At 63.7% G+C, this 57,671-nt stretch carries 57 protein-coding genes (1 of these 57 running past the window's edge); 26 read left to right on the top strand and 31 right to left on the bottom strand.

The features are described from left to right. From BW994_RS11070 to BW994_RS11050, 5 genes are all read left to right on the top strand, one after another. On the top strand, positions 1–93 hold the final stretch of the coding sequence (locus BW994_RS11070; RefSeq protein WP_029311764.1) for an ABC transporter permease. It extends 1,002 nt beyond the left edge of the window; the window shows 93 of its 1,095 coding nt (coding positions 1,003–1,095); its start codon lies off the left edge, out of view; the stop codon is at positions 91–93. Beyond that, positions 93–866 carry an ATP-binding cassette domain-containing protein gene (locus BW994_RS11065; RefSeq protein ID WP_029311765.1) on the top strand — a complete coding sequence of 258 codons (774 nt, stop codon included), beginning with the start codon at positions 93–95 and terminating at the stop codon, positions 864–866. Before BW994_RS11070 ends, BW994_RS11065 begins: the two co-directional genes overlap by 1 nt. Positions 867–1,043: 177 nt before the next feature. After that, positions 1,044–2,000: a ferritin-like domain-containing protein gene (locus BW994_RS11060; RefSeq protein ID WP_029311766.1), complete on the top strand. Its 957-nt coding sequence runs from the start codon at positions 1,044–1,046 to the stop codon at positions 1,998–2,000. Between the two features lie 476 nt (positions 2,001–2,476). After that, a complete protein-coding gene (locus tag BW994_RS11055) occupies positions 2,477–3,412 on the top strand; it encodes a ferritin-like domain-containing protein (protein ID WP_051657324.1) in 936 nt (311 codons plus the stop codon). Between the two features lie 83 nt (positions 3,413–3,495). Beyond that, positions 3,496–4,062 carry an ester cyclase gene (locus BW994_RS11050; RefSeq protein ID WP_076454564.1) on the top strand — a complete coding sequence of 189 codons (567 nt, stop codon included), beginning with the start codon at positions 3,496–3,498 and terminating at the stop codon, positions 4,060–4,062. A gap of 16 nt (positions 4,063–4,078) precedes the next feature. Here the strand turns inward: BW994_RS11050 and BW994_RS11045 are convergent, their stop codons facing one another. The 9 genes from BW994_RS11045 to BW994_RS11005 form a co-directional block, all read right to left on the bottom strand. Further along, on the bottom strand, positions 4,079–4,840 hold the full coding sequence (locus tag BW994_RS11045; RefSeq protein ID WP_051657325.1) for a Crp/Fnr family transcriptional regulator: 762 nt from the start codon (positions 4,838–4,840) through the stop codon (positions 4,079–4,081). A gap of 1 nt (position 4,841) precedes the next feature. Beyond that, positions 4,842–5,675 carry a slipin family protein gene (locus BW994_RS11040; protein WP_051657328.1) on the bottom strand — a complete coding sequence of 278 codons (834 nt, stop codon included), beginning with the start codon at positions 5,673–5,675 and terminating at the stop codon, positions 4,842–4,844. Positions 5,676–5,962: 287 nt separating this feature from the next. Further along, positions 5,963–6,340 (bottom strand): c-type cytochrome, encoded by a 378-nt coding sequence (locus tag BW994_RS11035; RefSeq protein WP_029311771.1) that lies wholly within the window; start codon positions 6,338–6,340, stop codon positions 5,963–5,965. Positions 6,341–6,360: 20 nt separating this feature from the next. Further along, entirely contained in the window at positions 6,361–7,704 is a 1,344-nt protein-coding gene (locus BW994_RS20220) for a hypothetical protein (protein ID WP_245594107.1), read from the bottom strand. A 182-nt stretch (positions 7,705–7,886) separates the two neighbouring features. After that, positions 7,887–9,302 carry an aldehyde dehydrogenase family protein gene (locus BW994_RS11025; RefSeq protein WP_029311773.1) on the bottom strand — a complete coding sequence of 472 codons (1,416 nt, stop codon included), beginning with the start codon at positions 9,300–9,302 and terminating at the stop codon, positions 7,887–7,889. Next, positions 9,296–10,000: an SDR family NAD(P)-dependent oxidoreductase gene (locus BW994_RS11020; protein ID WP_029311774.1), complete on the bottom strand. Its 705-nt coding sequence runs from the start codon at positions 9,998–10,000 to the stop codon at positions 9,296–9,298. The genes BW994_RS11025 and BW994_RS11020 overlap by 7 nt, the downstream gene beginning before the upstream one ends. 12 nt (positions 10,001–10,012) lie before the next feature. Further along, positions 10,013–10,855: an alpha/beta hydrolase gene (locus BW994_RS11015; protein ID WP_029311775.1), complete on the bottom strand. Its 843-nt coding sequence runs from the start codon at positions 10,853–10,855 to the stop codon at positions 10,013–10,015. Between the two features lie 181 nt (positions 10,856–11,036). Continuing rightward, on the bottom strand, positions 11,037–11,786 hold the full coding sequence (gene fliP / locus BW994_RS11010) for a flagellar type III secretion system pore protein FliP (protein WP_029311776.1): 750 nt from the start codon (positions 11,784–11,786) through the stop codon (positions 11,037–11,039). Then, positions 11,786–12,067 carry a hypothetical protein gene (locus tag BW994_RS11005; RefSeq protein ID WP_029311777.1) on the bottom strand — a complete coding sequence of 94 codons (282 nt, stop codon included), beginning with the start codon at positions 12,065–12,067 and terminating at the stop codon, positions 11,786–11,788. The genes fliP and BW994_RS11005 overlap by 1 nt, the downstream gene beginning before the upstream one ends. 218 nt (positions 12,068–12,285) lie before the next feature. Here BW994_RS11005 and BW994_RS11000 point away from each other — a divergent pair, with 218 nt between their 5' ends. The 6 genes from BW994_RS11000 to BW994_RS10975 all read left to right on the top strand — a co-directional run bounded on the left by BW994_RS11000 (position 12,286) and on the right by BW994_RS10975 (position 15,636). Next, positions 12,286–12,666 (top strand): flagellar basal body rod protein FlgB, encoded by a 381-nt coding sequence (locus BW994_RS11000; RefSeq protein WP_029311778.1) that lies wholly within the window; start codon positions 12,286–12,288, stop codon positions 12,664–12,666. Between the two features lie 31 nt (positions 12,667–12,697). Beyond that, positions 12,698–13,102 (top strand): flagellar basal body rod protein FlgC, encoded by a 405-nt coding sequence (flgC, locus tag BW994_RS10995; RefSeq protein ID WP_029311779.1) that lies wholly within the window; start codon positions 12,698–12,700, stop codon positions 13,100–13,102. Then, entirely contained in the window at positions 13,102–13,413 is a 312-nt protein-coding gene (locus tag BW994_RS10990; protein WP_029311780.1) for a flagellar hook-basal body complex protein FliE, read from the top strand. The genes flgC and BW994_RS10990 overlap by 1 nt, the downstream gene beginning before the upstream one ends. A gap of 69 nt (positions 13,414–13,482) precedes the next feature. Then, entirely contained in the window at positions 13,483–13,749 is a 267-nt protein-coding gene (locus BW994_RS10985; RefSeq protein WP_029311781.1) for a flagellar biosynthetic protein FliQ, read from the top strand. Next, positions 13,739–14,530 (top strand): flagellar biosynthetic protein FliR, encoded by a 792-nt coding sequence (locus tag BW994_RS10980; RefSeq protein WP_029311782.1) that lies wholly within the window; start codon positions 13,739–13,741, stop codon positions 14,528–14,530. The genes BW994_RS10985 and BW994_RS10980 overlap by 11 nt, the downstream gene beginning before the upstream one ends. Positions 14,531–14,565: 35 nt before the next feature. Continuing rightward, on the top strand, positions 14,566–15,636 hold the full coding sequence (locus BW994_RS10975; protein ID WP_051657326.1) for an EscU/YscU/HrcU family type III secretion system export apparatus switch protein: 1,071 nt from the start codon (positions 14,566–14,568) through the stop codon (positions 15,634–15,636). Here BW994_RS10975 and BW994_RS10970 read toward each other — a convergent pair. Both BW994_RS10970 and BW994_RS10965 read right to left on the bottom strand, forming a co-directional pair. After that, a complete protein-coding gene (locus tag BW994_RS10970) occupies positions 15,627–16,271 on the bottom strand; it encodes an LON peptidase substrate-binding domain-containing protein (RefSeq protein WP_342667833.1) in 645 nt (214 codons plus the stop codon). The two genes, BW994_RS10975 and BW994_RS10970, sit on opposite strands and share 10 nt — an antisense overlap. A gap of 26 nt (positions 16,272–16,297) precedes the next feature. Continuing rightward, positions 16,298–17,227 carry a tetratricopeptide repeat protein gene (locus BW994_RS10965; RefSeq protein ID WP_029311785.1) on the bottom strand — a complete coding sequence of 310 codons (930 nt, stop codon included), beginning with the start codon at positions 17,225–17,227 and terminating at the stop codon, positions 16,298–16,300. 321 nt (positions 17,228–17,548) lie between these two features. Between BW994_RS10965 and BW994_RS10960 the strand changes: the two genes are divergently transcribed. From BW994_RS10960 to rpmE, 8 genes are all read left to right on the top strand, one after another. Further along, a complete protein-coding gene (locus BW994_RS10960; RefSeq protein ID WP_029311786.1) occupies positions 17,549–18,646 on the top strand; it encodes an efflux RND transporter periplasmic adaptor subunit in 1,098 nt (365 codons plus the stop codon). Then, positions 18,643–21,651, top strand: coding sequence for an efflux RND transporter permease subunit (locus BW994_RS10955; RefSeq protein WP_029311787.1), 3,009 nt, complete (start codon positions 18,643–18,645; stop codon positions 21,649–21,651). Before BW994_RS10960 ends, BW994_RS10955 begins: the two co-directional genes overlap by 4 nt. A gap of 278 nt (positions 21,652–21,929) precedes the next feature. After that, complete coding sequence (locus tag BW994_RS10950) at positions 21,930–23,291, top strand: efflux transporter outer membrane subunit (protein ID WP_029311788.1); 1,362 nt, start codon at positions 21,930–21,932, stop codon at positions 23,289–23,291. A 143-nt stretch (positions 23,292–23,434) separates the two neighbouring features. Beyond that, entirely contained in the window at positions 23,435–24,022 is a 588-nt protein-coding gene (locus BW994_RS19245; protein ID WP_139334085.1) for a hypothetical protein, read from the top strand. A gap of 167 nt (positions 24,023–24,189) precedes the next feature. Further along, positions 24,190–24,939, top strand: a complete 750-nt coding sequence (locus BW994_RS10940) for a glycosyltransferase family 2 protein (protein ID WP_029313120.1) — start codon at positions 24,190–24,192, stop codon at positions 24,937–24,939. Further along, positions 24,936–25,622 (top strand): TVP38/TMEM64 family protein, encoded by a 687-nt coding sequence (locus BW994_RS10935; RefSeq protein ID WP_051657542.1) that lies wholly within the window; start codon positions 24,936–24,938, stop codon positions 25,620–25,622. The genes BW994_RS10940 and BW994_RS10935 overlap by 4 nt, the downstream gene beginning before the upstream one ends. 184 nt (positions 25,623–25,806) lie before the next feature. Beyond that, positions 25,807–26,787: an aldo/keto reductase gene (locus tag BW994_RS10930; protein ID WP_029313122.1), complete on the top strand. Its 981-nt coding sequence runs from the start codon at positions 25,807–25,809 to the stop codon at positions 26,785–26,787. Positions 26,788–26,899: 112 nt separating this feature from the next. Beyond that, positions 26,900–27,127, top strand: a complete 228-nt coding sequence (gene rpmE / locus BW994_RS10925; RefSeq protein WP_029313123.1) for a 50S ribosomal protein L31 — start codon at positions 26,900–26,902, stop codon at positions 27,125–27,127. Between the two features lie 199 nt (positions 27,128–27,326). On the opposite strand, the gene BW994_RS10920 is transcribed toward rpmE, so the two are convergent. From BW994_RS10920 to BW994_RS10875, 10 genes are read right to left on the bottom strand one after another with little or no spacing between them, the layout of a single operon-like run. Further along, complete coding sequence (locus BW994_RS10920; protein ID WP_139334083.1) at positions 27,327–27,677, bottom strand: hypothetical protein; 351 nt, start codon at positions 27,675–27,677, stop codon at positions 27,327–27,329. Beyond that, on the bottom strand, positions 27,674–28,252 hold the full coding sequence (locus BW994_RS10915; protein ID WP_029313125.1) for a chemotaxis protein CheD: 579 nt from the start codon (positions 28,250–28,252) through the stop codon (positions 27,674–27,676). Before BW994_RS10915 ends, BW994_RS10920 begins: the two co-directional genes overlap by 4 nt. Next, positions 28,249–28,644 carry a response regulator gene (locus BW994_RS10910; RefSeq protein ID WP_029313126.1) on the bottom strand — a complete coding sequence of 132 codons (396 nt, stop codon included), beginning with the start codon at positions 28,642–28,644 and terminating at the stop codon, positions 28,249–28,251. Before BW994_RS10910 ends, BW994_RS10915 begins: the two co-directional genes overlap by 4 nt. Beyond that, positions 28,644–29,681 (bottom strand): protein-glutamate methylesterase/protein-glutamine glutaminase, encoded by a 1,038-nt coding sequence (locus BW994_RS10905; RefSeq protein ID WP_029313127.1) that lies wholly within the window; start codon positions 29,679–29,681, stop codon positions 28,644–28,646. The genes BW994_RS10910 and BW994_RS10905 overlap by 1 nt, the downstream gene beginning before the upstream one ends. Further along, a complete protein-coding gene (locus tag BW994_RS10900) occupies positions 29,678–30,571 on the bottom strand; it encodes a CheR family methyltransferase (RefSeq protein WP_029313128.1) in 894 nt (297 codons plus the stop codon). The genes BW994_RS10905 and BW994_RS10900 overlap by 4 nt, the downstream gene beginning before the upstream one ends. Then, positions 30,568–31,032, bottom strand: a complete 465-nt coding sequence (locus tag BW994_RS10895) for a chemotaxis protein CheW (protein WP_029313129.1) — start codon at positions 31,030–31,032, stop codon at positions 30,568–30,570. The genes BW994_RS10900 and BW994_RS10895 overlap by 4 nt, the downstream gene beginning before the upstream one ends. A gap of 3 nt (positions 31,033–31,035) precedes the next feature. Further along, positions 31,036–33,285, bottom strand: a complete 2,250-nt coding sequence (locus BW994_RS10890; RefSeq protein ID WP_029313130.1) for a chemotaxis protein CheA — start codon at positions 33,283–33,285, stop codon at positions 31,036–31,038. Positions 33,286–33,300: 15 nt separating this feature from the next. Beyond that, complete coding sequence (locus BW994_RS10885; RefSeq protein ID WP_456303723.1) at positions 33,301–33,645, bottom strand: response regulator; 345 nt, start codon at positions 33,643–33,645, stop codon at positions 33,301–33,303. A gap of 17 nt (positions 33,646–33,662) precedes the next feature. Continuing rightward, entirely contained in the window at positions 33,663–33,980 is a 318-nt protein-coding gene (locus BW994_RS10880) for an STAS domain-containing protein (protein WP_076454561.1), read from the bottom strand. A 5-nt stretch (positions 33,981–33,985) separates the two neighbouring features. Further along, the gene (locus BW994_RS10875; protein WP_076454560.1) at positions 33,986–35,509 is read right to left on the bottom strand and encodes a methyl-accepting chemotaxis protein; all 1,524 of its coding nucleotides are present in this window, start codon (positions 35,507–35,509) and stop codon (positions 33,986–33,988) included. A gap of 440 nt (positions 35,510–35,949) precedes the next feature. Here BW994_RS10875 and BW994_RS10870 point away from each other — a divergent pair, with 440 nt between their 5' ends. Then, positions 35,950–37,764 (top strand): methyl-accepting chemotaxis protein, encoded by a 1,815-nt coding sequence (locus tag BW994_RS10870; RefSeq protein ID WP_076454559.1) that lies wholly within the window; start codon positions 35,950–35,952, stop codon positions 37,762–37,764. Between the two features lie 110 nt (positions 37,765–37,874). Beyond that, on the top strand, positions 37,875–41,051 hold the full coding sequence (locus tag BW994_RS10865; RefSeq protein ID WP_162176818.1) for an EAL domain-containing protein: 3,177 nt from the start codon (positions 37,875–37,877) through the stop codon (positions 41,049–41,051). A gap of 8 nt (positions 41,052–41,059) precedes the next feature. On the opposite strand, the gene BW994_RS10860 is transcribed toward BW994_RS10865, so the two are convergent. Continuing rightward, positions 41,060–41,551, bottom strand: a complete 492-nt coding sequence (locus BW994_RS10860; RefSeq protein WP_029313136.1) for an Lrp/AsnC family transcriptional regulator — start codon at positions 41,549–41,551, stop codon at positions 41,060–41,062. Positions 41,552–41,695: 144 nt separating this feature from the next. Between BW994_RS10860 and BW994_RS10855 the strand changes: the two genes are divergently transcribed. From BW994_RS10855 to BW994_RS10840, 4 genes are all read left to right on the top strand, one after another. Next, positions 41,696–42,298: a precorrin-2 dehydrogenase/sirohydrochlorin ferrochelatase family protein gene (locus tag BW994_RS10855; RefSeq protein WP_245594192.1), complete on the top strand. Its 603-nt coding sequence runs from the start codon at positions 41,696–41,698 to the stop codon at positions 42,296–42,298. Positions 42,299–42,302: 4 nt separating this feature from the next. After that, complete coding sequence (locus BW994_RS10850; protein ID WP_029313138.1) at positions 42,303–44,051, top strand: diflavin oxidoreductase; 1,749 nt, start codon at positions 42,303–42,305, stop codon at positions 44,049–44,051. Continuing rightward, on the top strand, positions 44,051–44,731 hold the full coding sequence (locus BW994_RS10845) for a phosphoadenylyl-sulfate reductase (protein ID WP_029313139.1): 681 nt from the start codon (positions 44,051–44,053) through the stop codon (positions 44,729–44,731). The genes BW994_RS10850 and BW994_RS10845 overlap by 1 nt, the downstream gene beginning before the upstream one ends. 266 nt (positions 44,732–44,997) lie before the next feature. Then, the gene (locus tag BW994_RS10840) at positions 44,998–46,656 is read left to right on the top strand and encodes an NADPH-dependent assimilatory sulfite reductase hemoprotein subunit (RefSeq protein ID WP_029313140.1); all 1,659 of its coding nucleotides are present in this window, start codon (positions 44,998–45,000) and stop codon (positions 46,654–46,656) included. A 24-nt stretch (positions 46,657–46,680) separates the two neighbouring features. Here the strand turns inward: BW994_RS10840 and BW994_RS10835 are convergent, their stop codons facing one another. From BW994_RS10835 to BW994_RS10820, 4 genes are all read right to left on the bottom strand, one after another. Next, complete coding sequence (locus BW994_RS10835; RefSeq protein ID WP_029313141.1) at positions 46,681–47,061, bottom strand: energy transducer TonB family protein; 381 nt, start codon at positions 47,059–47,061, stop codon at positions 46,681–46,683. A gap of 64 nt (positions 47,062–47,125) precedes the next feature. Beyond that, entirely contained in the window at positions 47,126–48,352 is a 1,227-nt protein-coding gene (locus tag BW994_RS10830; protein ID WP_051657546.1) for a c-type cytochrome, read from the bottom strand. Continuing rightward, positions 48,349–50,019: a pyrroloquinoline quinone-dependent dehydrogenase gene (locus tag BW994_RS10825; RefSeq protein WP_029313143.1), complete on the bottom strand. Its 1,671-nt coding sequence runs from the start codon at positions 50,017–50,019 to the stop codon at positions 48,349–48,351. The genes BW994_RS10830 and BW994_RS10825 overlap by 4 nt, the downstream gene beginning before the upstream one ends. Before the next feature lie 309 nt (positions 50,020–50,328). Beyond that, positions 50,329–51,108 carry an IclR family transcriptional regulator gene (locus BW994_RS10820; protein ID WP_139334082.1) on the bottom strand — a complete coding sequence of 260 codons (780 nt, stop codon included), beginning with the start codon at positions 51,106–51,108 and terminating at the stop codon, positions 50,329–50,331. A 107-nt stretch (positions 51,109–51,215) separates the two neighbouring features. Between BW994_RS10820 and BW994_RS10815 the strand changes: the two genes are divergently transcribed. Next, entirely contained in the window at positions 51,216–52,595 is a 1,380-nt protein-coding gene (locus BW994_RS10815; RefSeq protein WP_029313145.1) for an FAD-binding oxidoreductase, read from the top strand. 130 nt (positions 52,596–52,725) lie between these two features. Here the strand turns inward: BW994_RS10815 and BW994_RS10810 are convergent, their stop codons facing one another. The 5 genes from BW994_RS10810 to BW994_RS19240 all read right to left on the bottom strand — a co-directional run. Next, positions 52,726–54,840, bottom strand: a complete 2,115-nt coding sequence (locus tag BW994_RS10810; protein WP_029313146.1) for a TonB-dependent receptor family protein — start codon at positions 54,838–54,840, stop codon at positions 52,726–52,728. Continuing rightward, the gene (locus tag BW994_RS10805; RefSeq protein ID WP_029313147.1) at positions 54,840–55,949 is read right to left on the bottom strand and encodes an S-(hydroxymethyl)glutathione dehydrogenase/class III alcohol dehydrogenase; all 1,110 of its coding nucleotides are present in this window, start codon (positions 55,947–55,949) and stop codon (positions 54,840–54,842) included. The genes BW994_RS10810 and BW994_RS10805 overlap by 1 nt, the downstream gene beginning before the upstream one ends. Before the next feature lie 18 nt (positions 55,950–55,967). Continuing rightward, positions 55,968–56,540 carry an S-(hydroxymethyl)glutathione synthase gene (gene gfa / locus BW994_RS10800; protein WP_029313148.1) on the bottom strand — a complete coding sequence of 191 codons (573 nt, stop codon included), beginning with the start codon at positions 56,538–56,540 and terminating at the stop codon, positions 55,968–55,970. A 51-nt stretch (positions 56,541–56,591) separates the two neighbouring features. Then, the gene (locus BW994_RS10795) at positions 56,592–57,293 is read right to left on the bottom strand and encodes a c-type cytochrome (RefSeq protein WP_076454558.1); all 702 of its coding nucleotides are present in this window, start codon (positions 57,291–57,293) and stop codon (positions 56,592–56,594) included. Positions 57,294–57,518: 225 nt separating this feature from the next. After that, positions 57,519–57,671 (bottom strand): transposase (locus BW994_RS19240; RefSeq protein ID WP_175612112.1); only part of this gene is annotated, 153 nt, incomplete at its 5' end.

Here is a 57,671-nt window from a genome sequence, read left to right as displayed (position 1 = left end):
GGCACCGACCCGCAATGGACCTATTTGCTGATCGGCGCGCTCATCATCGTCGCCGTCGCGGTCGATCAATGGATCAGAAAGGCAGCCGTGTAATGGAACCGATTCTCACAGGCCGTAACCTGGTCAAACGCTACGGCCGCGTCACCGCGCTGGATAATTGCGACTTCGACCTGTATCCCGGCGAGATCCTCGCCGTGATCGGCGACAACGGCGCGGGCAAATCCTCGCTCATCAAGGCAATCTCCGGCGCCGTGCAGCTCGATGAGGGGGAAATCACCCTCGAAGGTCGCAAGGTGCGCTTCGCCTCGCCCATCGCGGCGCGCGCCGCCGGCATCGAAACCGTGTACCAGACGCTCGCGATGTCACCGGGATTATCGATCGCGGACAATATGTTCATGGGCCGCGAAATTCGTAAACCGGGCATTCTCGGCAGCGTGTTCCGCAAGCTCGACCACGCGGAGATGCAGCGCATCGCGCGCCAGAAACTCAGTGAACTCGGCCTGATGACGATCCAGAACATCAACCAGGCGGTCGAAACGCTGTCGGGCGGCCAGCGCCAGGGTGTCGCGGTGGCCAGGGCGGCGGCGTTCGGCTCGAAAGTGATCATCCTCGATGAACCGACGGCGGCGCTGGGCGTCAAGGAATCGCGCCGCGTGCTCGAACTCATCCTCGATGTCCGCTCCCGCGGCATCCCGATCATCCTGATCAGCCACAACATGCCGCATGTATTCGAGGTGGCGGACCGCATCCACGTCCACCGCCTCGGCCGACGCCTCTGCCTGATCAACCCGAAGGAGCACAGCATGTCGGACGCCGTCGCCTACATGACCGGCGCAAAGGTGCCGGATCAGGCGCTGGCGGCGTGATGGGCGCACGCCATCCGATGATGGCAGAGGGTGCCGACCGACTTCTAAAAAGTTGGTAACCAGCCCGCCGTATCGACAAAGCGCGTGTTAGTGGTTTCAATCGTCGGGCCCCGACAGCAGCCGTATTGCAACATTGGGCAGACGATTTGGCTCGAACGGCAGACAGGGAGACGTTCAATGATTGATCCGGCAGCCGTAAACGACAGCGAGACCCGCCCGATCCAGCCCCGGCGACGGAGTCTGCTGCGCGACGCCGGCCTCGCGGCAGTCGGCGCGGCCGCGGTAGGAGGGATGACGGCCGCCGGTCTTGGCACTGCTTCAGCCGGTGCGACGACGTCGTCGATACCGATGAACGATGTGTCGCAACTCGTATTCGTTCTGATTTTAAAATACGTGACTGCGAATTACTATCTTCTGGCAGCGACCGGTCAAAGCCTCGGTCCGGACGACACCAGTGGCAATTTCAGCTTCTACACGAACACGGTCGGCAATTTCCCGGGCAAGACGGTCATCGGGGGCGCCGCGGTGCCCTTCAAGACCGCCATCTTTCAACAATATGCCGACAATATCGCGGCGGACGAACTGACGCATCTGCGATATCTTCGTGCGGTCATCGCCCCCACAAATAATCTCTATCCAATGCCCGTCATCGATATGGCCGCTGTCTGGACCACTATCGCCGTGCAGGCGCAGTTGATCGTTCCTGGCCAGACATTCAATCCGTTCGCGGACGAGATCAGCTTTCTGCTGGGTGCTTATTTTTTAGAGGATCTCAGCGTCTCCTACATTTGTGGTGCCGTGCCGACCTTGTCCGACGCTTCGCTCTCGGAGTATTTCGGCGCTTTGTCCGGGGCGGACGCGTATCACGCGGGCACGATCCGGACCCTGTTGGCAAGAATTGGCGGCGGCGGCCCTGTCGCCAAACTGTCTGCACTCCGGCAATCGCTGTCCGGCGTCGTGGATACCGGGATTTTGACACCGGCCGGCACGGTCAACATCGGTCCGTTCGGGCCACAAGCCCTCATGTTAACGCGCACCCCGGTCGAGGCGTACAACATTCTGTACCTGACACCCGGATCGTCCTTTCCGGCAGGACAAACCGGGGGATTTTTTCCGGCCGGCATCTATTCCTAGAAACGCGAATTTACGGCGCTTAAGCATCGGTGCCGTTATCAGGGGTGGTCTGATGATTGGCACCCGGAAACCTGCCTGACAAAACAGGTCTGACGCACGAGCGCACCTCCGCTTCGACAGCCAGCGTTAAGACCATCCGAACGACGAGCAGGTGCAAATCCGCGACGTCGAACGCTCATGCCCGGGTAGGCTCGCATCGGTCCATCGGCAGGGTGACCATTGCGTCATTCGGACGCGGTATGCCACTCGCTGGGCCATCGCCTCAGACTCGATATTTTTATGAAAAATCTCAAAATACAGAAATTGTCTTGTCAGACGCCCTGTTGTCGCAGTATCGTAACGTCTCGAATGATGGGTTCGCATGCTCGTTCAGGCGCCGGTTACCGTTGTTGGCCGGCATACTGAACGGCCTGCACTTATCAATTCATCATATCGCGCGGCATGATCTTAAGAACCGGATTGCAGGGAAACAGACAGTGGACGAGCAGGTCGTTTTGAGTGGCACCGATACACAATCGCAGAGGCCCGGGCGGCGCCAGATATTGCGCAACAGCGGTATGGGCGCCTCAGGGCTGGCCGCGCTGGCCGGCTTGACGATCGCAGGCACGAGCGCGGACGCGAGCAGCACGACGCCAATCCCGGGAGTTACCACCAATGATTACTACAATCTCGCGCTCATTCAGAACATCCAGTATCTCGAAGCCACGTACTATCTCTACGCCGTGACCGGCCAAGGCTTGTCGGCCGCCGACACGGCCGGCATCGGCACCGCCGGCACCGTGACAGGCGGTAGCGCGGTGCCGTTTCGGACTTCGATCATCCAGCAATACGCCAACGACATCGCGGCCGACGAACTGACCCATGTCAGAACCATCCACACTGAATCGATTTTGAACGGGTTTGCCATGCCGGATATCGACATGCGGACCGCCTGGACCACAATGGCGCTTGCCGCGGGACTCATCGTCCCCGGACAGATTTTCAACCCGTTCGCCGATGAAATCAGCTTCATGCTCGGTGCCTTTTTTCTCGAGGACATCGCGGCTGCCGCATTGTGCTTCGCGATCGAATCCCTCAGCTACAACACCAACCTGACTTATCTGGGCGCGCTGATGGGCGCGGAATCCTACCACGCCGGCACCATTCGCACCCTGCTCGCCAAAATCGGCGGCGGTGCCGTGGCCAACAAAATCGCGGCCCTGCGTGCCTCCCTGTCAGGCGCGAATGACGACAGCGGCATCCTGCAGCCGAACGGCTACGTCAACGTCGGCCCGTTCAGCCCCCAGGCGCTGCTGTTCCGCCGCAGCTACGCCCAGACCCTCAACATCCTGTTCCTATCGTCCGGCGCCACGTCCGGCGGCTTCTTTCCGAACGGCGTGAGCCCGGTATTTCTCCCGATGGCGCTAGGTTAGTTCAACCACCGCTGCCTCTCCCTACTGGCGGCGTAGCTCACTCTGTGCGACGCTCGCGCGGCAATCGTTCGGAGGCACCGATCATGGCTGATCATGAAGTTACTGCGGCTTGGGACCTCGAGGCGCTTTGGGAAGAGCACTGCCGCTACGAATTCGAAACGCGCGACGTGGACGCCACCATGGCGACCATGGTGGCGTCGCCCTATGTCAATCACATCCCGACCATGACCGGCGGCGTCGGCCATGACCAGCTCAAACGCTTCTACAAATACCATTTCATCGGCGGCAACCCGCCGGACACCGCCATGATCCCGGTCAGCCGTACGGTCGGGACCGATCGCATCGTCGATGAAATGATCTTCCGCTTTACCCACACTTCGGCGGTCGACTGGATGCTGCCAGGCGTGCCGCCGACCGGCCGTGTCGTTGCAATCCCCCTGGTCGCCATCGTGCAATTCCGCGACGGCCGGCTGGCCCATGAACATATCTACTGGGATCAGGCATCGGTCCTGGTGCAGATCGGCCTGCTCGACCCCGCAGGATTGCCGGTAGCCGGTGCCGAAACCGCGCGCAAAGTGCTCGACACGACACAACCCAGCAACGGCCTGATGGGCGAAGCCTGGGAGCGCAGCGCCAATCGCCCGATTTGACCACGCCAGGGCGGCGCTACGCCGCCGCCCCGATCGCGATGCCGGTAAGCCCTGCACAATTGACAATGGTGATTTCCTGTTCGGTGGAAATCGCGATCAGCCGGCGCTGCCTGAGAATGGTGAAATTGCGCGAAACCGTCTCGATCGTCAGACCCAGATAATCCGCGATATCGCTACGCCCCATCGGCAATCTGGTACCGGCCGGGCTCGCCGGCTCGATCCAGGCCAGCAGAAACGAGGCCAGGCGCTCCAGCGCGCTCTTGCGGCCGAGCAACAGCATCTGCGCCTGGGCGATCAGCAGTTCGTTGCCGGTGGCAATCAGCAGTTTCCGCTCCAGCGAGGGAAACGTGACGAACAGCGCGCGCAGCGTCAGCCGGTCGAACCGGCACAGCCGCACATCCTCCAGCGCCTCGACCGAGGCGCTGTAGTTCGCCGGCATGCCAAGCCCCACGAAATATCCCGCGGTCACAAAGCCGGTGATCTGGCGGCGGCCATCCGGCAGATCGCGGTAAACCTTGGCGGTGCCGTGATTGATGTTGAAAAAATACCGTGCCGGATCGCCCTCGGTCATCAACAGCGCGCCGCTGCGGATGGTGCGCCACTGCGCCGCAGCCGCCAGTTCCGGCAGATCGATATCCACCAGCGCATCGCACAGCCCGATGTGGCGCGCGGCACACCCCGCGCAATGCGTGCCGGCACCGGGCTCGGCGCTCGGGCGATATGGCATCGCAGCCATCGGAACCCCGATCGAGACGGACATCACGCCGTGATTCAGCATGTCATGGAATGGCATGGATGCCGACCGGCAGAGTGATGGCGGGCGGCGGGGCAGTTTTGGTTTCGAGCAAGGCGAGCAATGGCTTGATAACATCGAGCGGCATCGGGAAAATCACCGTCGAGTTCTGTTCGGCGCCGATCTCGGTCAGTGTCTGCAGGTAGCGCAACTGCATCGCCGCCGGCACGCTCGCAATAATCGTCGCCGCATCCACCAGCGTCTGCGCCGCCTGGAACTCGGCCTCGGCGTGAATGATCTTGGCGCGCCGGTCGCGTTCCGCCTCCGCCTGCTTGGCAATCGCGCGGATCATATTGTCGGTCAGCTCGACGGTGCGAATTTCCACATTGCTGATCTTGATCCCCCACACCTCGGTCTGGCCCTCCAGGATCACCTGCAGATCGAGGCTGAGCTTCTTGCGCTCGGACAGCATTTCGTCGAGCGGATGCTGCCCCAGCACGGCGCGCAGCGTGGTCTGCGCCAGCATGACCGTCGCCGGCAGATATTGCTGCACCTTGATGATCGCGTGCTCAGGATCAACCACATTGAAATACAGCACCGCATCGACCTTCATCGAAACGTTGTCGCGCGAAATCACGTCCTGGGCCGGGATTTCGATCACCTGGATCCGCAGATCGACGCGGACCATCTCCTGCACGAACGGGATCAGCACGATCAGGCCGGGACCCTTGACCTTCTGAAACCGCCCCAGCGTGAAGATCACGCCACGCTCGTACTCGCGCAGAATTTTCACCGTCGCGCGCACCAGCACGCTCAGCACGATAAAAATCACGATCACGAATAGAATGGTGGTGACAAAGTCTTGCAAGGCGAATGTCATGAGACTCTCCTCGCGCGTGACCGGACCGTCAGGGTTGCGCCGGGCCATGCAGGCGACGCAGTTAGAGACCCTAGACGATGTCAGACAATCCCGGCAGACTCGGAGACTACGTAGAGGCCGGATCGGCGAGGAAAAAGGGAAGTCTTCTTTTTTGTTCACAAAAAAGAAGCAAAAAAAACTTCGTTAATTCGAGCCCGTACAGGTTCAAACGCCCATGCCCCAGAGTAAAAAAGTTTTTTGCTTCTTTTTTCCAAAAAAGAAGCCTTCCCTTCCCTCTCTTCTTTACTTCAACGAGCCTTCAAACTCGCCAGATACGCAATGACATCGGCGCGATCCGCTGCATCCGGCATGCCCATATACGGCATCTTGCTGCCCGTCACATCGCCTTGCGGATTGGCCAGAAATTTGTCCAACGCAGCGTCGTTCCACACAATATGCGCCGCCTTCAGCGCGGGCGAAAAATTGAACCCGGCGGTCGATGCCGCCGGCTTGCCATAAATGCCGGCCAGACTGGGCCCGATGCCGTTCTGCCCCGGCGTGGCGCTATGGCAGGAGGCGCATTGATCGGCGAAAATCGCCTTGCCATGCGCGGCATTGCCCGCCTGCGCACACCCCGTCCACAACAATCCACCAGCGAGCGCCATGCCCAGCACGATCGGTTTCATCCTGGATTTTCCTTTCATGATCAGAACGCCAGCCAGATGCCGGTGAAGAACGTATCGTTCGCCTGGGCGTTGGTGCCCGCCCCGTCATAATTGCGCGCCAGCCCGTTGAAGGTCGGATAGAGCGTGTTCTCGACGAAGATTTTCGCATTCAGCCACGGCAACCATTTCGGCCCGCCATTGTTGAACGGATAGTAATCGAGTTCGGTGGTCCAGCTATCGGTATTCGGCTTGCCGTTCGCATTGCCATAGAGCGCGGTATCCGAGCTGCCATAGATCGTGTTGAAGGATTCCGTGACGCCGTATTTCTGAAACAGCAATTCCGACGCCGTCAGTGTCGCGGTATTGAGCGTATCGGCGCGATTACTCGCGAGGCCGAGCGGAAAGCTTGCCTGCCAGCTTTGCGACTCATGCGTGAAATTCGCCTGCACCGAAAACGCCTGCTTGCCGGTGATGTACTGAAACTGCGAATCCGCCGCCACATCCAGAAACTGATCGGTCGGGCCGTTGATCGTGCCCGCCACATACGGCCGGTCCATCAGCGCGTAGGTGCCAATTTCGAGCGATGAACTGCCCCATTGGTGCTGCAACGCCACCCGCGCGTAGGGGATAACTGATTCCACCTGCGTCGCCGGCCCGACCCCGAGCGCATAGCTCATCCGGTTCGGCAGCGCCTTGTACAGGTCGAACTCGGTGTAGAGCATGTTCTCCGAATTCAGATTGAGCGCGTTATAGGCGCCGAAGCCGTAAACCCCCTGCGCCAGCGCCTGGATCTGTTGTTGCGCGGCAGGGCCGTTCGCGAGCCCGGACGGGATGAACGGATAGCCCCAGCTCGGCGGTGAATTCCACAGATCGGTCACGGTCGGCGCGTTGTTGAAGGTGATGCCCCAGAACATCGACTTCCCGAACACCCGGCCAGGCCGCGCGATCCGGATATCGACGTTATCCCAATGCCATTGCTTGGCGATTCCATCGTAGGTGACCTGAATGAACGCACCGAGCCCAGCACTCGCGTCGAGCGCACCGCCGAAAAACAGGCTGGTCTGCTGTGCCGCCCAGGCATCGTTCGATTTGAAGCCCGGTGCCAGGCCGCCCGGTATCTTGTCGTGCTGGGTGGTGAACCCGATCTGCGACATCAGCGCGAAGTTTTTCCAGGTCGGAAACGTGCCGCCCGCAACATACCCTTCGAGCTTGAATTCGCGGCCATAGGCGGTGAGTTGTGGAAACCCGATGTGACAGGCGGAACATTCCTCACCCGTCTGTGCGGCGAACGCGGGGATCGCCTGCGCAGTGGTGGGGGCTAAAGCGAGCAGCCCCAGCCCAAATACGGCGGCTGTGGTTCGATTTTGTATCGATCTGATGATCATTGGAATAGCCCCTCTTTGCACCGCACAATGCGCCGCGGCGGCCTAACCGTCATTGATCCAGATCAACCGCCACAAAAGGAGCGAGGGCGATGCCAGCACCCCAGGCATGCATTCAGCGATTGAGAGTGTTTTTGCTTCTCATTTCCAAAAAAACAGTCCTCCCTCCCCCTGACGTCTCGCTCTCAAGTCAGGAACCGCAAAATGAGCTTGATCATCCGCCGCACGCCCCGCGAGTAGGGCGGAAACAGCATCGGTGCCGCACTGAACCGGTCGTTCAACACGGCGCGCTCATGCGAAAAGGCGCGGAAACCATAGTGGCCATGGGCACTGCCGATCCCCGAATTGTTGATGCCGCCGAACGGCAGGTTGGCGTGCAGATACTGCGCCATCACCGCGTTCACGCAGGACCCGCCGGCTGCGGTTTGCGCAATGATTCGCTCGGCGGCGGCCGCATCGCGGGAAAACACATACAGCGCCAGCGGTTTCGGCTGCGCGTTGATCGCGCGGATCGGCTCGCCGATATCGTCAAACGGCACGATCGGCAGCACCGGGCCAAAAATCTCCTCGTGCATGATCAAGGCATCCGCAGGCACGCCGGACAGCAAGGTCGGCGCAATGAACTTGTCCGCCGCGTCGTACACGCCACCGACATGCACGGTTGCGCCCCGGGCGCGCGCGTCCTCGATCAGCCGCCTGATCCGCTCGAAATGCTGTGGCGTGACGATCCGGCAGTAATCCGGGCTGCGACCGCCCTCGCCATACATCGCGGCCAGATGCCGCAGCACCGCCGCGATGAACGGCGTCACGCTGTCCCGATGCACATAGGCATGATCGGGTGCGATGCAGGTCTGCCCGTTATTGGCGAACTTGCCCCAAACGATGCTGCGCGCCGCTTTGTCCAGATCGGCGGTCCGGTCCACGATCACCGGGCTCTTGCCGCCCAGTTCCAGCGTGACCGAGGCGAGGTGCCGCGCAGCGGCCGCCATCACGATCCTGCCGACGGCCGGACTGCCCGTGAAAAAAACATGATCGAACGGCAGGTCGAGCAGCGCAGTCGCCATTGCGGCGTCACCCTCGAACAGCGCGACCTCATCAGTCTCAAAACACGCCGCGACGATGGCGCCGATCAGCGCAGCCGTGCGCGGCGCGAATTCCGAGGGCTTGATGATGGCGGTGCAGCCTGCCGCGATCGCTGAAACCAGCGGGCCGAGCGCGAGGTTGAACGGATAGTTCCACGGCGCGATGATCAGCGCGACCCCGCGCGGTTGTGCGCGCACGCTTGCCCTTGTTCCCCACATCACCCGCGTCGGGCGCACCCGGCGCGGTGCCATCCAGCCGGCCACATTACGGCAGGCATGCCGGATTTCCTGGATCACCGGCATCAGTTCCGACAGATCGACCTCAGCCTCCGGCTTGCGCAGATCTTCGTGCAATGCCTCATACAAGGCCGCACGCTGGCGAAAAATCTCCGCTTCGAGCCGTCGCAGCGTCGCAATCCGCACCGCCGCCGAGGAGGTCCGCAGCGCCAGCGCCCGCAGGCGCTGCCGCTCGAACACCGGGCCGATCAACTCCAACCCCGGTGCGCCGGCGATCACCACGCCACGGTCTGTCCCCGATAATCGAGATAGCGCAGCCCCGGCTTGCCGACATGCGCGGTCAGCACATCGACCACGCGGGGAATACTCTCCTCGATCGCGAGCGACGCGCCCGGCCCGCCCATGTCCGTCCGCACCCAGCCGGGCGCGATGATCGCCATGCTCCGCGCATCCCCTGCATGACGGGCGGCGAAGCTGCGCATCAGCGTGTTCAGCGCCGCCTTGCTCGCCCGATACACTTCCCAGCCGCCGCCGGTGTTATCCGCGACGCTGCCCAACCCCGACGACATCACCGCGATGGTCCCACTCTGCGGCACCAGGCTTTCGAACGCCTCGACCGCGCGCATCGGGCTGAGCGCATTGGTCACCAGCGTGCGGGTGAAGCTCTCGGTGCTCACCGTCGCGATGGTTTCAGCCGCGCCGTTCGAAATCCCGGCGTTCACGAACAGCAGGTCGATCACCCGTCCCGCCAGCGTCGCGCGCAGCGCTTCCATCTGCGCCGGCTCGTTGATATCAGCCGGCTCGATCTCGAGTCGCCCCCCGGCAGTGGCGGCGAGCGCATGCAGCCCGGTACCCGCGGCACGGCGCACCGTGCCGATCACGTGCCAGCCGCGCGCCAGATAGGTCTCGGCCAGCGCAAGGCCAAGGCCGCGCGATGCTCCAATGATCAGCGCCGTCCCGGTCGGTGTCGAAGCAGCCATCGAATGATCCTCCTACCGTGCGGCAAACCGTTCAAGATCGAGAATACAGCGGATCAACCGGCTGTCCGGTTCGCGCAACTGCGCAATGATCGTGAAATGATCCGCATGGGCCACCGGCAGCAGCACGCCCGGCGCCTGGCTGGCAGCACGGTGGGCATGAAAATCCCGGCTGCTATGGATCAGCGCCGGCAATTCCGCCGCGCCGTAGGCAATCGCAAACTCCTTGTCCACCACGGGCAGCCGCAGCGGCGAGGCTTGCGTCAAATCATCATCGCTCAGGCGCAGATACTGGTTGAGATTGGTATCACGCAGCGGCCCCAGCTCATAAACCCCGGAAATCCCCATCCCTGCCGCGATCAGCGGATGATCGAGCGCCATCGCCGCCAGATGCCCCCCGGCCGACCAGCCCGACACGATCACCCGTCCCGCAATGCCATGCGCCGCGCCCTGCGCCTGCAACCAGTCGAGTGAAGCGCGGATCTGCGCCACAATCGCACTCACCGAAACCGCCGGTGCCAGATCATACCCCGGAACAGCGACCGACCAGCCATGCGCCGCAATGCCCGCGGCAAGGCACGCAAAATCCTGCCGCCGGTTCTTCCACCAATAGCCGCCATGAATGAACACGAGGCACGGCGCCGCCGGATCGGCCGCCGGATACAAATCCCACGCCGTCCGCTCGCCCGGCTGATACGCCAGATCGAGCGCGCCGCCATGCGCCGCCCGATACGCGGCCGAAGCCTCGATCCGCTCCTGGTTCAGCGCCGCACTGTTCGCCACGGCATTGGTATTGTCATAAGCGGCCGACCGCGCCGCGGCGCCAAGGGTCGACCAGATCGTATCGGGGTTCTGCATGTTCGTTATCCTCGTTGGCCGATCGCCACGTCACCGGCAGCGTGTCGAGTCTGCCTCGCCCCACCGGCAATGACAAGCCGATCGCGGGCGATGCAAGGCACGACTTTTCCGAAACAGACGCAAGAACTCGGTTCGATGTGAGTGTGGAATAATATCACATGCATGGTTTCAATCCGACGCATTATAGATGCGGCACCGGAAAACTGCGCACCAGACTGCCGCAGATCAGTTGCCAGCCGTTGATCACCACGAAAAAGATCAGCTTGAACGGCAGGGACACGGCGGTAGGCGGCAGCATCATCATCCCCAGGCTCATCAAAATGGACGACACGACCAGATCGATCACCATGAACGGCAGAAAGATCATGAAGCCCATCTCGAAGCCGCGCCGCAGTTCGCCGACCACGAAGCTTGGGATCAAAATCCGCCATGAAACATCGGTCTTGTGCGCCGGGATCTGGACATGAGCGATGGCGGAAAACATGCGGATGTCGGGTGCGCGCGCATTCTGCGCCAGGAACGCATGAAACGGCACCGCCGCCTGCCTGATGCCGGTCAAGGTATCGACGCTACCCTGCGTCATCGGCAGCAATCCGGCCTGCCACGCCTCGGCAAACACCGGCTGCATCACGAAATAGGTCAAAAACAGCGCGAGCCCGATCAGCACGGTGTTCGGCGGCGTCGTCTGCAAACCCAGCGCCGTGCGCAGGATCGACAGCACGATGATGATGCGGGTGAACGCCGTCAGCATCACCAGCAGGCTCGGCGCGAGCGCCATCAGCCCGATGAACAGCACCAGCTGGATCAGCTTCGCCGTCTCCGGTGCGCCGCCTTGCCCCAGATCGACCGATACCGACTGCGCATGGGCCACCGCTACCGCGCCGAACGATAACAAAACAATGGCGCAGCCCGTTCGCATCACGCGCCGCATCACATCTGCTCCGGCGCGGGCGCATCGGCCAGCCGCACCAGTTGATCGGAGCGCCCGCCGGTCAGCACGGCAAACCGGTATCCATCCAGCTGAACGATCGACAATTTCCGAAGCCGATCGATGTGCACGACGGTCCGACCGCTCGCGCCCGGCCGCAGCGATACGCGCCCGACCAGGTGCCGCGACACGCCAGATCGCTTGGCGACGTACCACAGCCCGATCATGATCCCCACGATCGCGATCAGCGTGATTGTCGCATTCAACAGGTCGGGTTGCATCATGGCCGCATCGGTCTCCTCAGCCTGTCCGCAGCAACTTGTGTCGAGTGTTCGAAGTTCCGCACAGCGCGATCAGGTGATTGTCACACTACCGGCAATTTATTAATTTTCTATTTCCAGATTTTGTCAGGACAACAGAATTAAAAAAACTGTCCCCGTTGCAAGTTAGTCATTTGTTTACTTTTGTCCGCTAGATAGCGTCCAGAGATCATGAGGACACCATGGCAACCAATCTGATGGCAATCGCCGCGCAACGCATATCCTACCTGGCGGACTCCCAGAACGTGCTGGCGCGCAACATCGCCAACATCGACACGCCCGGCTTTACGCCGCAATCGATGACACCGTTTCAAAACTATCTCGACCGCACCGCACAGATTACCCCAACCGTGACCCACGCCGACGATCTGCCCGGGCAGTCCGATCCCGCATCGGGCACCACACCGGCTGCCATGAGTGAGCGCGCGCCCGATGGCAATGCAGTCTCACTGACCCAGGAACTTGCCGCCGTCGCAAAGACGCAAATCGACCAACAGTACAGCGTCAATATATACAAATCGTATATTGGCATGTTCACCACAGCACTCGGCCCGAACATTTAATCGGACAAAATAGTCCCAGAAGGAGTCTTCAATGGAATTCGGCACATCACTCGCAATTTCCGCGTCGGGCATATCCGCGCAAAGCGCCCGTCTGCGCGTCATCGCGGAAAATCTCGCAAATGCCAATAGCACCGGCCAGACACCGGGAAGCAACCCGTACCGGCGCCAGACCATCACATTCCAGGACGCCTACAATCAGAAGCTCAACGCCGATCTCGTCACCGTCGCCAATATCGGCACCGACAGTTCCTCGTTCCCGACCAAATACGATCCCTCCAACCCGGCCGCGAATGCGCAGGGTTATGTGAAATTGCCAAACGTCAACAGTTTCGTGGAATTGATGGACATGCAGCAGGCCGAACGCTCCTACGACGCCAATCTATCCGTCATGAATGCCACCCGCGGCATGTTGACGCGCACACTGGGGCTGATCTGATGTCCGGCACCGTCAATTCAATCGCCAAGGCCGTCCACGGTCTCGCCGCCTACCAAACGACCGATGCGGCAACGAGTTCCAATGGCGCCCCCGGCACCGATTTCGCGAGTTACATCTCGGGCGTGCTGACCAATACAGTCAAGCAAGGTGCGAGCGCCGAAACGCTTGCCCAGAACGGGCTGATGGGGAACGGCAACCTCACACAGGTCGTCACCTCGGTCGCGCAGGCCCAGCTGGCCCTGCAGACCACGGTCGCCATCCGCGATCGTCTGATCACCGCCTACCAATCGATCATGAGTATGCCGATTTGACCGCCTCAAACCACCGACCCGCTCCAACCCCTTTGCCGCACGCGACGATCAACCAGGAATGAGGGACCAATGTCCGACCCGTCGATTGCCATCGTGCTGCACGAGGCGCTCTACATCACGGCCCGGCTGGCAGCACCCCCGCTGCTCGCCTCTCTCGCAACCGGTCTCATCATCTCGGTTCTGCAGTCGATCACGCAGATCAACGAACCCAGCCTGATTTTTCTGCCCAAGGTCGTCGCCGTCGCCGGAGCCGTGATGATGCTGGGGGGATATTCGGTGACCATCCTGACCGAGTTTTCCCACAATATATTCTCGGCAATGGTCCATGTCGGCTGACGCAGGCCAGGCGCTCCTGACCAACACGGTCTTCGACTTCCTGATCGTGTTCGTCAGGGTCAGCAGCATGGTCATGGTCCTGCCGGGGTTGGGCGCAAGCACCGTGCCGGCGATGGCAAAAATCGGCATCTCTCTGGCGCTGACGACCATCATCGCCCCCTTGGTCGCCGCGGCTTTACCGCCGATGCCGCAAACGCCGGCACTGCTCGTCGCCATGATCGTCGAGCAGCTCGTGGTCGGGATCACGATCGGCTGGTTGGTCAACACGATCTTGTACGCTTTGCCGATCGCCGGACAGGCAATCTCGTATCAGATCGGCCTATCGAGCGTGCTGCTGCCGAGTACCGATATGGGTGCCGAGAGCACGCTCGTTTCGAGCATCTTCAGCATGCTCCTGCCGGTCCTGTTTTTCAGCTCGACCCTGATGATCGTGCCGATCATCGCGCTCGTCCACTCGTTCCACCGCATTCCCACCGATTTCATCGGGCAGTCGCATGGTGTCGGCTTGATGGTTCTGCTGATCAAACTCGTCATCAAATCGGTCGCCTTCGAATTCCTTCTGGCAACCCAGATTGCAGCACCGTTCCTGGCAATCGGGATGATCTGGCAGGCGGGTCTGGCCTTGATGGCCAAGGCGTCGCCGCAAATGCAGATATTTTTCGTTGCGGCACCGCTGCAAATCCTGGTCGGGCTCGGCATGTTGGCGGCACTCCTCGGCCCGATTCTGGCGACGTGGCAGGCCGATGCCGGCCGTATGCTGTTGCACTATGTCGCCCTTTGAAAAACGCAAGTTTACCATAACGCAAGTGCATCATCGTGGCTGAATCCGACGGTCGCACCGAAGCCGCCACACCGGCGCGCATGAGCAAGGCGATCTCGCAGGGCGACATCGTCGTCTCGCGCGAAGTCACCGCATTCGCAACGCTGGGCGGCGGCGTGGTCGCGCTCGCCGTCCTGCTGCCAACCCTGCTCGCACACCTCGAACGCGCCTTCGCCACGCTGCTATCAAGAGCCGGCCCGACCGATACCACCGCCGGCATGCTGCTTTTGATCAAACCCGTGGTGCAGGGTGGATTCGAAATCGTCCTGCTCACCGGTGCACTGACGGTCGCAGGCGCGATCGCGGCGACCTTGTTTCAGACCGGCTTTAAACTCCGCACCAATGCCATCGGGTTCACCCTGGGCCGAATCAACCCGCTGACCGGATTTTCCAACCTGTTCTCTCTGCGCCACACAATCGCCTCGGCGCAATCGATCGTGAAAATCATCCTCGTCGGCATCATCATGTATGTCGTCATCGGCAATAAAATCGGCGCCTTACGCACGCAGATGATCCTGCCGGTGACCAATCTGCCGGCAGCGATCGGCGCCGCACTCCTGGCGGTTGCGATTGCCGGCGTCATGGTCCAGGGCGTCATCGGTGCGGTCGATCTTGCATGGTCGAAGCGCCAATTCACCACCCGCAATCAGATGTCTCAGCAAGAAGTCAAGGATGAGCAACGCGAATCCGACGGCGATCCCGCGGTCAAGGCAAAGCTAAAGGCGCTGCGAGCGCAGCAGGCGAAGCGGAACCTGCGCGCCGCCATGGCGCGCGCAACCGTCGTCGTCACCAACCCCACCCATTACGCCGTGGCGCTCGAATATCAGGCCGGACAGACGCAAGCGCCGCGCGTGGTCGCGAAAGGGGCGGATCATCTGGCAAAGACCATCCGCGAAATGGCGGCCGAGCTCAACCTACCGATCGTCGCCAACCCGCCGCTGGCCCGCGCGCTTTATACACTGGACGAGGATAGCGAAATCACGCCCGAACATTACCGCGCGGTCGCCGAAGTCATCGCCTATGTCTGGAAGCTGGCCGAGCGCAACGCGGCCCGGTTTCAGGTGTGACTGTCGTGACCGTTGATTTCCAGCAGCGCCAGCAAAGCCGCCGCGCGGTCGGCCTCGGTCTTTGCTTCGAGCAGCGCCTGCTTCTCGATCGGGCTGAACGGACAGGCCATGCACAGCGTCACGATCAGCGCCGGCTCGGATATCTCCTCGATCGCATCCCAGTTCGCATCCACCCCGGTCGCCACGAAATACCGATGCAAAGCCCCCATCAACTGATCGCGCGTCACCGCCTGCGCGGCAGCGGCCGGTGCCGGCGCCGTGCCGAGGTCGTGGCGAAATTTCGTCACATCGCCCTGCACGCGCCGATAGCCGCGGCGCATCTCCGCCTCCTCCACCACGCTGTAGCGCACCAGCCCGTTCAGCGTGATAAGATAGCGCCCGTCATCGGTCTCGCTGAACGCGGAAATCCGCCCGAGGCACCCGTGCCGATACAGGCCAGGCCCAGTCTCGCCCGGCGGCGCGTCATAATCGGGCTGAATCATCCCCAGAATACGCCCCGCCCCCAGCGCGTCATCCACCATCGCAAGGTAGCGCGGCTCGAATATGTTCAGCGGCAACCGCCCGCCGGGCAACAACAATGCGCCGGTCAGCGGAAAGATCGGGAATATTTCTGGAATACCCTCGATCCTGCTCACGCCCGCACTCATGCCCAGCGTCCGGCTCAACTGAACAACAACGTCGAAAGTTTTCGCCGCGCCGCCATCGTCTCCGGCGCATCGATCCCCCAGGCATCGAAAAACTTCAACAATTGCAACCGTGCCGCATCCTCGTTCCACCCACGCTGGCGCCGCATGATCTCGAGCAACGCCGTCGCGGCACCTTCCCGGTCGTCGGATGCATTGAGCGCCGTGGCATACGCATACCGCGCTTCATGATCATTCGGGTCCGCCGCCAGCTTCGCCTCCAGCTCGGTCCGCGCCCCCGCCGCCGCGCGGCCCTCGCGCGCCACCGCCAGCGCCGTCCGCGCCGCAGCGATATCCGCGTGCTCGGCAAGCTTCGCCGGCACATCCGCCAGAATCGCCTCCGCCTGATCGTCGTCGCCCAGCGCGATCAAGCTACGCACCAGCCCCACCCAGGGCTCCGGCCGCTCGGGATCATCGTTCAACGCCGCAGCAAACAACTCGGCAGCCCGTTCATGTTCGCCCGCCTCGGCCGCCTTGCGCGCCTCGGCAATCGCATCCGCCGCCGGCGCCGCCGAACCGGCCAGTTTCAGCACCGCATCAATGAACCGCCGCGCCTCGCTCTCCGGCAGCGCACCCTGGAACAAATCCGCAATCTGCCCCTGCCAGAACGCCGCCACCGTCGGTACCGACTGCAGCGGCAGCCCCAAACTCGCCAGCTGCTGCACCAGCGCCCGGTTCTGGTCGATATCGATCTTCACCAGCCCGATCCGCCCACCCATCGAGCGCACGATTTTCTCGAGCGTCGGCGTCAGCGTCTTGCACGGCCCGCACCAGGTCGCCCAGAAATCGACCAGGATCGGCCGCTCGCGCGACGCCTCGATCACGTCGCTCATGAAACTCGCCTGCGTGCCGTCGATAATCATCGCAGCCCCGCGCGGGTCCGGTTTCAGTTCAGGTACTTGGTCCATGATCGTCGATCCATCCATAGTGATCGATAGATGATAGCCAGACCGCGTCCTGCAAGCCAGACCGATCCCGCACCGCGCAAATGCCACACCCCGCGCGCGCCTCATCGCCACCCCCGCCCGGCCGATTTCCAGCCGCACGCAACATCATGTCGCAAATCCGTCCCCATCTTGCGGGAGGCGTCGCAGCCGGTCATCGAAACGTAACACGATGTCGCGGTGGTTTATCGCTTTACCACCCCCCCCGAATTGCGCGAAACAACCCTCCCCCGGCGCCCGAACGGCCGGGCAGGCAGTCAATTCGGCTTCACACAGGAGAGTTCAATGCCAGGCCGCCCACCGGCCCCGTTCCCCGCCTGCGCCCTGACTGCCCTGTTCATGGCGGTCGCGTCCCCCTGTGCCCGGGCCGATGCACCGCAGCCCACCCCGCACGTGCCGGTCGCAACCCCGCAGGCCACCATGTTCCGCCCGACCATCGCGGTCTCCGGCCAGATCGCCGCCGTCCAATCCGCCACCCTCGCCGCCCAGCGCGCCGGCGTCGCCGCCCAGGTGCTGTTCCATTCCGGTGAAACCGTCGCAAAAGGCGCCGTGCTGCTCCGCATGGACGATGCCGAACAGCGCGCCCAGGTCGCCCTCGACCGCGCCAAACTCGATGCTGCGGGCCGCACCGTCGCGCGCGATCTCCGCCTGCGCGCCATCTCCGGCATCGCCATCGCCCAATTGGAATCCGATCAGGCCGCCCGCGCGGAAGCCGCCGCCCAACTCGCGCTCGACACCGCACGGCAAAACCGCCGCACCATCCGCGCCCCCTTCGCCGGCGTGCTCGGCATCCGCCGCCTCTCGGCCGGCGACTACATCGGCGCCGGCGCCATCATCACCACCATCACCCAGACCAGCCCGCTGCGCATCCTGTTCGCGGTGCCGGAAACCGAACTCACCGGCATCGCCTTCGGCGACGCCTTCACCTTCACCCTGCCCAGCGCCGATGCCACCCCGCACCAGGGCCGCATTCTCGCCCTCAGCCCCTCGCTCAACCTCACCACCCGCGCCCGCATGGTCGAAGGCCGCATCGCCAACAACGCCGGCACCCTGCTGCCCGGCGCGTTCGGCCAGGTCGAAATCGCGACCGGCACCGCCACCGCCGCGCTCGATGTCCCCGCCACCGCCATCAACTACGGCCCGCTCGGCAGCTTCGTCTACGCGGTCGATCACCACGGCAGCGCCGATGTCGTCCACGCCGTCTACGTCCGCGTGCTGGCCACCAAGGGTGCCACCACCACCATCGCCACCCCGGTTCCGGCCGCACCGCGCCGCATCGTCGCGATCGGTGGCTTCAAACTGGACAACGGCGAAACCATCATCCCCGCCGCGCCCGCCACCGCGCTCCAGGCCACACCCGCCGCCGCCGGCCGCAAATCATGACCCCCGAACGCGGCTGGACCAGCCCCTGGGCGCGCCTGCTCAACCATCCCATCCTGGTCGGGCTGGGCGTCGCCGCGCTGCTGCTGTTCGGCACGATTTCGCTGCTCACGCTGCCCATCCGCCCCAGCCCGCCCATCCCGGCCAACCGGATCAAGATCCATACCGACTATCCAGGCGCCTCCGCCTCGGTGGTCAACCGCTTCGTCACCATCCCGACCGAAGCAAGCGTCGCCGCGGTCAACGGCGTGTCCTACGTCACCGGCACCTCGCGTGAAGGCGGCTCGACCGTCCGCGCCTATCTTGGCGGCGGGGTCGATCCCAACACGGTCTACGCCGAAGTCCTCTCGGCGGTGAACGCCGCCCGCAACGACCTGCCAAGCGCCGCCCGCCTGCCCAGCGTCGCCCTGGTCGGCCGCCAAAGTGCCAATCAGGAACTCAACGTCGCCGCCCTGTTCGCCCCCGGCATCTCGGAAACCGCCGTCACCAGCTACCTGAAAACCGACGTGATCCCCCGGCTCGAAACCGTGCCGGACATCGGCCCCGTCACCATCTTCGCGCCCGACCCCGCCATCCGCGTCGCCATGAACCCCGCCCGCATGGCCGCCCTCGGCGTCACCCCGGCCGATATCACCAACGCCCTCGCCAGCGCCGCCAGCCTCGCCGCCGCAGGCTCGCTGCGCAACCAGGCCGGCGTCATCCCGGTCCAGGCCCGCACCGGCCTCGGCGCGATCACCGATTTCCGCCACATCCCCATCGTCACCCGCGCCGGCGTCACCATCCCGCTCGCAACCGTGGCCGATGTCGCGATCGGCCCGCCGTCCGATACGTTCGAAAACTGGTGGCAGGGCCGGCGTGCCGTCTACCTCGCCGCCGGCGTCGCCCCCGGCGGCAACATCATCGCCGTCTCGCGCGCCTTCCGCCACATGCTCACCACCATCCGCGCCACCGCCCCGCCCGGGCTGAAACTGCCGCTCATCTACGACCAATCGGTCAGCATCACCCGCTCCCTGCGCGACCTCGCCTTCACCCTGCTGATCACCATCGCCCTGGTCATCGTCATCGTCCGCCTCTCACTCGGCACCACCCGCGCCGCCGTCGCACCCTTCCTCGCCATCGTGCTCTCCCTGCTCGGCACCGCCATCGTGATGCATCTGCTCGGCCAGAGCCTCAACCTGTTCACCATCATCGCCCTCGTCCTCGCCGTCGGCCTGGTCGTCGATGATGCCATCGTGGTGGTCGAAGACATCTTCCGCCGCATCAACGAAGGCGAATCCCCGCTCGATGCCGCCTCCGCCAGCGTCACCCGCCTCGCACCGGTCCTCGCCGCCATCTCCTCCACCCTGGTGGTCGCCTTTCTGCCGCTGGTTTTCCTGCAAGGCCTCACCGCCGCGCTGTTCCGCCCCTTCGCCACCGTGCTGATCACCGCTTTCCTGCTCTCGCTGATCATCGCCCTCACCATCGTGCCGCTCATCGCCCTCTGGGCCGGCCGCCACTCCACCCGCGAAGCCCAGACCGGCCCGCTCGATCGCCTGCGCGATCTCTACGCCCGCCTGCTGCGGCCCAGCCTGCGCCACCCCGCGCTCGTCGTCCTCATCGCCGCCGGCCTCGCCGGTTTCAGCGGCGTTCTCTACGCCCGCGCCCCGCGCAACCTCACCCCCGCGGCCGATGGCCTCTCGGTCAACATCTTCGCCGCCGGCCCCTACGGCGCCTCGCTCGCCTATCTGAAAACCCAGTACCATGCGATCCAGACCGTGCTCGACCGCCTCGAACCCGGCACGCCGGACTGGATGGTCGCCGATGAAAACGCCCACAGCCTGTTCGGCGGCTACACGTTCAACACGCCGGACGATGCGCTGCACGCCACCGCCGTCCTCGGCGCCGCACTCGGCAAACTCCCCGGCGTCAAAGCCTATGTCAACGAAAACAACGGCCTGCCCGGCCTCAACGGCCTACCGATCGACGTGCTGATCTCCGGCCAGGCCAACTACCGCACGCTGCTCGCCGTCGCTCAGAGCGTGATCGACGCCGGCTACGCCAGCGGCAAGTTCGACTTCCTGCAAGCCTCGCCCGGCGCCAGCCAACCGCAATACGGCATCTCGATCCGCCGCAACCTCGCCGATTCCCTCGGCATCCCCACCGCCGCGATCGGCGATGCCCTGGCCGATGCGCTCTCCGGCGGCACCATCGGCCACGTCAGCCTCGGCCACACCACGCTCGATGTCATCCCGACCGGCCCGCGCAACACCACGCCCACCGGCCTCGGCACCTACACGGTCAAAACCGCGACCGGCAGCCTCGTCCCGCTGGCCGATGTCACCCGCATCGCCCTCCGCCAGGAACCCAACGCGATCGGCTCCTGGCAAGGCCTGCCCACCGTCACCATCCAGGGCCAACCCAAACTCGGCGTCTCCCTGTCGGATGCGCTGGCAACCCTGCACCACGGCTTCACCACCCTGCACAAACCCGGCCTCTCGTTCGGCTACGCCGGCCCCTCCGCCACCTTCCGCCGCTCGCAACACGAAAACAACCTATTGTTCCTGATGGGATTCGCCGGCCTGTTCTTCCTGCTCGCCGGTCAGTTCCGCTCGCTGCGCGACCCGTTCGTGGTCATCACCACCGTCCCGCTCGCCAGCCTCGGCCCCCTCACCCTCATCGCGCTCGGCGGCGCCACCCTCAACATCGTCACCGAAATCGCCCTCCTCGCCGTCTGGGGCCTGATCGCCCGCCAAGGCATCCTGTTCGTCCAGGTCGCCCACGAACGCGCCCGCGAAGGCCATAAAATCAGCGAAGCCGCCATGGACGCCGCCCGCCTCCGCTTCCGCCCCATCCTCATGATCACCCTCGCCCTGATCGGCGGCGCCGTCCCCCTGATGCTCGCCAACGGACCCCAAGCCGTCATCCGCTACGATATCGGGGCCATCCTCGCGACCGGCATGGCCTCAGGCTTCCTCCTGTCCCTGTTCGCCGTGCCCGCTATGTATTGCCTCGTGCACGGGCGGCGATGATGAAGGCCGTGAGCAAGACGGGGCTTCGCCCCGAACCCCACCAGGGGCTCTGCCCCTGGACCCCGTTAAAGGCCCCGCGGGCAGGATGCCCGCTATCATATGATGAGGCGCGCGACGCGCGCCGGGCTTTAAAATCCATTAGTTTTAGGCAAGGGGAGGGCGGTCCAGTCCATACACGTGACAAGTGCGAGGCAGCGCCCTCCCCTTGCCTAAAACTAGCGGGTTCTAAGGGCCTCGCCCTTAGTGGGGGTCCAGGGGGCAAAGCCCCTTGGTGGGGCATGGGGCGAAGCCCCATCCTTCTCACCGCCCTCATCCTCACCGCCTGTGCCGTGCCGATCAAGCCGGTCACCATCCCACCAGCGCCGGCGTCGTATCTGCGCGGTGTGCCGACCGCCGGTACGCGGTTGCAATCCGCCTGGTGGCGCGGCTTTGCCGATCCGTCGCTCGATCATCTGGTGGCATTGGGCGAGCGCCGATCGCCCACGGTCGCGGCGGCGGATGCGTTGGTGGCGCAGGCGGCGGCAAACCAGGCGGCGGCGACGGGGGTGTTTCTGCCGCAGGTGTCGTTGAACCCGAACGTCTCGCGCCAGTCGTTCCCGACCGGCCCGAACGGGTACGGCGCCTATACGATCGACGAGTTCGCCGGCGCGATCACCTATAATCCCGGTCTGTTCGGTGCGCGGTCCTATGCGTTCCGCAACGGCCGCGCGCTCACCGACTACCAGCGCGCCAATGCGGCGGCGGCGCGGCTGACGCTGGCCGATAATATCGTGGTCGCGGCGATCACCGAGGCCGGGTTGGAAGCACAGATCGCGACCGACCGGGCGATGGCGGCGAGCGAGCAGCGCCTGCTGACCTTGTTACAGGGTGAATATGCCGCGGGTGCCATCGCGCGCCTGCCGGTATTGCAGCAACAGGCGCAGGTGCAGGCGACCATGGCGGCCTTGCCGGGTCTGCTGGCGCAGGCGAGCGCGCAGCGCCATGCGCTGGCGGTGCTCAGCGGCGTCGCCCCGGCCGATTTCGCGGGCGGTCATTTCCGCCTGACCGATTTCACCGTGCCGGCGGACAGCGCGGCTTCGGTGCCCTCGGCGCTGGTTGCCGGCCGGCCGGACATCACGGCGGCCCGTGCGCTGGTTTCAGCCGACCACGCCGCGGTCGGCCAGGCGGTGGCCGCCCTCTACCCCAGCCTCACCCTGTCGGCCCAGGGCGGCTACGCCTCGGAGACGTTCAACACCTTGTTCGAGCCAAGCGCCGCGCTATGGACGCTCGCCGGTTCGCTGCTCGCCCCGATCTTCGACGGCGGCGTGCTGCACGCGCACGAAGCCGCGGCGCGCGCCACCCTGGCCAACGCGCTCGCGACCTATCGCAGTACCGTGCTCACCGCCTTCCAGCAGGTGGCGGACGGCCTGCGCCGCACCGCTGACGATCGTGATTCGGTTGCCGAGAGCAACGCCGCCGCCGCAACCGCGGACGACGCCTACACCCTGGCCCGCCAGCAATTCAAACTCGGCGCCGCCAGCTACAACACGGTCCTCACCGCCCAGATCACGTGGCGCCAGGCCCAACTCACCGCCGTTCAGGCCGCGACCCAGCAATTGCTCGATCAGGCCGCGCTGGGGGCGGCTTTGGCGGGGGAGTAAGACTTCTTTTTTGTAAAAAAGAAGCAAAAAACTTTTATTAATCTGGGACTTGGGCTTGGGGCTAAAATAGCCCGGCCCAATATCTAACAATAATTCTAACAAAATGCTTTCCCACCCCCCGTCCCGCGTCCTATCATCCTCGCGTGTCAGCAACCCCAACCAATCCCCCGTTCGTCATCCGCTGCTTCATCGTCATGATGAACGCGCTGTGCGACACCGTGGCCGAACACGGCCCGGCCGGCTACGTTCCCGTCCCGATGGTCAATTTGATCTGGACCCGCCTGCAAAACCTCACCACCCGCTTCCTCGCCGCCCTCGCCCGCGGCCCCATGCCACCCCGCGCCAAACCAACCCCCAAACCAACGCCCGAAATCCCACCCGAATCCCAACCCCAGCCCGAGCAGCCACCCCGCGCCCGCCGCAAACGCCTCACCCTGCCGTGCCGCGAAGCCTGGCTCTACCGCCTGATCCCCGAAACCGGCTTCACCCGCTTCACCCTGCAACACATCCTCGCCGACCCCGAATTCGCAGGATTCCTTGCCGCCAATCCAAAACTCATCCGCATCCTCACCCCCCTCTACAACGCCATGGGCATCGACCTGCCCACCGAACCCCCCTTCGCCCCCGACCCACCGCCAGACTCCCGCCGCCACATCATCTTCGGCACGCCAGATTGCACCGCGTCCGACTTCCCCACACCAACCCCTGATTTCAAAATTCAACCCGCCTGACCCAAGCGCCTTCGCACGCCCATATCGTTACGATATCGTACTGAACCCTTCATCCAAGCCCCCCGCTTGCATTTCCCAACCGGTCCAGCGAAGTAGATTTCGCACAATTACCGCGACATCGATCAAACCTTGGGAACGGACACCATCATGACAGGCAAGGCACCGTAATGCTCGCGGGGCAACGAATCGCGGTCGTGCTGCCCGCCTACAACGCGGCGCGCACCCTGGAACGCACCGTCACCGAGATCGATCGCGAAATCGTCGATGACCTGATCCTGACCGACGACGCCAGCACCGACGCCACGGCCGTCCTGGCGAAATCGCTCGGCCTCTACACGATCATTCACGACCGCAACCGCGGCTACGGCGCCAACCAGAAAACCTGCTACGCCGCAGCGCTCGGCCGCGGTGCCGATATCGTCGTCATGCTCCACCCCGATTACCAATACTCACCGCGCCTGATCCCGGCGATGGCCTCGATGATCGTGTCAGGCCATTACGACGCGGTGCTGGCCTCGCGCATCATGGGCGTCGGTGCCCTGGCCGGCGGCATGCCGCTGTGGAAATTCCTCGCCAACCGCGCCCTCACCCTCGCCGAAAACCTGCTGCTCGCCCAGCATTTCTCCGAATACCACACCGGCTTCCGCGCCTGGTCGCGCCGCGTCCTCGAAACCCTGCCGCTTGACCGCTGTTCCGACGATTTCGTGTTCGATAATCAAATGATCGTGCAGGCGCTCCATGCCGGCTACCGATTCGGCGAAATCTCCTGCCCGACCCGCTATTTCAAGGAAGCCTCCTCGATCAATTTCCAACGCTCGGTCACCTACGGCTTCGGCGTGCTCGATACCGCGCTGCGCTTCCGGCTCGATCGCGCAGGCATCCGCCCCTGGCCGCTGCTGGGCAAACCCGAACCGTGAAGGCACGGCTGATCACGATCGCCGCCGGATTTGCCATCCTCGCCGCCGCTCTGGCACTCAGCCTGGCCGGCGGCACCACCTGGGCGGCCCGCATCCTCGGTTGGCTCGACCGATTGCGCGCCCTCGGCGTGCTGGGCTGGGTCATCTTCGTGCTGCTGCAAACCCTCGTCGCCCTGATCGGCTTCCTGCCCGCCTCGCTGCTCGGCCTCGCCGCCGGCGCGGTCTATGGCGTGGCTTTGGGGTTCGGGCTTTCCAGCATCGGCGTGCTGCTCGGTGCCGGCGCCGCCTTCTCGCTCGCCCGCTCCGCCCTGCGCCCGGCCATCGTCCGGCTCGTCGCCCGGCGCGACGGCTTGCGCCGCTTCGATACCGCGATCATGCGCGATGGCTGGCGCCTGGTCCTGCTCCTGCGGGTCTCACCGGTGATGCCCTTTTCGATCACCTCCTTCGCGCTCGGGTTATCCGGCATCGGCTGGCGCGATTATGCCCTCGGCACCCTCGCCTCGCTGCCGGCCCTGGCCCTCTATGTCACGCTCGGCACACTCGGCGTCCAAGGCATCACCGCGCTCCGAACCGGGCCGGGCTGGGTCCATTTGGTACTGATCGGCGCCGGGCTGGCGGCAACCCTCGGGCTGACGCTGCGCATCGGCCAACTGGTCGCGCGCGCGGTACGGGTGCCGGGCTGAGCATGATTTCGTGACGCAAGGCGTACAGAACGTCTCATGTGGCGGCATTCGCTTCGAAAGCTGAATCCGCCCTGTTTTTTAGGAAAAACCGGCCCATCCCCTGACCCGCCCCCCGACCAGGCCCGCCCTTTTCCGCACAGCACCACGCGCCCATATACCCTGGTAACCAAATCAGGAGCAGTGCATGAAAACCCGCCAACTCGGCACCTTAACCGTTTCCGCCCTCGGCCTCGGCTGCATGGGCATGTCCGATTTCTATGCCGGCCGCGACGAAGCCGAAGCCCGCGCCACCCTCGACCGCGCGCTCGAAGCCGGCATCACCTTCTTCGACACCGCCGACATGTACGGCATGGGTGACAACGAAACACTGCTCAGCAGCTTCGTGCAGGCGAACCGCAGCAAAATCGTCCTCGCCACCAAATTCGGCAACGAATTCACCGCCGACCGCAAACGCCTCGGCGTCAACGGCAAGCCCGCCTACGTCAAATCCGCCTGCGACGCCTCCCTCAAACGCCTCGGCATCGACACGATCGACCTTTACTATCAGCACCGCGTCGACCCGACCGTGCCGATCGAAGAGACCGTCGGCGCCATGGCCGACCTGGTCAAAGCCGGCAAGGTCAAGCACCTCGGCCTCTCCGAAGCCTCGCCCGCCACCATCCGCCGCGCCCATAAAATCCACGCCATCAGCGCGCTGCAGACCGAATACTCGCTCTGGTCGCGCGATCCTGAAGGCGACCTGCTGCAAACCGTGCGCGAACTCGGCATCGGCTTCGTCCCCTACTCCCCGCTCGGCCGCGGCTTCCTCGCCGGCGCCATCACCAAACCCGAAGACCTCGCCGCCGATGACTGGCGCCACAACAACCCCCGCTTCCAGGGCGACAATTTCGCGAAAAACCTCAAACTGGTCGAGCAAGTCAAACAACTCGCCGCCGCCAAATCCTGCACCCCCAGCCAGCTCGCGCTCGCCTGGGTGCTGGCGCAAGGCGACGACATCGTACCGATCCCAGGCACCAAACGCCGCAAATACCTCGATGAAAATATCGGCGCACTCGACGTCACCCTGACCAGCGACGATCTCGCCGCGATCGACCGCATCATGCCACCCGGCGCCGTCGCCGGCACCCGCTATCCCGAAGCCGGCCTCAAAGCCGTCAACCTCTGACCATAAAAGCCGGGGCGCCCAGCGCCCCGGCCATCTTGCATCAAGACCGCGCCCGCGTTATGCGACGCCCTGAATGACCGGTCGGCATCGGTCAGCCCCCAGGAGATCCGCGATGAAGGCCAATATCAACCCCGAATACCACGAGATCAACGTCATCATGACCGATGGCACCGCTTACACGACCCGGTCATGCTACGGCAAAGCCGGCGATACGCTGCGCCTCGACATCGATCCGAAGTCCCACCCCGCCTGGACCGGCCAGCACCGCGTCATGGACACCGGCGGCCAGGTCGCAAAATTCAACAAACGCTTCGCCACCATCGGCGCCCGCACGAAGTAGTCCGGTTGGGTTTCAGGTCAAGCATTGGCCAGGGGCGCTACCCCTGGCCAATGCGAAAGCCACGGCCCTCAGAATCCATTGGTATTTCTGCGTACCCATACACGTCACTGATGTGGCGATGGTCGTTTCGGGAATTGAATTCGCCTTCGCAAAATAGAATTCCCACCCGCCATCATGGAGCCAACACTCCAACCCTGCGTCAGAACGCCTCGAACTCTCCGGCCTGATGCGTCGATGGCTGCTCCGGCACGCCGCGCAACCGGCACGACAGATCGGCCAGCGTCACCACGCTCGCCGCCGGATCCGGATCGACCGACCACGCCTCCGGCACCGAAGGCCGCAACGCCCGCATGAAATCGCTCAGCCCATAAAGCCGTTGGGTGATCAGATCGATGATCTGCGCCTCCTGATGACACGCGAAATCATCCGCCGCCCTGAGCATCGCCGGACCGAGAACCGCCTGGAATTGCTCAGCCAGGCGCCCAAGCTCGACAAGCTCCGCCTCAACCGTGATCAGCAGATCGCCAACCAATACCTGTGACTGACTCAAAACAGCTCCACCGTGCCGGCCGTGCTGAACGATGGCGGCGGGACAAGGTTGGCCTCGGCGCGGGACACGGCACCATTGCTGCTGTTCAGCAACGTCTGTCGCGCCCGCCCCGATACCGGCCAGAACTGAATCCGCCGCCCCTGATTCCCCCGCAGACTACCGCCGACGATCGCAATTCCCTCCGCCTGCAAAAACCGCTCGGCAAAAGCCGCATTCAACTGTCCCACATCCGTCAAGCCGGCCATCATGCACGACCCGCCGAACAACTTCGCCTGCAAACGGCGACGCTGCGCGCCCTGCCGGAGCAGCCCATTGACCAGAAGCTCCATCGAATAGGCACCATAGCGCATCGCATCCCCGCCTCGGTTCGCCTGTCCAGGGTCGGTTCGATCACCAGGCAACAGAAAATGATTCATACCACCAACCCCGGCGTCCCGATCCCACATGCATGCCGCGATGCACGATCCCAAAATCGTCGTCAGCACGACGCCAGGGTCATTCGAAACCTGCTGCTCGCCTTGCACGATGTTGATCTTGCGTTCGACGATAACATCCAGTTCCGTCGGTGAGCTCATTTCAAGGCACCGATGACCGCCTCGATCTTTTCGCGCAGCGACTCCGGCGTGAAGGGCTTGACCAGATAGTTGTTGACCCCGTGCTCAACCGCGCTCAGCACCATCTGCTTGTCGGCACGCCCGGTCAGCATGATGAAGGCGGTCTTGCTGATCGGCCCATGAGCACGCACCGCTCGCAACAGACTCAAACCGTTCATATTCGGCATGTTGTAATCGGAAATGATCAGATGGATCGGCGTCTTGTGAGTCAGAATGACCTTGAGCGCCTCCTCGCCATCAGCCGCTTCAAGAATTTCGCCAACCCCCCACTGTTCCAACGCCATTCTGGCCAGACTGCGAATTGTCTGTTGATCATCGACAACGAGAATCGTCAGGGTATTCGCAAGAGGCATTACACTCTCTCCCTATGATGAAGGCTGGTGCTGCGTAGAATGTGGTCGGCCATTTTGCCGAGCGATAGCTGGCGCGAGACAGCGCCGATCTCGAACGCCACTTTCGGCATGCCGTAGACAATACAGCTGGCCTCATCCTGCCCGATCGTCTCCGCCCCGGCCTGGCGCATCTCCAGCAACCCCTGCGCCCCGTCCCGCCCCATGCCGGTCAGGATCACACCCAGCGATCTGGCACCGATCACCCGCGCCACCGAGCCGAACAACACATCCGCCGACGGCCGATGCCCGCTGACCCGCTCGCCATCATGCAACCGGCAGCGCGGCCTGCTCGGATTGGCGATCTCCAGATGCGCGCTGCCCGGCGCCAGATAGATATGCCCGGGCAACACCAACATGCCGTCTTCCGCTTCCGCGACCTCGGGAGCACACAGCCGGTTGAGCCGCTCTGCAAAACTCTTGGTAAACGTTGCCGGCATATGCTGCGTGATCAACACCGGCGGACAATTCGCCGGAAACCGTGACAGCACCGCGATCAACGCCTCCACACCGCCGGTGGACGACCCGATCGCCACAACCCTGCCATCCGGCGCGAACCGCCCGTTACGGTCGGGTGTCACCGGCTCGGCGGGCGCAAAACTGCGAGGCTGCATCCGCGATTTTGCGGCCGCCCTCACTTTCTCGGGCAGTTGGTCGAAATCGTGATAGTCGCCGTTGGATGGTTTCGCGACGCAATCGAACGCACCACACTCGAGCGCCCGCAATGTCACGGAGGCACCGGCCTGGGTCAGGCTCGAAACCATGATGACGGGCGTTGGCCGCAGCCGCATGATCTTCTCGAGAAACTCGAGACCGTTCATGTTCGGCATCTCGACATCCAACGTGATCACATCGGGATTCAACTGCTTGATCGCCGTCCGCGCCTCCAGCGGATCGGCCGCGTGGCCGACCACTTCGATCTGCGGATCCTGCCTGAGCACAGCGGAAATCAATTCCCGCATCGTTGCCGAATCATCAACCACCAGAACCCTGACGCTCATCGGCGCGTCTCCTTGCCGACCAGCGGCCGATACGTGGTAATCCCATCGCTGCGCAACAGCCGCTCGGCCGGACCGCTCACGCGCTCCGAATGACCAATGTAGAGCGCACCTGCAGGATCGAGCAGCGGCACCATGCGCGACCAGATCGCCCCCTGCGTTGGATCATCGAAATAGATCGCCACATTGCGACAGAAAATCGCATGAAACCGCCCCTGCATCGGCCAGTCACCGATCAGGTTGAGCCGGCGAAACTCCACCAGCGCACGCGCCTGCTCTGCAATTCGCACCATGCCCCGATCACCGTCGGCCGGTGAAAACCAGCGCTGCCGCAGATCAGGCGGCACCGGCTCGATCGCATTTTTGTCGTACAGCCCGGCCTTGCCCGTCGCGATCATGTTGGGGTCAATGTCGGTAGCTAGAATCCGGATATCGCGCTGCGCCGCATCCGGCAGCAACGACAGAACCGTCAACGCGATCGAGTATGGCTCCTGACCGCTCGAACACGCGGACGACCACAGCCGCACCCGGCCCCCCTTGCGCGCGCTCGCGATCAACGGCGGCAAAATCTGCGTGCGCAAATGCTCGAAATGATGCGGCTCCCGATAAAACCGCGTCACATTCGTTGTCAGTGCGGCCAGCATCTCCTGCCGCTCGTCGCTCCCCTCGGCACTGCTCACAAGTTCGCAATATTGCGAGAAATTCCTCAGCCCCAGGGCGCGCAACCGCTTGGCGAGCCTGGAATAGACCAGGGTCGCCTTGTGGTCGGGCATCGCGATGCCGGCATCGGCGTAGATCATCGCCGAAATCTGGCGAAAATCCTCCCCGGTCAAACGATACTCGCCACCGTCGATCAGGCTGCGTCCATTGGCTGGGCTGATTGCCGTACTCATGCTGCCTGACGCTCGTCGGCCGGCAGAATATGATCCAGCGAAATGAGGCTGATCATCCGCCCATCCACCGGCAGCAGCCCGCGCACAAACGCCTTGACCAGATCGGACGCGACATCCGGGGTCGGTTGGATCGCATTGTCGTTCAACGTCAGGATATCCGACACCGCATCGACCAGCAGCCCGACCTGCTGGTTATGGATCTGGGTCACGATGATCACATGCCGCGCGGTCGGCGCCGATCCCGGCAGGCCGAGCCGCACCGCGAAATCCACGATCGGCAGCACCGCACCGCGTAGATTGATGACACCGCAAATATACCGCGGCGCCTGGGGTAGCGCGGTCGCCGCCGTCCATCCACGGATCTCCCGGACCGCCATGATGTTGACGCAGAACTCCTGCTGCCCAACACGAAATGCAATCAATTCGCGGCCCTCGGCCCCGTTCGTGAGCGGTTCATTCATGGCTTAACTCGCTTGTAAAAGAAATGGTTCGGCCCGCAGCGCGTCACCACGGAGAATTTCGGTCCTCGTCACCGAGACGATCGCATCGACATCGAGAATAAGAGCAACGCGCCCGTCGCCCATCACCGTAGCGGCGGCGATACCGGGCACCGCCCGGTAATTCGCCTCAAGACTCTTGATCACAACCTGGCGCTGGCCCTGGATCGCATCGACAATGAGCACCGCACGGATGCCGCCCTCACCTTCGACCAGCAAAGCCACGCTCTTGTCCGCCTCGAGCGGCGCGTCACGATATCCGAGCGCCATGCTGACATCGACCAGCGGAATATAGCGCCCGCGCATCGCCACAACCCGCACATCCGTGCCGAGCGTGTGAACATTGGCAGCCTGCGGCTGCAAGGTTTCGATGATCGCGCTGAGCGGAACAATCAGCGTATGGCCGGCCACACTGACCACCATGCCATCGAGCACAGCGAGCGTCAGCGGCAGGCTGAGCGTAAAGGTCGAACCAGCCCCCGGCCGCGATGCAATGGAAATCCGCCCGCCGAGCGACTGAACCGAGCGCCGCACCACATCCATGCCCACCCCGCGGCCGGAGATGTCCGAAACCGTACTCGCGGTCGAAAAACCAGGCAGGAAGATCAGATTGTCGGTCTCTTCATCGCTCAACTGCGCTTCCGGCGCGATCAACCCCCTCTCGATCGCCTTCGCCTTGACCCGTTCGCGATTGATCCCGGCACCATCATCCGCAACCTCGATCACGATCCGCCCGGAACGATGCAGCGCCGTCAGCTTGACCACCCCCTCCTCCGGCTTGCCGGCCGCGAGCCGTGCATCGGTCGGCTCGAGCCCATGGTCGATCGCGTTGCGGATCATATGGGTCAACGGATCGGCGATCCGCTCGATGACCGTTTTATCGACCTCCGTGCCCTCGCCATCGGTCAACAGCCGGACCTGCTTGCCGGTCATCGCCGCCACCTCGCGCACCAGACGGGGCATGCGCTGGAACACCGAGCGAACCGGCTGCGCGCGGATCGCCATCACGCTGTCCTGGATCTCGCGGGTCAGATGCTCAAGCTCGTCGAGCGCAGCCGCCACACCCGAGGCACGCGCCAGCCCGGCTTCCATGACGCGCTGAGTCAGCATCGCCTCGTTGATGACCAGTTCGCCCACCAGGTCGATCAGGCGATCCACCCGGTCAAGATCCACCCGGATCGTAGCCCCGACCGCAGAGCCGCCATCACTTTTGGACGATGTCCCGTCCACGGCCGGCGGCGCACCCTGACGAGACCGCGCCGCGGGCTGATCATGATCGGGCTGTGACACGCTCTGTTGTGCCTTGCGGATCATGGCCAGCACGTCCGCATCCGTGGGAATATCGCTGCTGGCCGTCGCGTTAGCCGCCATGATCGGAACGGGCGAGCGGATCGTCTCCGCGCTTCCAGCGCCGCCCTCATCAACGCCCGGCTGCGGCAGGCTCGCCTCATCGGCCTGGTCCGATGCGCGGCTGATCAAAAGTTCGCAATCGTCCTCGACGAATTCGAATGCGCTGCGAATGGCCTGTTCATCGCAGTCGGACTGCAGCGTAATGGTCCATTTTAAATACGCGCCTTCGGGATCGAGATCGGCAAAGTCGGGGAGCGATGACGTGTCAACCGTCACACTCACCGGACCGAGCCCGCTGACTTCACGCAGCAGCAGCGCTGCCTCGTTCGCATTGCCATAAAGATCGGCAAGCGGCCGAAACTTGATGATCCAGCCAGTGGGTCGCGTCGTCTCCGCTTCGACCGCGACCGGCAACGGCAGAAACGTCAGATCGCCGAGCCCGTCATCCTCGTCGTCCTCGGCATGACCATCGTCCGTCGGACCTCCATTGGTCAGTGCCTTGAGCGCCGCGGCCAGCGATGTCGTCTGCGCCTCATCAGGCGTGGCACCATCGCGCGCGCAGCGGACCAGATCCGCCAGCGCGTCAGATGCCCGGAGCAACAGCCGCACCGCATTTGCCGAGGCATCCAGCTTGCCCGCGCGCACCTGATCGAGCGCTGTCTCGAACACATGAGCAAAGCGAACCAGATCCTCCAGCCCAAACGCGCCAGCCCCGCCTTTGACCGAATGAACGGCCCGGAACACGGCATTGACCGTCTCCTGATCGGTCTCGCCGCCCTCCATCCGCATCAGGCCGCTCTCAAGTTCGGAAAGCTGCTCCTCGCATTCCTGGAAAAAAGTATCACGGATCGCCGCCATCGGGTCCATTGCGTGCTATCCTCCTTACGCGGCTACACGTCGGATGACGTCGACCAGCTTGACCGGATCGAACGGCTTGACGATCCAACCCGTCGCACCCGCCGCCTTCGCACGGCTCTTCTTTTCGGCATCGACCTCGGTGGTCAGCACCAGAACCGGCGTCGATCGCCAGGTAACGTCGCGCCGCACCGCTTCGATAAAACCGAACCCGTCCATTCGCGGCATGTTGATGTCAGTGACGATGACGTCTGGCGTTTCATCGCGCAGCACCTCCAACCCGTGCACGCCATCCTCCGCCTGTACGACTCGGAAACCGGCCTCCACCAAGGACAAGCGCAGCATGTCGCGCATCGTCCGTGAATCGTCCACCGTCAATATTGTCTTGATCACGCGCGTATTTCCCTTCGATGATCGAACGCGGCGGGCTCGATGCCCATCAGTTCCAGCGTGGCGATCACGCCGGGCGAAAATCCCTCGACCAGAAACCCGTGCTGATCGGCGGCCCAGCTTGCGCGCGCCGCAAGCAACACCTGCAAGCATTGCCCTCCAATTCGTTCAACCGCACTGGCATCGATGACAAGATCATGCCCGCGCTGGCCGCGCAGAAGTGCATAAAGCGGCGCTGCCGCCTTGATATCGAGGAGGGGATCAAGCCTTAGCTTCACTGGCTCGGAGGCCTTGGCAGGATGCGACCGCTTTTTCATAAGGCTTAGAATTCCTCCCAACTATCGGCATCCGCCGCGACTGCGAGCTTGCGGGCCGCAGCGGTTGCCGTCACCTTCAACTGCGCTACCGCTGGACGGGACGTTGCTCTTGCAGGGCGCTCCATCGGCGCAGGTCTTGCCGCGGGTTTGCGCGGCGCGTGGCGCGATGATTGTTCGGCAACATCGCCGATCTCAAATTGGGCGATCAGCGATGCGAGTTGCTCCGTCTCTTGCGCGAGCGCATGGCTTGCCGCGGTCGATTGCTCGACCATCGCGGCGTTTTGCTGGGTGACCTGATCCATCTGATTGACCGCCGCATTCACCTGGTGCAGCCCCGTCGCCTGCTCCTGCGCGGAGGCGGCAATCTGGATAACCACCTCGTTGATCTCGCCGATCTGGATGACCAGTCGCTGCAAAGCCTTGCCCGTCTGTCCGACCAGATCAACGCCGCTGCCGACTTGTTTGGATGATGTCGAAATCAGCGCCTTGATCTCCTTCGCCGCATCCGCCGATCGTTGCGCGAGCGCCCTGACCTCCGATGCGACGACCGCGAATCCGCGCCCCGCATCGCCGGCTCGCGCGGCCTCGACCCCCGCATTCAGCGCCAGCAGATTGGTCTGGAAGGCGATTTCATCGATCACGCCGATGATGTTGCTGATCTGCAGCGACGATGCCTCGATCCCGCTCATCGCCGCGACGGCCTCACGCACCACAGCGCCGCTGCGTTCCGCATCCGCCTGCGCCGCACCAACCACGTCACGCGCATGGGTGGCACCCTCGGCAGTCTTGCCGACTGTCGCGGTAATCTGATCCAGCGCCGCCGCGGTCTCTTCGAGGCTGGCCGCCTGTTGCTCGGTACGACGCGACAAATCATCGGCGGCGGACGAGATCTCGCCCGTGCCCGATCGGATCGCTGCGGTATTGGTGGCAATCGTCTTCATGGTATCCTGAAGTCGGCCGAGTGCTCCATTGAAGTTGCCACGCAGGCGCTCATAGTCTGGGGCGAATGCCTGGGTGAGGCGATAGGTGAGCGCACCCGACGAGAGCCGCTCGAGCCCCTCGGCCAGAGCGTGAACGACATGCTCAAGATCCTTGGCAGCGGCATCACGTTCGGCTTCGGCACGCGCCCGTTGCGCTTCAAGCTCCATGCGCGAGGTCAGCCCCTCCTCGGCCTTGTTGCGGGCGACCAGCGCGGTCCGAAAGCTGTTCATCGCCTTGGTGATCCGCCCAACACAGTCACGATGCTGGGTGAAGCGGACCGGCGATTCAAGATCGCCCGCCGCCAGCGCCTCCATCCGTTCAACCGTTGCCACATAAGGATTGGCGATGACCTGCCGCAAGAAATAGCCTAGCCCGATCGAGATCAGCAGCGCGGTCGCACAGACCGCAATGGGAACTCGATCCAGCACCGGATCGGCGGAGGCGCTCGCCACGACAGCAAGGCAGATGAGCAGCAACGCGCTCTCCATCGCAAATGCCAGTGTAAGCTTCAGACGGATCGGAGCAGTCTCGCGAAACCATGTTAGCATGTGCGCCTCATTACTTGTCTTGCTGGTTAAAGTTGAGGTCGAAATCATTGGTATGCCTGCGCATGAAAGTTCCGACCGACGTTTCGTATCGTCACGATAGCGAACAAAAATTACTCATCCGTTAACAGAGAGTCTGAACCATCGCCTTGGCCGGCGCGCCGATGCCGGGTTCAAAAATCGACCCGCGGATGTAACAACGGGTTCTCCGGCCGCATCGGATCGGGCCCGAAAACGTGCGCCTCATTTCGTTCCATAGATTTGAACGCCTCAAGACACCCGGAGACGAAATTGCGCCGGTTATCCGTATGTTAAGATTTTGCGGGCAGTATGATCCGGCGTTGATCTTGTCGGTATCGAATAGAGAGGCCTCCTTTGACCAGAATTCTCACGACGAGCATGGACCGCGCGGCGAAGCGCTCTCGTCCGGCGGCGCCACGGCTATGAATACGTTTCTGCTTGCCGGCTCTGCGATCGTCATCGGCGGCCTCGGTTTTCGAATCATGCGGGCGTGGGTGAGACATCAGTTGACGCCCGTGTGCAAACACGTTGCTGCCGTGGTTGAGCGGGCGGCGGAGCATGAGCGCATGGTGCTGGCGCAGAACGCACTCAGCCAGAATATCGACATGCTGCGCAGCATGACCCAGGCTTATGGCGATGCGCGACTGGACGGCGATGATCTCTGGTTCGGCAACCACCGGATCAACGGCGACTTTCAACTCGTCGATCAGGTAAAAGCAAAATTTGGCGGTGCGGCAACGATTTTCGCGCGCGACCGGCGTGTGTCCACGAACATCCTGAACCCGGGCGGCGCGCGCGCGGTCGGTACCGCGCTGGCGCCCGGGCCGGTGCATGACCGTGTGCTCGGGCAGGGGCTCAGCTACCGCGGCGTCACCGACATTCTCGGCGAACCTTATATAACCGTCTATGAGCCTATCCTGCGCGACGATCAGGTCATCGGCATCATGTTCGTCGGCGTGCCGTCCGCATCGATCGTCGGCTCCCATACCAAAACCGCCTCGACCGTGCCCTGCTTCAAGGCGATCGCGGCCAATATCGATAATATGGAGGCGATCGAATCGGGACAATTGGCCGCCGCAGAACTTGCTTTTGCCAAGCGTCAGGAAGCCGATGACGTCAACCGGCGATTGGCGGCCGAGCGGCAATCGATCGCCCGAAGCCAGACGCTCGCCATCACCGCGATTGCGGCTGGTCTGGAGCAGCTGGCAGCCGGTAACCTCACCTATCGGATCGATGGTGTTCTGCCCGGCAGCTACGAAAAACTCGGGCGTGACTTCAACGGCGCCATCGCAAAATTACAGACCACCATGACGGCCATTGCCGCGAGCAGCGCAGGCGTGCGGGCCGGAGCCAGCGAGATCACCCATGCGTCCGACGATCTGGCCCGGCGCACCGAGCAACAAGCGGCAACGCTCGAAGAGACGGCCGCCGCAATGGATCAGATCACCGCAACGGTCAGGACCACGGCGCTGCGCAGCAGCGACGCACGGGATCTGGCATCGGCGGCTGGTCAGGATGCAAAACATTCCAGTGACGTCGTGCTCGAAACCGTGAACGCGATGAGCGCGATCGAGGGATCATCCCGCCAGATCGACAAGATTGTCGGCCTGATCGACGAGATTGCCTTCCAGACGAATTTGCTGGCCCTGAACGCCGGGATCGAGGCCGCACGCGCGGGTGATGCCGGGCGCGGATTCGCCGTCGTCGCAACCGAAGTGCGCGCCCTGGCCCAACGCTCGGCCACTGCAGCAAAGGAAATTCAAGGGCTGATCACCGCATCCGGGCAGCAGGTTGCGGTCGGTGTCCGCCTGGTGGGCGAGACGGGGCAGGCGCTCGGCCGGATCGCGGATCAGGTTACCCGGCTCAACGTGCTCATCACCGACATCGCGGCGTCGGCCAGCGAGCAGTCCACCGGGCTGCATGAAGTCAATACGGCGGTCAACCAGATGGATCAGGTCACGCAACAGAACGCCGCCATGGTCGAACAAGCGACGGCCGCGAGCCATGGTCTCGCCAATGAAGCTGCCGAACTCGCAAGACTGGTCGAGGAATTCGTCATTGGCGACGGCACGCCGCCGCCGGCGCATCAGCGCCCGGTGGAACGGCGCAACCTGGCCACACGGCCCTTTGCCAACGGCCCCGTCAAGCCGCGCACGAAATCCGCACCGTTGGTGGCAAAAGGCAAACCGAAACTGGTCGCCGTCAGTTCGAGCGACCCTGCGTGGCAAGAGTTCTGAAACATGCGCTCCGTGGTGGTCGGCTCACAATGAGGCCGGGCCTCGTCGGCCCTCGGCTCGCTCGATCACTTCTGCTCTGGTTTGCGCCTGGTTTGATCTTGGTGGGCATCTTGAGTTTCGAGGCCTTCGAGCTGCGTGCTGCGCAACAGACGATTGCCCATCGCGCCCGGACCGATGCCACCGAATACGCGGGCAGTATCGCGCGCCACCTGTTCGCGCAGTTCGCCGAGCTTGAATTCATCGGCGTCAGCCTGCTCGCCCCGCGTCCGGATGGAACGGTGCGGCCCACCGCCCGGTCGGTCGTGGCGCTGCGCCGCTTCATGGCGCTGCACCCCAGCCTGTACGCCTTCAATATCCAGTCTGCGGACGGCAACACGATCGTCTGGTCCACCCAGCAACAGGCCGCCAAACCGATCACCAGCGCCGCCGGGTTCACCCCCCTGCCCGGCCACCCGGATTACCTGCTCGGCCGCCCGCGCTATGCTGCGCGGGTTGGTACCTACGCCATTACCATGCGCTTTCGCGCCGTCGGCGCCAGCGGCGCGACACGCTATTTCGTTGGCACACCCTACCGTCTCGAGCAGTTGCTGGCGTATCCGAACGTGTTTTCGCGCCCCTGGGCGCTCACCACGGTGGATGCGCGCAGCCAGCGCCCGATCGGGCAATGGCGGAGTGGGCTGCTGTTCTTTCCCCCGAACCGACCCGGCGTGGGGAACCCCCTGGAAGCGACGGGTGACAGTGAAAGCAACATCAGCGTACCGGGGTTGCCGTTGAACGTGCGCGTTTCCTGGCCGGTTATCTGTGCGCCCCGGCTATGGGCCACGGAGGGCTGGGTGCGCTGGATCATGGAACTGCTGGTTCTGATCGGCATCATTGTCCTCACGCGCCAGATCGAACAGAGCCAGCGCGCCCGTGATGACGCCGCCGCGGCCATCGAGCAGGCACGCCGGCATGATCGCCTGACCGGCGCGCTGTCGCGCATCGGCTTCGAGGAACAGATCATCAGCCTGGCGGAACGGCTGGCACCGGGGGCGCAGTTGTCCGCCTTCGTAATCGACATCTGCAATTTCACCGCCCTGAACCGGCGTTTGGGGGCCGCCGCGGGCGATCGGATCCTGATCGAACTGGCGGCACGCCTGACCACACTGCCCGGCGCGCGGCTGGTGGCGCGGGTTGGCGCGGATTCCTTTGCGTTCGCCCGGATCGATCCGGCACGCGGCATCGTCCATACCCATATCGAGACGGCCCTGGGCATCGCCGAGCAACGGTTCCGCCCGTCCGAGGGTATCGCGGAACATCTGACCTTGTCGCTCGGCTGCGCCATCCACGGCGAAGACACCGAGACACCGAACGCCCTGCTGTCCGTCGCCGAAGCCGCCGTTTTCGGACAGGCCCGGCGCCAGTCTGCGACGAGACGGCAGACGCTCGAACCATACGGCGATCAGGCCGGGCCGTTGCTGGGGTGGGCGCACCGGTTTCTGGCGAACCGGTTCGATGAACTCGGTATGGGCCTGCTCGATTACGTGCAGGCCGACCGGCGCAATGCAGCGGTCACCAAGGCGATGACGCCGCTGGTAGTTGCACGGTTCGGCGTGCTCCTGCCGCGCTACATCGAAATGCTGCTCGATCCTGCGCTGAGCCGCGAGGAGCATGCTGAACAGGCCCGCCAGCTCGGCCGGCTGCATGCCGCACTCGGCGTGCCCGCCAACGGCGTAACCGCGACGATGAGTTGGCTCTATCAAGCGATCGCGATGATGAGCCAGCAAGTCCCGGGTCGCCTGAGCCAGCGCCAGATCTATCTCGACATTGTCCTGCGACGAATCGAATTCGACCTGGAATCGCAGCAGGAGGCCGCCGAACTACTGCGCCAGGAGATCCACGGCAGGTTGCGCGATCTCGCTTTGAGCCTGCGCCCCCTGCGCCGGCGGATCGACATTCTCGATGCCGTCGTTGCCGCCATCACCGACTGGCCGTTCATCGCGTTCGGCGCCGTCTATGGGCAGGACCCCGATGGCGCCTTTATCGTCGAGGCGGAAAGTGATGCCCACCGTGCCTGGTTCGAAAAGCACCCCGACCAGAAAATTCATGGCAAACGCCTCACGCCGGCCAGCCTGCACCCGGTGGCCGAGGCATGGGTCTCCGGCGAGCCCGTCGATATCCCGCTGATCGACGGGCAGACCGATCAGGGACCGGCATGGGCCGTCACCCTCGGCAACGCCGGGATTAGAAGCATGCTTGCCCTGCCGGTGCTCGACGCAACGGGGCGCATCCTGAGCATGATCAAACTCTACGGCCGCCTGCCCAACCTGTTCCGCACCACGCATATGCGCGAGACGGGCGAAGCCCTCAGCCTGCTGGTCAGTCGTGCGATCGAACGCACGCACGACTCAGACACAGCGATGATCTCGGCGGATGACCGAAAAGCCTGGCGCGAGCGGCTGTTCAACGGCGGCTTGCGCATGTTCATGCAGCCGATCGTCGATCTTGCCAGCGGCGCCTGCACCAAGTTCGAAGCGCTCGCACGCATCGAACTCGCCGATGGCCGGATCATCAACCCCGGCCAGTTCTTGCCCGCGCTCAGCGAGCAGGAACTCGATCATCTGTTCGTCGAAAGCCTGAACCATGCACTCGAAGCAATCCTGGAGTTTCAGAGCAAGGGCTTTAAATTCGACATCTCGGTCAATCTGCCACCGTCCACCTTGCGCAAACCCGCCTGTATCGACTGGATCCGCACGGCGCTCACCGTGCACCGGATCGACGGCGCACGACTCACGCTGGAATTGCTGGAAGATCAGGGTTTCGCCGGCGACGACGCAATCGGCGCCCGCGAAGCGGCCCGATTGCTCGAACTGGGCGTACACCTCGCGCTCGATGATCTGGGCGCCGGCTACGGCAGCCTCATTCGCCTGCGTAATCTGCCGTTCGACATTCTCAAGATCGACCAAAGCCTGGTCCGCGGCATTTCGGCGGGCGATCGGCGCAGCGTGCCGCTGGTCGAGGGGCTGGTCCAAATGGGGCGCAAGCTCGGCATCAAGGTTGCGATCGAAGGTCTCGAAACCCAGGAATTGATCGATCTCGCCCGCAGCATGGGGGCCGATTTGGGGCAGGGTTATGGCATTTCACCGCCTATGCCACAGGGCGCGGTCTTGCCGTGGCTGGTCCGCTTCATATCACGGCCGGTAGCATCTTGGTCGCAGGTGTCCGGTGCAGCCCGATTGCCCCAAGCGGAGCAGCATGGCAGCGCCGATCACCCGGCCCCCGCGTTGGCTAGCCTGCATGAGGCATAAAAGCGCGCTCAAATCGGTGGCGGGCTTGATTTCATCCGCTCCATCGCAAACCGCGACGATACGTTGCGCAGCGGAATCGCCGCGATCAGCCGGCGATAGAACGCGTCATAGGCCGGAATATCGGCCACCATGATGTGCAGCAGGTAATCGACATCGCCGCTCATCCGCCAGGCGCCGACGATTTCCGGCATGGTGGTGACGAGTTCGGCAAAGCGCGCGATCCAGGCTTCCGAATGGTCGGCCGTTTCGATCGAGGCGAACACCGAAACCGGATAGCCGAGCCGTTCGGGCGACAGCATCGCAACCCGGCCGGTGATCACCCCAGCCTCCTCCATCCGCTTGATGCGCTTCCAGCACGGCGTCGCCGACAGGCCGACCAGGCTCGCGATGGTGGCGAGTTGCATGGTGCAGTCGCGCGCGATCAACCGCAAAATCGCGCGATCGATCTTGTCGAGCGCCGGCAGGGCGCTGGGCGGCAGCGATTCAGGCAGCGCTGGCATAGCGTGGAATCTCCCGTCAGGATGAGTGGCTTCTCTGTGCGACCGCCAGGACAGAAAATCAATCTTATTTCTTGAGTATTTTGCGCTGGACAGAGAATGCCGTTTCACCACAAGTGGGAGACCGCTATATCCACCCCAGGAGATATGATGATTCCGATTGCGCTCGATCCTCGTTTTGCGCGTCTTGCGGTCGCCGGCAACGGCGCCTTGGCGCTGCGCCGGTTTCGCGCTCTGCGCGCCGCCGGCGCTGCCGATGCGCTGCTGTTTTCCGATGCCCCCGATGACGAAGCGGTGACCGAAGCGGGCGATCAACTACGCCGCGCGCTGCCCGGCCCCGATGATCTGGCAGCGCTGCACGTGCTGTGGATCGTCGATCTGCCGCGTGACCGCGCCGAACCGCTCGCCGCCGCCGCCCGAGCGCTGCGGCTGCTCGTCAATGTCGAAGACGTCCCGCCCTTGTGCGATTTTCACTCGGTCGCCGAAGTCCGGCGCGGCGACCTGCTGCTCACCATTTCCACCAACGGCCGCGCCCCCGGCCTGGCCGGCATGATCCGGCGCAATCTGGAACTGCGCTACGGCGCGGAATGGGCCGATCGCGTCGCGGAAATCGGCACCCTGCGCGCCGGTTGGCAGCGTGAGGGCATCTCGATGCCCGAAGCCGCCAAACGCATCGCCGCAATCGCCGCGGACCGGAAATGGCTGTGCGACCGGGTGTGCGATTTCGCCGCCCCGCAACCTCAAGGCTGATATCATGACAAAAACCGCCAAACTGCCCCGCACCGCGCCCTTCGCCCCCGAGGAAATCATCGCGCTCGATCAGGTGATCGGCCGCGCCTCCGCCGTGCAGCGCGCGTGGCTGACCGGGTTTCTGGCGGGGATCGATGCCGCGGGCACCGAAGCCGCCCCCCTCGCGGCGGCGCCGTCGGTCAAAACCAAACTGACCATCCTGTACGGCACCGAATCCGGCAACGCCGAAGCCCTCGCCGGTGCCGCCAAGCGCGATGCCCAGAAGCGCGGCTTCGCCCCCCGCCTGCTCGACATGGCGGACGCCGACCTCGCCACGCTGAAAGACACCGTCAACCTGCTGGTCATCGCCTCCACCTGGGGCGAAGGCGAGCCGCCGCAACGCGCCGCCCCCTTCATGCGCGCCCTGATGGCCGATGGCGCACCGACGCTCGATGGCGTGAATTTCGCAGTGCTCGCCCTCGGCGATTCCTCCTACGCGCAGTTCTGCGAAACCGGCAAACAGATCGACGCACGGTTCGAAGCGCTCGGCGGCGTCCGCATCGCCGAACGGCTCGATTGCGACCTCGATTACGAAACCCCGGCCGCCGGCTTCATCGCGTCCCTGCTCGAAAAACTGACCCCGGCCGCCGATGCCGGCTCGGTCATCCATGTCGATTTCCACCGCGCCGAAGCCGAGCCAGTCGGCAAGACCGCGCCGTTCGCCGCCGAGATCGCGGCGCTGCACGCCATCACCTCGTCGCGCTCGTCCTCGGAAACCCTGCATCTCGAACTCGACCTGACCGGTTCGGGCATCGCCTACCAACCCGGCGACACGCTGGGCATCGCGCCCGAAAACGACCCCGCCCTGGTCGGCGCCGTACTCCGCGCCACGGGCTTGCTCGACGACAGCGCCGCCCACAGCGCACTCACCCGCGAACGCGACATCACCACCCTCAGCGGCAAATTGATCCAGGATTACGCCGCCCTCACCGGCGATGCCGCCCTCGCAACCCTCGCGGCCGATGCCGAGGCGCGCGGCCGCTTCATCGCCGGCCGCCAGCCGATCGATCTGTTCGAAACCTATCCCCACACCCTGACCACCGCGCAACTCACCTCCCTGCTGCGCAAACTGCCGCCCCGCTATTACTCGATTGCCTCATCCCAACGCCTGGTCGGCGAGGCCGCCCATCTCGCCATCGCCAAGGTCGCCTACGAAAGCGAAGGCCGCGCCCGCCTCGGCGTCGCCTCCGGCATGATCGCCGAACGCCGCAAAACCGGCGGTAGCATCAATGTCCACGTCAAGGCCAACCCGCATTTCCGCCTGCCCGAAACCAACGAAACCCCGATCGTGATGATCGGCGCCGGCACCGGCATCGCGCCCTACCGCGCCTTCCTGCAGGAGCGCGAAGCCCTCGGCATCGCCGGCAAATCCTGGCTCATCTTCGGCCACCGTCACTTCCTGCACGATTTCCTCTACCAGCTCGACATCCAGGATTGGCTGAAATCCGGCGTGCTCGGCCGGCTCGACCTCGCCTTTTCGCGCGACCAGCCCGAAAAACGCTACGTCCAGCACGTGCTCTGGAACCAGCGCCACGACCTGCGCGCCCAGCTCGACCAAGGGGCCACGCTCTACCTCTGCGGCGACGCCAAGGCGATGGCCCGCGATGTCGATGCCACAATCGTCCGCATTCTCGGCAAGGACGACGCCGATCGCGGCCAGCACGAACTCGATGCGCTGATCGCCGCCGGTCGCTATAAAAAGGACGTCTACTGATGCTCGAAACCCTCACCAAGCCGGAAACCGAAGCGCTCGATCTGCTGCGCACCAGCATCGCGGCCCACCCCGGCCGCATCGCCCTGGTCTCATCCTTTGGCACCGAATCCGCCGCCCTGCTCGACCTCGTCGCGCGGATCGACCGCAGCCTGCCGGTCATCTTTCTCGATACCGGCAAACTCTTCCCCGATACCATCGCCTATCGCAACGCCCTGATCACCAGGCTGCGCCTGTCGGACGTGCGGACCATCCGCCCCGACCCCGCGCACCTCGCCAGCTTCGACCCCAACGGCACCCTGTTCGCCCGCGACCCCGATTTGTGCTGCAGCCTGCGCAAAACCATGCCGCTCGACGACGCGCTGCTGCCGTTCGAAGCCTGGATCAGCGGCCGTAAACACACCCAGTCCGACAGCCGCGCCACCCTGCAAGCCACCGAAACCGGCCCCGATGGCCGCATCATCGTCAACCCGCTGCGCGCCTGGACCCAGACCGATATCGAAACCTACTTCACCAGCCGCAACCTGCCACACCACCCGCTCCAGGCCGATGGCTTCGCCTCGATCGGCTGCCACACCTGCACCCGCCGCATCCAGCCCGGCGAACCACCCCGCGCCGGACGCTGGAGCGGTACCGGAAAAATCGAATGCGGCATCTTCCTCACACGGCCGGTCGCGGCATGAGCCGGCAAGGCGGGGCTTCGCCCCGGACCCCGACCAGGGGGCTCTGCCCCCTGGCCCCCCGCCAGGAACTTAGTTCCTGGACCTCATTAGTTTCAGATGAGAGGGGGCTTGCGACGCCCTTTGAAAGGCAACGGAATTGATGCCCCCTCTCATCTGAAACTAGCGGGGTCTGGGGCCTAAGGCCCCAGCGGGGTCCAGGGGCGGAGCCCCTGGTGGGGCGTGGGGCGAAGCCCCACCCTTCGGCACATATCGCGAAAGGACGCACGATGGCTGATTTAGCGCGCAATGAAACGATCAAGGCGCGGAGTGATTTTCTACGTGGCACTCTGGCGGAGGAGCTGGATGTGCAGGCGTTTGGCGGGTTGGGCGAGGACGATGGCCAGCTCATCAAGTTCCATGGCGTGTATGTGCAGGACGACCGTGATTTGCGGCCGGAGCGTGCCAAGCGGAAGCTGGATCTGGCGTATATGTTCATGGCGCGTTTGCGCGTTCCCGGCGGGGTTCTGACGCCACGGCAGTATCTGGCGATGGACCGCCTGGCGACCGAGCGCGGCAATGCCACGGTGCGACTCACCACGCGGCAGACGATTCAATTTCATGGCGTGATCAAGAGCAACGTGCGCGAGGCGATGCGCGCGATGGATGCGGCTTTGCTCGATACGATTGCGGCGTGCGGCGACGTTAATCGCAACGTGATGGCGGCGGCAAACCCGTATTTGTCGCGCGCGCATGGCGAGGCGGTGGAGGCGGCGCGGCAGTTATCGGCGCATTTCCTGCCGCGCACGGGGGCGTGGCGCGAGATTTTCATTGGTGACGAGCGGGTGCTGGGCGGCGAGCCGGAGGCCGAGCCGATTTACGGGCCGACCTATCTGCCCCGCAAGTTCAAGATGACCGTAGCGGTGCCGCCGTCGAACGACGTCGATGTGTTCGCGCATGATCTGTCGTTCATCGCGATCGTCGAGGGCGAGACCATCGTGGGGTACAATGTGGTGGCGGGCGGCGGCATGGGCGCGTCGCACGGCGAGCCCGCGACCTATCCGCGGGTGGGCGACGTGATCGGCTATTGCGCCGCGGCCGATCTGATTCCGGTGGCCGAGGCGGTCGTCACGGTGCAGCGCGATTACGGCGATCGCACCAACCGCAAGCACGCGCGGCTGAAATACACGATCGACACGCACGGGCTGGACTGGTTCAAGCGCGAGGTGAATGCCCGGCTGGCCACACCGCTGGCGCCGGCACGGGCGTTCGAATTCACCGGCAACGGCGATGCGCTCGGCTGGCTGACCGATCACGAGGGGCTGCATCATCTGACGCTGTTCATCGAGAACGGGCGGATCGCCGATGTCGGGGCGTGGCGGCTGAAATCGGCCCTGGTCGCGATCAATTCGATGCCCGATTTCATCGATCGTGGCGCGATCATCATGACCGCCAACCAGAACATCATCATCGCGCGCGCGAGCGATGCCGACCGGGCCGCGATCGAGCGGATTCTGGCCGAGCATGGCGTGGTGCAGCATGTGTCGGTGCTGCGCGAGGGCGCGATGGCCTGCGTCGCGCTGCCGACCTGCGGCCTCGCTTTGGCCGAGAGCGAGCGGTATCTGCCGCATCTGATCACCGCGATCGATGCGCTCCTGACCGAAAACCACCTGTCCGATCAGCGGATTACCGTGCGCATGACCGGCTGCCCGAACGGCTGCGCCCGGCCCTATATCGCCGAGATCGGCTTGGTCGGGCGCAATCCTGGCCGATACAATCTGCTGCTCGGCGGTGCGGCGGATGGATCGCGCTTGAACACGATCTACCGCGAAAACGCCGACGAGGCTGAAATCATTGCCGCGTTGTCGCCGCTGTTCACGCAATTCGCCAAGGATCGTCTGCCGGGCGAGGGATTTGGCGACTACACGAGGCGCGCCGGCATCGTGTGATGCAGCACTGCCCGGCGGGCGGCATCATTTGCTGCCCGCCGGCGGGATATAGATCGTTTCCTGCGCGGTGAAGCGGATCGGGATGAGGTGATAGGTCTGTTTGCCGGCGGGTGCCGCGTCGAACGGGGTTGCCTCGATCGCGGCGATCGCTTCGTCATCGTCGGTCGCATCGCCCGATGAGCGTGCAACGCCGATTTTGGCGAGCTTGCCTTTGTCATCGATGGTGAATTGATAAAACCCGACGCGCGCGACCCCGGCCTGTTTCAGCAGGGTCGCCTCGGTTTTATTAACCGCCGCCGTCACACCGTCGGACAGGGGCGGGAACGCGCTGGGGGCGATGAAATCGTCCTGCCCGGCCCAGGCGGTGAGCGGCAGTGCAACAAGACAGATCAGCAAACGCTTCATCCGGTGGCTCCCGTATCGTGGCGATGCGCCAGAATACCGGACGCCATCCGGAATTGGCAAATGATCAGTTGACGGGGCACACGCCCAGCTTGTCGGGTGTGCCGGCCGGGTGGGCCTGGACGCCGACGATGGCCGTGCCGAAATTGGCGCCGGGGCTGGTCGGAAACGGCGTCTTGCCCGCCGGGTAGCAGTTGGACGCCAGCAGATAGGCCATGACGCTGGCGTATTCCGCCGGCTTCAACGACCCCGGATTGTTGAGCGGCATGTTCTGCGTGACGATCGTGTTGAGAATCGAAACGGTATATTTATTGCTCGTCGCGGTCTTCAGAAACTCGGTGCCAGCAATCGCCGGTGCTGCCACGCCTTGCAGGTTCGCACCATGGCAACTCGCGCAATTGGTAGCGAATACCGCCTTGCCGCTGGCGGCCTGGGCGGCGGTGTAGAGGGCAGCGCTCGCCGCGGTATGGGCGGCGGCTTCGATCAGCAGGGTCGGGCGCTTGACCGGCGGGGTGTAAGCGACCGGCCTGACTACGGCCGCCGCCGCCGCATGAGTGGCGCAGTGGTGCTGCACCATCGGTGCCGCGGCAGTATAGAGAACCAGCATACCATTTTCCTTCTTGACGGATGCGGTGCCTGTCGCCGGAATCGACAAGGCCCCGGGTTTCACGGCGTGCCAGACCAGCCAGCCGTGGTGAATACCGTAACCGACCGCCTTGGGTGCGGCGCAACCGTCCGCGGTCGGGGCGCCATCCGGCACCGCGAGCGTGGTGTTGGCAATCGCGCCCAGCATGCCGCCGAGCACGTCGTACTGGCTGGTGCGGCCCTCCGCGACTTCGAGGTTTTCGAGCGCGCTGGACGATGCGGTCTGAAACGCGTTGAGGCCGCGCGCCTTCACCGCTTCCTGCAGATAGGCGACGGCGGCGAGTTCGTTGATCTGCACGCCGTGCAGCGCGGGCACATAAGGCGGGGTCGCGGTCTGGTCGAGCAGGGCGTTGACCTGGCCCATCGAGCCGGTGGCATCACCGGGGTTCGGCACGTGCGGGTCGAACGCCGGGTCCTTGCTGCCAACCAGGGCGTTGATGGCACTTTGCGCGGCCTGGACATAATCGGCAGGGCCGCTGGTCGTGCCGTTTTCCGCCGCCATGATGGTGGTGATGGCGATTTTGATATCGGCCAATGCCGCGGCGGCGCGGGCATGTTCCGAAGGCGACGCTGCGGAGGCGAAAGCAACGGGGGTGGCAAATGCCACCCCCGCGCCCAGGATCAATGCGATCCGGTTGGCCAGCCTCATTTCGGCAGAGCGAACATGGTCAGCATGGTGCCTTTGTTGTCTTTCGGCATGGTCGGCAACTGCTGGTTGCCCGCCGGGCCGGACGCGACCGCGACATACTCGGTGCCGCCATCGGTGAAGGCGACCGGCGGGGCGATGATCGGCGAACCGGTGTCATAGCTCCACAGTTTCTTGGCCGAGGTGGCATCGAACGCGGCGAAATCGCCGTTTTCCATGCCGGTGAACACCAGCCCGGTCGAGGTCGAGAGCGCGCCACCGGCCATCGGCAGTTTTTCCGGCTTGCGCCAGGCGAACACGCCGTTGCTCACGTCGATTGCATTGAGCTGTCCGGTGTTCTGACCCACGAAGGTCGGGAACGCACCGCCGAGGTAGAACTGCCCCGCGATGTAGACCACCGATTTGGTCGATTTCCAGAAGCCGCACTCATTGCTGCTGGGCAAATAGATCATGTTGGTCTTGGGATCGTAGGTACCGCCATTGTATTCGACGCCGCCATTGGTGTTCGGGCAAGCGACGTTGCCTTTGAGTGATGGTGCAAGCTTCTGGTGATACTGCATGCTGACCTGCAAATGATTGACCAGCGCGCCGGTCTTGGAGTTCAGCAGCCAGAAATTACCGGCCTTGTCACCATCGGCCACCAGCGGCATCATCTTGCCGTCGACCTTGCCGTTGAACAGCACCGGCGGCATCACCGGATCCCAGTCATGCGTGTCGTGCGGAATGAACTGGTGATACCAGACCATTTTCGGCTTGGCGCCGGAAATGTTCAGCGCCACCAGCGAGTCGCTGTACAGATTGCTGCCCTTGCGGGCCGGGCCGTTGAAATCCGGCTGCGGGTTGCCGGCATTGGCATAGAGCATGTCGGTTTTCGGATCGATCGCCATCATGGTCCAGACAGCGCCGCCGCCGCGCTTCCAGCTATCGCCGCTCCAGGTCGAATGACCCTTCTGGCCCGGGCCGGGAACCGCGTTCCACTGCCACAACTCGTTGCCATTGGTGGGGTTATACGCCGCAACATTGCCAATGCCGCCCCAGTCGCCGTTCGAAACGCCAAGAATCAGCATCGCCTTGCCGGTCTTGGGGTCTTTGTAGGGCAGCGGCGCCATGGTGTAGAACGAGTTGGCCGGGTCCTTGACCAGCAGCTTGCTGAACACGACCTTGCCGGTTTCGGCATCAAGCGCCACGAGCTTGCCATCGAGTGTCGCGATATAGACCTTGCCATCGAGCAGCGCGATGCCACGATTGGCGGCGAACGCGATGACGTGGGGGTTGTCCGAATACTGCCATTTCAGCTTGCCGGTCTTCACGTCGATTGCGTACACATGATCATGCGCGGAGCTGATATAGGCCGTGCCGTGCCAGATGATCGGCGCCGCTTCGATCGGGCCGTTATCGTCGATCTTGAAGGTCCACGCCGGCTTGAGTTGAGCCACGTTGGCGGGTGTGATGTCGCTCAGATCGACATAGCGATCGTTGTTGTAGTTCTTGGCCGGCAGGATCCAGTTCGAGTGATCGCCCTGGGTCGAGGCGTAATCCTTCAGCGTCGGCGTGGTGGTGTTGGCCATGGCGCCCGCATAGGCGAGCCCGCCGAGCCCGATCGCGAGTGCCGCTCCGGCAATGCCCGCCATGATCGCGCGTTTGCGCCGATGAGTTCTGGTTTTTTCCATTGGGTCCGTTTCCTTATTTTGAGACGCAGCCTACGGGATGTCGCCTGATCTGGCGGCAACTCGTTTCATTGGTAACGCTACCATAACGCGAGTGTGATGCAAGAGGGCGCGGTCCGGCGGGCAAGAGCCTTCAAGACCAGTCACAAGGAGCAGCGGGCCCGCATATATTTTCCGCATCCAAAAGTGCTCAATCAGACTAGTCTATAAGTCGACCCCGCACCAATCAAACCACCCCTATCCAAGAGTCAAAAAGTTTTTTGCTTCTTTTTTACAAAAAAGAAGTACTTCCTCGCTCTTTCACACGTTCCTTCAGATCACGCAGTTCGATGCCACAACATCCGCCGAAATCCGTTCCGCGGCGAGTTTCACCTCCGGCGCCAGGGTTGCCAGCCGGGCGTCGTCCATCCGCATCGCCGGTGCGGTCACGCTCAGGCTGGCGACCGGACGACCGGTGCGATCGAAAATCGGCGCCGCGACGCAGATGATGCCGACCTCGTGCTCCTCCCGGTCGAACGCGAGCCCTGCCGCGCGAATATCGTCGAACGCGGCGCGCAGCAGATGGCGGGAGGTGATGGTGTGCGGCGTATGCCCCGTCAATGTGATCGCATTGATGATCTCGTCGCGTTCGGCCTGCGGCAGATGCGCCAGAATCGCCTTGCCCACGCCGGTGCAGTGCAGCGGTCCGCGCCGCCCGACCGAGGAAAACAGCCGCAGCGTCTTCGGGCTCTCGCGCTTGTCGATATAGATGATCTCGTGCCCATCCCGCACCGCGAGATGCACGGTTTCATCGGTGCTGCGCCACAGCGTATCGACATGGCGCGACGCCACCGCCTTCAGATCGATCGATTCCCACGCCCGGTACGCGAGTTCGAGCAGACCGAGTGCCGGCCGGTAGGTCCGGTCCGGCGCGGTGCGGATCAACCCGGCGGTGACCAGCTCCTGCAACAGGCGGTGCAGCGTTGCTTTGGGCAGGCCGGTCTGCTCCAGCAGGGTCGAAAAACTGGCCGGCGGTTCGCTCACACTCACGCAGCGCAGCAGCGCGAACGCCTTGGCGATGCTGGTGGGCAGATCGGTGATGGGCATGGTCATGCGGATCAGGGTAAGCCCGCCCGCCCCGTTGTCAATTCGGAAGCCGGTTCCGCAATTTGAAATAAACGTCCCTTCCGACGCGCCGATCCAGCGGATATATCACGATCATGGATGCTCTGATCTCGCGCCTCACCGCCGCCCTGGGGCCCGCCGCCGTGCTGACCGAACCGCACGACATCGCCCCGTATGGCGAGGATTGGCGCGGCCTGTACCGCAACACCCCGCGCGCCGTGCTCCGCCCCGCCGATACCGCGGGCGTCGCCGCCGCCGTGGCGCTGTGCGCGGCCGCAGGCGTCGCCATCGTGCCGCAGGGCGGCAACACCTCGATGGTTGCCGGCGGCATTCCCAGCGCGCCGGATGCCGAAATCGTCCTCAGCCTGGCGCGTCTGAACCGCCTGCGCAGCGTCGATCGCGCCGGCCTCACTCTGGTGGTCGAAGCCGGCATGACCCTGCGCGCCGCACAGTTGGCGGCCGAGGCGGCGGGCGCGCTGCTGCCGCTCTCGATCAGTTCCGAAGGCAGCGCGCAGATCGGCGGCGTCATCGCGACCAACGCGGGCGGCAACAACACGCTGCGCTTCGGCAACGCGCGCGACCTGGTTCTCGGCCTCGAAGTCGTGCTGCCGGACGGCGCGATCTGGCACGGGCTGCGCGCCCTGCGCAAGGACAACACCGGCTACGCCCTGCGCCAGTTGTTCGCCGGATCGGAAGGCACGCTCGGCATCATCACCGCCGCCGTGCTCAAACTATCGCCCGCGCCGCGCGAACGCGCCACCTGCCTGGTCGGCCTCGCCAGCGTCGCCGCCGTGCTCGACCTGTTCGCCCGCTTCCGCGACGAGGACGATGCCGCGCTCTACGCCTTCGAATACATCTCGGGCACCGCGATGGAGATCAATTTGCGGCACATGCCGGATGGCCGTTTGCCGCTCGGCCAATCTGCCGCGCATTACGCGCTGATCGAACTCGCGACCACCCGGCGCAACGCGGCCCTGCGCACCACGATCGAGGCGGTGCTGGGCGATGCGCTCGAAGCCGGCCTCATCGAGGATGCCGCCATCGCCCTGTCCGAAGCCCAGCGCCTCGCCTTCTGGGCGCTGCGCGAACACGTCTCGGAATCCCAGAAACGCGAAGGCGCCTCGATCAAGAACGACGTCTCGGTGCCGGTCGCATCAGTGCCCGCGCTGCTCGACCGTGCGGCAACCATGCTCGCCAAAACCTACCCCGACGCACGCATGGCCGCGTTCGGCCATATCGGCGACGGCAATATCCACCTCAACGTCATCACCACCGCCGATCCCGAGGCGCTGATGGCGGATGTCAACGCCATCGTCGCCGACCTCGGCGGCAGTTTCTCGGCCGAACACGGCGTCGGCCTGGTCAAACGCGCAGCGTTCGGGCAGTGGCGCGATGAGACGGAGCGCGGGGTGATGCGGCGGATCAAGCTGGCGCTGGATCCAGGCGGGGGGATGGGGCCTGGGAAGGTGTTTTAAGGAAGACTTCTTTTTTATAAAAAAGAAGCAAAAAATTTTTTGACTCTGGGCCATGGGCGTTGGCGGTGCCGACGCCCATGGCCCAGCAAAATAAAAGTTTTTTGGTTCTTTTTTACAAAAAAGAACCCTTCTAAAACCTATACTTCGCCGTAGCCCCCAAAACAAAATTCCGTCCCGGCGAAGGCTCGTAATACTGCCCATTATTCGCCGCCACGACGACCGCGCCGACATAGGTCCGGTTGAACAGATTATCGACCCGCGCGAATTCATCGAACCCGAACTTGCCAATCGTCTGGCGAAACCCGCCGGCAATGCCCGCGGTGAAATAGCCGGCGGCATAGGCCGAGTTCTGATTGTCAACATACATCCGGCTCTGCCACTGGCCATCGACCGAGGTATAGAAGCCGCTCGCCGGATCGTGCCAACTCGCCTCGGTGAAAATCCGCTGCTGCGGTACGCCGGGCAGCGCCTTGCCGGCGATCGCGCTATGCTCGAAAAACGCCTTCAGCAGCGTGTAGGAGCCGTATAATTCGATGTGGTGCGGCAGAAAACTGTCGATACTGGCATCGACGCCGTTGCGCCCGGTCTGCCCCTCGTTCGCATAGGCGGTGCGGCCGTTGTTCGAGGACGATACCACGATCTGATTGTTGGTATGGGTATGAAACGCCGCCACCTGCGCATAGGTGCGCGACCCGACCAGGGATTTGATGCCCGCCTCGTAATTCTCACTGGTGGTCGGCACCAGGGCGGCGTTGAACCCCGCCTCGCCGTTCGGCAGATAGGCGAGCTGGTCGAGCGTCGGCGTCTCGAACCCTTCGCCATAATCGGCGAACAAATTGGTCGTCGATGTCAAATGATAGGTTACGCCCGCCACCAGGCTGGTGTGCGAATAGCTGACCGAACCGGTATCGTTGGTCAGTTTCGGCGTCACGTACAGATCCTGCACGCTGAAATAATCCTGGCTATGCCGCAAACCGGCGTCGAAAATGATTTTCGGCGTCAAATTGGCGTTGATCTGCGCGTATTCGGCGATGTTGCGCGCAATATCCTGCTCATTGCGCCGCAACCCACCGATGGTGCCGTAATTATTCACATAGCCTTTGCGATGCTGATCCTCATACCCGAAATCGACCCCCGCGACCGCGGTGATCGGCACGCCCGCGATCTGGTCCTTATGGGTGAACCGCGCGCCGACGCCGCCCGATTTGCGCGCCAGGTCCACCACGCCGCCACCCGATGCCGCGAAACTGCCGGTGAACGGCAGATATTGCAGCACGTCGTGGTTCACATCATACACCAGCAGGCGGATGCTGTTATCGGCATCGATCCGGTGGCGCATGATGAAGCCGAACTGGAAATGCCGCAGCGATTTGCGGGTATCGAATTTCACGGCGTTATTGCCGGCCGCCTGCGGATCGGCATGATATTGCGCCGCCGTCAGCCCGCCGGGGTCGAGCGAGCGCGGCTCGTTCAGCGCATCGACCAGCAAGGTGTAACTAGTGTCGGCATCCACCTGCACCCGATACTTGCCGTAAAACTGCTGGCGCCGCGCCGCACTATGATCGCGATACCCGCCGGAATAGAAATCCGATGCGTTCATCATGTAGTTGAACGAGCCATCGGTGCCGAATTTCTGCGTCCCGCCATACGACGCGCTGGCCCGCCAACTACCGTAACTGGAAGCCAGAATACCGCCGCTGATCGTCGGCACCGCCGGCCCGTCCTTGCTGAACACCTGGATCACACCGCCCGCGGCATTGCCGTACAACACCGAAAACGGCCCGCTCAGCACCTCGATCCGCGACACGTCGCCGAGATCGATCACTTCGGAATCACCGGTGCCATCGGGTTGCGTCGCCGGCACGCCATCGATCAGGATTTTGACGTTGCGGGTGCCGAACGCGGTCTGCGCGCCGAACCCGCGCGAGGTGATGCGCACGCCGGTGGCGTAATTCTGCTGGTTCTGCACATCGATGCCGGGCACCCGGTCGAGACTTTCGGACAGGTTCTCCTGCTCGTTCGCTGTGCTCACCTGCCGCCCGGTCACCGCATAGATCGAGACCGGCACGTCGAAACTCGACTGACGCGTGCGCGTCGCACTCACCACGATCCGCTTGATCGCGATCGTCCCCGGCGAGGGAATGATCACCGGCGGCGCGGTCTGCGCCCAGGCCGAAACCGCGACCGAGGCGAGCGCCGTACCCGCCAGCAGCGAGACGGCGCCATGCATCAGCCGCGCCGACATCAGTAAACGACGACGCTGCGAATGCTCTCGCCCTTGCGCATCAGCTCGAACCCCTCGTTGATCTGTTCGAACGGCAGCACATGTGTGATCAGATCATCGATGTTGATCTTGCCGTCCATGTACCAATCGACAATCTTCGGCACATCGGTCCGCCCGCGCGCGCCGCCGAACGCGGTGCCGCGCCAGTTGCGCCCGGTCACCAGCTGGAACGGCCGCGTCGAAATCTCCTGCCCCGCGCCGGCCACGCCAACAATGATCGAGGTGCCCCAACCACGATGGCAGCATTCCAGCGCCTGGCGCATCACCTTCACATTGCCGATGCACTCGAAGGAAAAATCCGCCCCGCCATCGGTCAGATTGACCAGATACGGCACCAGATCCTCGCCGATTTCGGAGGGGTTGACGAAATGGGTCAGCCCGAATTTCTCCGCCATCGCCTTGCGGCCGTTGTTCAGATCGACGCCGATGATCTTGTCGGCGCCGGCAATCCGCGCGCCCTGAATGACGTTCAGCCCGATGCCGCCGAGGCCGAAAATCACCACATTGTCGCCCGGCTGCACCTTGGCGGTGTTGATCACCGCACCGATGCCGGTGGTAACCCCGCACCCGATATAGCAGATCTTGTCGAACGGCGCGTCCTCGCGCACCTTCGCCAGCGCGATTTCCGGCAGCACGGTGAAATTCGCGAAGGTCGAGCAGCCCATATAATGCATCACCGGCTCCCCCTCGCAGGAGAAGCGGCTGGTGCCGTCCGGCATCACGCCCTTGCCCTGCGTTGCGCGGATCGCGGTGCACAAATTGGTCTTGCGCGACAGGCAGGATTTACATTGCCGGCACTCCGGCGTGTAGAGCGGAATGACGTGATCGCCCTTTTTCAGCGTGGTCACGCCGGGGCCGATATCGACGACGATGCCGGCCCCCTCGTGGCCAAGAATGGCCGGAAACAGACCCTCGGGGTCCGCGCCGGACAGCGTGTATTCATCGGTATGGCAGATGCCGGTGGCCTTGATTTCCACCAGCACCTCGCCCGCCTTCGGACCTTCGAGTTTGACGGTCCCGAGGTCGAGCGTCTTGCCTGCTTTCCACGCAATCGCGGCGCGAACGTCCATTATCTTCAGTCCCCTTGATTAAGCTGCGAGAGCGCCGGACGCTTTCGCCACACTGGTCGCGATAGCGTCCATCAGCGGCGGCGACAAGCAGTCATAGGGCTCAAGGCCGAGTTCCTTCAGCCGCGCGCGGATGCCCGCCATTTCGGCCGGCGGCGTGCCCTGCTCGATCACCGAGGACACGAAGGCGGCGAATTCCGGCGCCGACCAGCCTGCCTCGTCGGACAGTTCGGTGTGCACGAAGTCGAGCCCGTAGAACGGATGCGCCTTGTTCTCGATCCGGCCGAACATGTGCACGCCGCACTCGCGGCAGGCATGGCGCTGGATGGTCGCGTTATGATCGACGATGTGCAGCTTGCCGCCGTTTTCGGTCACATGCACCGCGTCGCGCGATACCACGGCGATCACGGCGAATTTCGCCCCCTTCGGCTTCCAGCATTTCGAGCAGCCGCAGGCGTGGTTGTGCGCGGTCTGCGCATCGATTTTCACGGCCACTTTGTGGCTGGCGCAATGGCAATGCAGCGTGCCGCCCGAAAAGCCGGACGCGCCTGGTTTGACCCCGTGATCGACGGCGGGATGGATAGAGACGGCCATTGTAGTTCTCCCTGTTGGTTCGGTTCAGTCGTTCGACGTGACATGCGAGAGTTAGTGCTTCGGCGTCCCCTCGCTGACGACCGCGACGGCACGGGCATCGACATACTGATAGATCGACTGGATCTGCGCAGGCGTGAAGAACCCCGCCCAGCTCGGCATGCCTTTTGATTTCTTGCCGGTCATCGCGATGCTCAGAAATTTGCTTTCCGACATGCCGTTGTTCAGCGAGCGCCGCAGATTGGGCGCGTAGGAACCGCCGACCGCATCGGCGCCGTGGCAGCGGAAACAATAGGAATTATACTGCTCGTAGCCGGTGAACACCGATTTTGTGACTTTTTGCGTGCCCGGCTGAAAGATCGGAAAATCGGTCGAAACCGTCTTGCCTTTGACCGTATAGGTGTATTTTTTCGCCCCCGCACCGGTGGCGGCGGTCGTCGTCTTCAGTGTCAGAATCCAGGACACGATCTCCTTGGTATCCGCCGCACTCAACTGCGGATGCGCGGGCATCGGCACATTGCCCCAGGTGCCGACGTGACCCTTCATGATCGCATCGCTCAGCGTCGTCTCGGCCCCGCTCTTGCCGGCGAATTTGGCGGCCACCGCATTGAACGCCGGCCCCACGATTTTCTGGTTGATCGCGTGGCACGAAAAACAGTCGCTGCCCTTGGCGAGCATCTCGCCCTTGGGCATCGCGGCCGCCGTGGTGGTGCCCGAGGTATCGGCCGCATAACTGGCCATCGTGACCAGGGCCATGCCAGCCACGCCGATCACGCCGGCGCCGATGATGGTGGGGATCGATCTAACCGCATTTATTCATGAGGGCGTTTCATTCAATTCTTCTACAATTAGCTATGCAACCTGACGTCGTGGGCGCGTGACGACTCACCGGCCGCTCTGGGCTGGTTTTGATGAGCTTGGCGATGTGTCGGCGCTGGAGTTGGATGAGATCGGGACCGGTCGGGGCAACCGCCCCTGGGCTCAGACCAGTAACCTGGGCAGTCTGGCCAGAGCGTAGCGGAGAATGACCTGATCCGGCATCGATCGCGGCAGATGCAGGCGAATTGATTTCTTCAATGTCTCGACCTGGACGGCGAGTTTGATCAGGCGTAGCCGCAAGGTATCGAACTGGAT

Source organism: Acidiphilium rubrum (assembly GCF_900156265.1).
Taxonomy (GTDB): Bacteria; Pseudomonadota; Alphaproteobacteria; order Acetobacterales; family Acetobacteraceae; genus Acidiphilium; species Acidiphilium rubrum.
This window is presented reverse-complemented; position numbering and strand designations above follow the sequence as displayed.

Coding starts and splice junctions, on each gene's coding strand:
- BW994_RS11065 (WP_029311765.1), top strand. CDS start 93: ATGGAACCGATTCTCACAGGCCGTAACCTGGTCAAACGCTACGGCCGC.
- BW994_RS11060 (WP_029311766.1), top strand. CDS start 1,044: ATGATTGATCCGGCAGCCGTAAACGACAGCGAGACCCGCCCGATCCAG.
- BW994_RS11050 (WP_076454564.1), top strand. CDS start 3,496: ATGGCTGATCATGAAGTTACTGCGGCTTGGGACCTCGAGGCGCTTTGG.
- BW994_RS11045 (WP_051657325.1), bottom strand. CDS start 4,840: ATGCTGAATCACGGCGTGATGTCCGTCTCGATCGGGGTTCCGATGGCT.
- BW994_RS11040 (WP_051657328.1), bottom strand. CDS start 5,675: ATGACATTCGCCTTGCAAGACTTTGTCACCACCATTCTATTCGTGATC.
- BW994_RS11035 (WP_029311771.1), bottom strand. CDS start 6,340: ATGAAACCGATCGTGCTGGGCATGGCGCTCGCTGGTGGATTGTTGTGG.
- BW994_RS20220 (WP_245594107.1), bottom strand. CDS start 7,704: ATGATCATCAGATCGATACAAAATCGAACCACAGCCGCCGTATTTGGG.
- BW994_RS11020 (WP_029311774.1), bottom strand. CDS start 10,000: ATGGCTGCTTCGACACCGACCGGGACGGCGCTGATCATTGGAGCATCG.
- BW994_RS11015 (WP_029311775.1), bottom strand. CDS start 10,855: ATGCAGAACCCCGATACGATCTGGTCGACCCTTGGCGCCGCGGCGCGG.
- fliP (WP_029311776.1), bottom strand. CDS start 11,786: ATGCGGCGCGTGATGCGAACGGGCTGCGCCATTGTTTTGTTATCGTTC.
- BW994_RS11005 (WP_029311777.1), bottom strand. CDS start 12,067: ATGATGCAACCCGACCTGTTGAATGCGACAATCACGCTGATCGCGATC.
- BW994_RS11000 (WP_029311778.1), top strand. CDS start 12,286: ATGGCAACCAATCTGATGGCAATCGCCGCGCAACGCATATCCTACCTG.
- flgC (WP_029311779.1), top strand. CDS start 12,698: ATGGAATTCGGCACATCACTCGCAATTTCCGCGTCGGGCATATCCGCG.
- BW994_RS10990 (WP_029311780.1), top strand. CDS start 13,102: ATGTCCGGCACCGTCAATTCAATCGCCAAGGCCGTCCACGGTCTCGCC.
- BW994_RS10985 (WP_029311781.1), top strand. CDS start 13,483: ATGTCCGACCCGTCGATTGCCATCGTGCTGCACGAGGCGCTCTACATC.
- BW994_RS10980 (WP_029311782.1), top strand. CDS start 13,739: ATGTCGGCTGACGCAGGCCAGGCGCTCCTGACCAACACGGTCTTCGAC.
- BW994_RS10965 (WP_029311785.1), bottom strand. CDS start 17,227: ATGGACCAAGTACCTGAACTGAAACCGGACCCGCGCGGGGCTGCGATG.
- BW994_RS10960 (WP_029311786.1), top strand. CDS start 17,549: ATGCCAGGCCGCCCACCGGCCCCGTTCCCCGCCTGCGCCCTGACTGCC.
- BW994_RS10955 (WP_029311787.1), top strand. CDS start 18,643: ATGACCCCCGAACGCGGCTGGACCAGCCCCTGGGCGCGCCTGCTCAAC.
- BW994_RS10950 (WP_029311788.1), top strand. CDS start 21,930: ATGGGGCGAAGCCCCATCCTTCTCACCGCCCTCATCCTCACCGCCTGT.
- BW994_RS10940 (WP_029313120.1), top strand. CDS start 24,190: ATGCTCGCGGGGCAACGAATCGCGGTCGTGCTGCCCGCCTACAACGCG.
- BW994_RS10930 (WP_029313122.1), top strand. CDS start 25,807: ATGAAAACCCGCCAACTCGGCACCTTAACCGTTTCCGCCCTCGGCCTC.
- rpmE (WP_029313123.1), top strand. CDS start 26,900: ATGAAGGCCAATATCAACCCCGAATACCACGAGATCAACGTCATCATG.
- BW994_RS10915 (WP_029313125.1), bottom strand. CDS start 28,252: ATGAGCTCACCGACGGAACTGGATGTTATCGTCGAACGCAAGATCAAC.
- BW994_RS10910 (WP_029313126.1), bottom strand. CDS start 28,644: ATGCCTCTTGCGAATACCCTGACGATTCTCGTTGTCGATGATCAACAG.
- BW994_RS10905 (WP_029313127.1), bottom strand. CDS start 29,681: ATGAGCGTCAGGGTTCTGGTGGTTGATGATTCGGCAACGATGCGGGAA.
- BW994_RS10900 (WP_029313128.1), bottom strand. CDS start 30,571: ATGAGTACGGCAATCAGCCCAGCCAATGGACGCAGCCTGATCGACGGT.
- BW994_RS10895 (WP_029313129.1), bottom strand. CDS start 31,032: ATGAATGAACCGCTCACGAACGGGGCCGAGGGCCGCGAATTGATTGCA.
- BW994_RS10890 (WP_029313130.1), bottom strand. CDS start 33,285: ATGGACCCGATGGCGGCGATCCGTGATACTTTTTTCCAGGAATGCGAG.
- BW994_RS10880 (WP_076454561.1), bottom strand. CDS start 33,980: ATGAAAAAGCGGTCGCATCCTGCCAAGGCCTCCGAGCCAGTGAAGCTA.
- BW994_RS10875 (WP_076454560.1), bottom strand. CDS start 35,509: ATGCTAACATGGTTTCGCGAGACTGCTCCGATCCGTCTGAAGCTTACA.
- BW994_RS10870 (WP_076454559.1), top strand. CDS start 35,950: ATGAATACGTTTCTGCTTGCCGGCTCTGCGATCGTCATCGGCGGCCTC.
- BW994_RS10860 (WP_029313136.1), bottom strand. CDS start 41,551: ATGCCAGCGCTGCCTGAATCGCTGCCGCCCAGCGCCCTGCCGGCGCTC.
- BW994_RS10855 (WP_245594192.1), top strand. CDS start 41,696: ATGATGATTCCGATTGCGCTCGATCCTCGTTTTGCGCGTCTTGCGGTC.
- BW994_RS10850 (WP_029313138.1), top strand. CDS start 42,303: ATGACAAAAACCGCCAAACTGCCCCGCACCGCGCCCTTCGCCCCCGAG.
- BW994_RS10845 (WP_029313139.1), top strand. CDS start 44,051: ATGCTCGAAACCCTCACCAAGCCGGAAACCGAAGCGCTCGATCTGCTG.
- BW994_RS10840 (WP_029313140.1), top strand. CDS start 44,998: ATGGCTGATTTAGCGCGCAATGAAACGATCAAGGCGCGGAGTGATTTT.
- BW994_RS10835 (WP_029313141.1), bottom strand. CDS start 47,061: ATGAAGCGTTTGCTGATCTGTCTTGTTGCACTGCCGCTCACCGCCTGG.
- BW994_RS10830 (WP_051657546.1), bottom strand. CDS start 48,352: ATGAGGCTGGCCAACCGGATCGCATTGATCCTGGGCGCGGGGGTGGCA.
- BW994_RS10825 (WP_029313143.1), bottom strand. CDS start 50,019: ATGGAAAAAACCAGAACTCATCGGCGCAAACGCGCGATCATGGCGGGC.
- BW994_RS10820 (WP_139334082.1), bottom strand. CDS start 51,108: ATGACCATGCCCATCACCGATCTGCCCACCAGCATCGCCAAGGCGTTC.
- BW994_RS10815 (WP_029313145.1), top strand. CDS start 51,216: ATGGATGCTCTGATCTCGCGCCTCACCGCCGCCCTGGGGCCCGCCGCC.
- BW994_RS10810 (WP_029313146.1), bottom strand. CDS start 54,840: ATGTCGGCGCGGCTGATGCATGGCGCCGTCTCGCTGCTGGCGGGTACG.
- BW994_RS10805 (WP_029313147.1), bottom strand. CDS start 55,949: ATGGACGTTCGCGCCGCGATTGCGTGGAAAGCAGGCAAGACGCTCGAC.
- gfa (WP_029313148.1), bottom strand. CDS start 56,540: ATGGCCGTCTCTATCCATCCCGCCGTCGATCACGGGGTCAAACCAGGC.
- BW994_RS10795 (WP_076454558.1), bottom strand. CDS start 57,293: ATGGCCCTGGTCACGATGGCCAGTTATGCGGCCGATACCTCGGGCACC.